Origin of the sequence: Pedobacter sp. (genome assembly GCF_040513095.1) — a bacterium.
Taxonomy (GTDB): Bacteria; Bacteroidota; Bacteroidia; order Sphingobacteriales; family Sphingobacteriaceae; genus Pedobacter.
The window spans coordinates 1-42432 of the sequence record NZ_JBEVDX010000185.1 but is presented as its reverse complement, the minus strand read 5'-3'; the positions used below and the strand labels follow the sequence as shown (position 1 = coordinate 42432).

At 42.2% G+C, this 42432-nt stretch carries 43 protein-coding genes, 2 tRNA genes and 1 other RNA gene; 24 read left to right on the top strand and 22 right to left on the bottom strand.

The window, feature by feature from the left end; translation table 11 throughout:
- On the bottom strand, positions 1–394 hold a 394-nt coding region (locus ABWY16_RS20745), incomplete at its 3' end, for a cupin domain-containing protein (RefSeq protein ID WP_353906578.1).
- A 121-nt stretch (positions 395–515) separates the two neighbouring features.
- Between ABWY16_RS20745 and ABWY16_RS20740 the strand changes: the two genes are divergently transcribed.
- Positions 516–1526 carry a phosphotransferase enzyme family protein gene (locus ABWY16_RS20740; RefSeq protein WP_353906577.1) on the top strand — a complete coding sequence of 337 codons (1011 nt, stop codon included), beginning with the start codon at positions 516–518 and terminating at the stop codon, positions 1524–1526.
- Here the strand turns inward: ABWY16_RS20740 and ABWY16_RS20735 are convergent.
- Together ABWY16_RS20735 and ABWY16_RS20730 are read right to left on the bottom strand one after the other, a co-directional pair.
- Positions 1518–1889: a VOC family protein gene (locus tag ABWY16_RS20735; RefSeq protein WP_353906576.1), complete on the bottom strand. Its 372-nt coding sequence runs from the start codon at positions 1887–1889 to the stop codon at positions 1518–1520. The genes ABWY16_RS20740 and ABWY16_RS20735 overlap by 9 nt on opposite strands.
- Complete coding sequence (locus ABWY16_RS20730; protein WP_353906575.1) at positions 1890–2156, bottom strand: hypothetical protein; 267 nt, start codon at positions 2154–2156, stop codon at positions 1890–1892.
- A gap of 354 nt (positions 2157–2510) precedes the next feature.
- Between ABWY16_RS20730 and ABWY16_RS20725 the strand changes: the two genes are divergently transcribed.
- From ABWY16_RS20725 to ABWY16_RS20715, 3 genes are read left to right on the top strand one after another with little or no spacing between them, the layout of a single operon-like run.
- Positions 2511–3080 (top strand): RNA polymerase sigma factor, encoded by a 570-nt coding sequence (locus ABWY16_RS20725; RefSeq protein ID WP_353906574.1) that lies wholly within the window; start codon positions 2511–2513, stop codon positions 3078–3080.
- A gap of 12 nt (positions 3081–3092) precedes the next feature.
- The gene (locus tag ABWY16_RS20720; RefSeq protein ID WP_353906573.1) at positions 3093–3434 is read left to right on the top strand and encodes a hypothetical protein; all 342 of its coding nucleotides are present in this window, start codon (positions 3093–3095) and stop codon (positions 3432–3434) included.
- A 9-nt stretch (positions 3435–3443) separates the two neighbouring features.
- A complete protein-coding gene (locus ABWY16_RS20715) occupies positions 3444–3674 on the top strand; it encodes a hypothetical protein (RefSeq protein ID WP_353906572.1) in 231 nt (76 codons plus the stop codon).
- Here ABWY16_RS20715 and ABWY16_RS20710 read toward each other — a convergent pair.
- Positions 3658–4278: a gluconate 2-dehydrogenase subunit 3 family protein gene (locus ABWY16_RS20710; RefSeq protein ID WP_353906571.1), complete on the bottom strand. Its 621-nt coding sequence runs from the start codon at positions 4276–4278 to the stop codon at positions 3658–3660. The two genes, ABWY16_RS20715 and ABWY16_RS20710, sit on opposite strands and share 17 nt — an antisense overlap.
- A 2-nt stretch (positions 4279–4280) precedes the next feature.
- Positions 4281–5960, bottom strand: a complete 1680-nt coding sequence (locus ABWY16_RS20705) for a GMC oxidoreductase (protein WP_353906570.1) — start codon at positions 5958–5960, stop codon at positions 4281–4283.
- A gap of 133 nt (positions 5961–6093) precedes the next feature.
- Here ABWY16_RS20705 and ABWY16_RS20700 point away from each other — a divergent pair, with 133 nt between their 5' ends.
- Together ABWY16_RS20700 and ABWY16_RS20695 are read left to right on the top strand one after the other, a co-directional pair.
- A complete protein-coding gene (locus tag ABWY16_RS20700) occupies positions 6094–6825 on the top strand; it encodes a DNA-formamidopyrimidine glycosylase family protein (RefSeq protein WP_353906569.1) in 732 nt (243 codons plus the stop codon).
- Positions 6826–6911: 86 nt separating this feature from the next.
- On the top strand, positions 6912–7505 hold the full coding sequence (locus ABWY16_RS20695) for a competence protein CoiA family protein (RefSeq protein ID WP_353906568.1): 594 nt from the start codon (positions 6912–6914) through the stop codon (positions 7503–7505).
- Between the two features lie 109 nt (positions 7506–7614).
- Here ABWY16_RS20695 and ABWY16_RS20690 read toward each other — a convergent pair.
- The 3 genes from ABWY16_RS20690 to ABWY16_RS20680 all read right to left on the bottom strand — a co-directional run bounded on the left by ABWY16_RS20690 (position 7615) and on the right by ABWY16_RS20680 (position 9169).
- Positions 7615–7687 (bottom strand) — tRNA-Lys (locus ABWY16_RS20690).
- Positions 7688–7730: 43 nt separating this feature from the next.
- Positions 7731–8267, bottom strand: a complete 537-nt coding sequence (locus ABWY16_RS20685) for a pyridoxamine 5'-phosphate oxidase family protein (protein ID WP_353906567.1) — start codon at positions 8265–8267, stop codon at positions 7731–7733.
- Positions 8268–8386: 119 nt separating this feature from the next.
- Entirely contained in the window at positions 8387–9169 is a 783-nt protein-coding gene (locus ABWY16_RS20680; RefSeq protein ID WP_353906566.1) for a hypothetical protein, read from the bottom strand.
- A 203-nt stretch (positions 9170–9372) separates the two neighbouring features.
- Here ABWY16_RS20680 and ABWY16_RS20675 point away from each other — a divergent pair, with 203 nt between their 5' ends.
- Positions 9373–11391 (top strand): M13 family metallopeptidase, encoded by a 2019-nt coding sequence (locus ABWY16_RS20675; protein ID WP_353906565.1) that lies wholly within the window; start codon positions 9373–9375, stop codon positions 11389–11391.
- Positions 11392–11454: 63 nt separating this feature from the next.
- On the opposite strand, the gene ABWY16_RS20670 is transcribed toward ABWY16_RS20675, so the two are convergent.
- Positions 11455–11530: transfer RNA gene (locus ABWY16_RS20670), tRNA-Lys, on the bottom strand.
- Positions 11531–11840: 310 nt separating this feature from the next.
- Here ABWY16_RS20670 and ABWY16_RS20665 point away from each other — a divergent pair.
- On the top strand, positions 11841–12335 hold the full coding sequence (locus ABWY16_RS20665; RefSeq protein ID WP_353906564.1) for a D-glycero-alpha-D-manno-heptose-1,7-bisphosphate 7-phosphatase: 495 nt from the start codon (positions 11841–11843) through the stop codon (positions 12333–12335).
- A 75-nt stretch (positions 12336–12410) separates the two neighbouring features.
- Here the strand turns inward: ABWY16_RS20665 and fsa are convergent, their stop codons facing one another.
- Both fsa and ffs read right to left on the bottom strand, forming a co-directional pair.
- The gene (gene fsa, locus ABWY16_RS20660) at positions 12411–13082 is read right to left on the bottom strand and encodes a fructose-6-phosphate aldolase (RefSeq protein ID WP_090559844.1); all 672 of its coding nucleotides are present in this window, start codon (positions 13080–13082) and stop codon (positions 12411–12413) included.
- 100 nt (positions 13083–13182) lie between these two features.
- Positions 13183–13282: signal recognition particle sRNA small type (ffs, locus tag ABWY16_RS20655), an RNA gene on the bottom strand.
- Between the two features lie 443 nt (positions 13283–13725).
- Between ffs and gltB the strand changes: the two genes are divergently transcribed.
- A complete protein-coding gene (gene gltB / locus ABWY16_RS20650; protein ID WP_353906563.1) occupies positions 13726–18237 on the top strand; it encodes a glutamate synthase large subunit in 4512 nt (1503 codons plus the stop codon).
- Between the two features lie 2 nt (positions 18238–18239).
- The gene (locus ABWY16_RS20645; RefSeq protein WP_353906562.1) at positions 18240–19706 is read left to right on the top strand and encodes a glutamate synthase subunit beta; all 1467 of its coding nucleotides are present in this window, start codon (positions 18240–18242) and stop codon (positions 19704–19706) included.
- Between the two features lie 109 nt (positions 19707–19815).
- Here ABWY16_RS20645 and ABWY16_RS20640 read toward each other — a convergent pair whose 3' ends face one another.
- Together ABWY16_RS20640 and ABWY16_RS20635 are read right to left on the bottom strand one after the other, a co-directional pair.
- On the bottom strand, positions 19816–20346 hold the full coding sequence (locus ABWY16_RS20640) for an RNA methyltransferase (protein WP_353906561.1): 531 nt from the start codon (positions 20344–20346) through the stop codon (positions 19816–19818).
- Positions 20347–20361: 15 nt separating this feature from the next.
- Positions 20362–21513 carry a galactokinase gene (locus tag ABWY16_RS20635; protein ID WP_353906560.1) on the bottom strand — a complete coding sequence of 384 codons (1152 nt, stop codon included), beginning with the start codon at positions 21511–21513 and terminating at the stop codon, positions 20362–20364.
- Positions 21514–21648: 135 nt separating this feature from the next.
- Between ABWY16_RS20635 and ABWY16_RS20630 the strand changes: the two genes are divergently transcribed.
- From ABWY16_RS20630 to ABWY16_RS20605, 6 genes are all read left to right on the top strand, one after another.
- On the top strand, positions 21649–22668 hold the full coding sequence (locus ABWY16_RS20630) for an aldose epimerase family protein (protein WP_353906559.1): 1020 nt from the start codon (positions 21649–21651) through the stop codon (positions 22666–22668).
- A 165-nt stretch (positions 22669–22833) separates the two neighbouring features.
- Complete coding sequence (locus ABWY16_RS20625) at positions 22834–23481, top strand: DsbA family oxidoreductase (RefSeq protein WP_353906558.1); 648 nt, start codon at positions 22834–22836, stop codon at positions 23479–23481.
- A gap of 68 nt (positions 23482–23549) precedes the next feature.
- Entirely contained in the window at positions 23550–24143 is a 594-nt protein-coding gene (locus ABWY16_RS20620) for a phosphatase PAP2 family protein (RefSeq protein ID WP_353906557.1), read from the top strand.
- A gap of 65 nt (positions 24144–24208) precedes the next feature.
- Complete coding sequence (locus tag ABWY16_RS20615; protein WP_353906556.1) at positions 24209–26077, top strand: TonB-dependent receptor plug domain-containing protein; 1869 nt, start codon at positions 24209–24211, stop codon at positions 26075–26077.
- 80 nt (positions 26078–26157) lie between these two features.
- Positions 26158–26874, top strand: coding sequence for a pirin family protein (locus ABWY16_RS20610; protein ID WP_353906555.1), 717 nt, complete (start codon positions 26158–26160; stop codon positions 26872–26874).
- A gap of 2 nt (positions 26875–26876) precedes the next feature.
- The gene (locus ABWY16_RS20605) at positions 26877–27197 is read left to right on the top strand and encodes a hypothetical protein (RefSeq protein WP_353906554.1); all 321 of its coding nucleotides are present in this window, start codon (positions 26877–26879) and stop codon (positions 27195–27197) included.
- Here ABWY16_RS20605 and ABWY16_RS20600 read toward each other — a convergent pair.
- The 3 genes from ABWY16_RS20600 to ABWY16_RS20590 form a co-directional block, all read right to left on the bottom strand.
- Entirely contained in the window at positions 27161–27526 is a 366-nt protein-coding gene (locus ABWY16_RS20600) for a DoxX family protein (protein ID WP_353906553.1), read from the bottom strand. The genes ABWY16_RS20605 and ABWY16_RS20600 overlap by 37 nt on opposite strands.
- Positions 27527–27615: 89 nt before the next feature.
- A complete protein-coding gene (locus ABWY16_RS20595; RefSeq protein ID WP_353906552.1) occupies positions 27616–28017 on the bottom strand; it encodes a YtxH domain-containing protein in 402 nt (133 codons plus the stop codon).
- 98 nt (positions 28018–28115) lie between these two features.
- Entirely contained in the window at positions 28116–28556 is a 441-nt protein-coding gene (locus tag ABWY16_RS20590) for a DoxX family protein (protein ID WP_353906551.1), read from the bottom strand.
- 124 nt (positions 28557–28680) lie between these two features.
- Here ABWY16_RS20590 and ABWY16_RS20585 point away from each other — a divergent pair, with 124 nt between their 5' ends.
- From ABWY16_RS20585 to ABWY16_RS20565, 5 genes are all read left to right on the top strand, one after another.
- Positions 28681–29475, top strand: a complete 795-nt coding sequence (locus ABWY16_RS20585; protein WP_353906550.1) for a phosphatase PAP2 family protein — start codon at positions 28681–28683, stop codon at positions 29473–29475.
- Between the two features lie 44 nt (positions 29476–29519).
- Entirely contained in the window at positions 29520–32138 is a 2619-nt protein-coding gene (locus tag ABWY16_RS20580) for an MGH1-like glycoside hydrolase domain-containing protein (RefSeq protein ID WP_353906549.1), read from the top strand.
- Between the two features lie 37 nt (positions 32139–32175).
- Positions 32176–33258 carry a glutamate 5-kinase gene (gene proB / locus ABWY16_RS20575; protein ID WP_353906548.1) on the top strand — a complete coding sequence of 361 codons (1083 nt, stop codon included), beginning with the start codon at positions 32176–32178 and terminating at the stop codon, positions 33256–33258.
- Between the two features lie 5 nt (positions 33259–33263).
- Positions 33264–34514, top strand: coding sequence for a glutamate-5-semialdehyde dehydrogenase (locus ABWY16_RS20570; RefSeq protein WP_353906547.1), 1251 nt, complete (start codon positions 33264–33266; stop codon positions 34512–34514).
- Positions 34515–34635: 121 nt separating this feature from the next.
- Positions 34636–36141 (top strand): malate:quinone oxidoreductase, encoded by a 1506-nt coding sequence (locus ABWY16_RS20565; RefSeq protein ID WP_353906546.1) that lies wholly within the window; start codon positions 34636–34638, stop codon positions 36139–36141.
- Here the strand turns inward: ABWY16_RS20565 and ABWY16_RS20560 are convergent.
- The 3 genes from ABWY16_RS20560 to ABWY16_RS20550 all read right to left on the bottom strand — a co-directional run bounded on the left by ABWY16_RS20560 (position 36131) and on the right by ABWY16_RS20550 (position 37855).
- On the bottom strand, positions 36131–37006 hold the full coding sequence (locus ABWY16_RS20560; protein WP_353906545.1) for a lysophospholipid acyltransferase family protein: 876 nt from the start codon (positions 37004–37006) through the stop codon (positions 36131–36133). The genes ABWY16_RS20565 and ABWY16_RS20560 overlap by 11 nt on opposite strands.
- Before the next feature lie 83 nt (positions 37007–37089).
- Positions 37090–37284, bottom strand: coding sequence for a KTSC domain-containing protein (locus ABWY16_RS20555; protein WP_353906544.1), 195 nt, complete (start codon positions 37282–37284; stop codon positions 37090–37092).
- Positions 37285–37393: 109 nt separating this feature from the next.
- Positions 37394–37855 (bottom strand): Lrp/AsnC family transcriptional regulator, encoded by a 462-nt coding sequence (locus ABWY16_RS20550; RefSeq protein ID WP_353906543.1) that lies wholly within the window; start codon positions 37853–37855, stop codon positions 37394–37396.
- A gap of 208 nt (positions 37856–38063) precedes the next feature.
- Here ABWY16_RS20550 and ABWY16_RS20545 point away from each other — a divergent pair, with 208 nt between their 5' ends.
- Positions 38064–38909: a sigma-70 family RNA polymerase sigma factor gene (locus tag ABWY16_RS20545; RefSeq protein ID WP_353906542.1), complete on the top strand. Its 846-nt coding sequence runs from the start codon at positions 38064–38066 to the stop codon at positions 38907–38909.
- Between the two features lie 39 nt (positions 38910–38948).
- Positions 38949–39371: a hypothetical protein gene (locus tag ABWY16_RS20540; RefSeq protein ID WP_353906541.1), complete on the top strand. Its 423-nt coding sequence runs from the start codon at positions 38949–38951 to the stop codon at positions 39369–39371.
- A gap of 92 nt (positions 39372–39463) precedes the next feature.
- On the opposite strand, the gene ABWY16_RS20535 is transcribed toward ABWY16_RS20540, so the two are convergent.
- Positions 39464–39784 (bottom strand): hypothetical protein, encoded by a 321-nt coding sequence (locus tag ABWY16_RS20535; RefSeq protein ID WP_353906540.1) that lies wholly within the window; start codon positions 39782–39784, stop codon positions 39464–39466.
- A gap of 217 nt (positions 39785–40001) precedes the next feature.
- Here ABWY16_RS20535 and ABWY16_RS20530 point away from each other — a divergent pair, with 217 nt between their 5' ends.
- Positions 40002–40817, top strand: a complete 816-nt coding sequence (locus ABWY16_RS20530; protein ID WP_353906539.1) for a mechanosensitive ion channel family protein — start codon at positions 40002–40004, stop codon at positions 40815–40817.
- A gap of 8 nt (positions 40818–40825) precedes the next feature.
- On the opposite strand, the gene ABWY16_RS20525 is transcribed toward ABWY16_RS20530, so the two are convergent.
- Positions 40826–42052, bottom strand: coding sequence for a multidrug effflux MFS transporter (locus tag ABWY16_RS20525; protein ID WP_353906538.1), 1227 nt, complete (start codon positions 42050–42052; stop codon positions 40826–40828).
- Positions 42053–42093: 41 nt separating this feature from the next.
- On the bottom strand, positions 42094–42432 hold a 339-nt coding region (locus tag ABWY16_RS20520; protein WP_353906537.1), incomplete at its 5' end, for a YigZ family protein.

The window sequence follows — 42432 nt, the reverse complement described above, 5'->3', positions numbered from 1 at the left end:
AACTCACCAGTGAGAAATCACATTCTGAAGGAATCTCCGCAGCAAACCATATTCCTGCTGGGACCAAGAATGAAAGCGTTCCATCTGGCCCGTCAGATAATTCCTGTTTACTATAATTTCCGTAATTGTCAATCATGTGTATAAGCAGTGGAACACCCTTGTGAAAGTACCAGACTTCATCTGAAGCCAGACGGTGAAAACCTGAATAGTCGTGGCCTTCCAGTAAATAATAGATTGAAGTAAAAGCATTGTAAATGTTAACCAGTGTAGACGATACTCTGGCAACTTCAAGTTTGGAACGGTATAGTTCATTATAGTAACCACCTTCTGGATGAGGCTGCAAATTCAACTTATTGATCCATTGAGCAGCGGTTTGCGAGTTTTCTACAGACATATTAAAATGTTAACGTTTTTATAAATTAAAGATATATTTATGCTAATTCAAACGTAATTCCGGTAATGATCGTATTTACAATCCAGTATTGTCATATTTGCTGTCAGGATAACTAAATTCAATGAATATTTTCCCTACACAATATTCCCTTCTTTCTGCTGCGGCGCTCCAGGATGTTCTGCAGGAACTTTATGGTTTCGAAGAGATGACATGCCGCTTATTGATCCATAATGTAAGCGATACCTATGTTCTGGAAAATGAAACAGAGCATTATATCTTTAAAATTTACAGAGAAGCACACCGCAGCCTTGAAGAGATCAGGGCTGAAGCAGAACTGCTGATTATACTTCGGGACCAGGGCGCCAGCGTTTCCAGTCCAGTGGAAGATCTAAAAGGAAATGTGATCCAGTCTTTTAATGCTGCTGAAGGAATACGCTATGGAATCTTGTTTACATATGCTAAAGGTAAAGTCTGTCAGTTGATGAATGACCAGCAGCTGGAAACTCTTGGGCTTGAGATGGCGAAACTTCATCAAATCACTTCAACACTCGAGCTGAATCATCAACGAAAGGAGTATAATGTGAATTCGTTGCTGATTGCTCCGCTGGAGAAGGTAAGCCCGGCTTTTGCAGATCTGCCCGAAGAATATGCCTATCTTCAGCAAACCAATCAGAAAGTACTTAGCCGGCTTTCAGAGCTGGATACCACAGGCTTTGGTTACGGTTACTGCCATTATGATTTTTTACCAAAGAACTTTCATTTTGAAGATGACCTCAAACTTACCTTTTTCGATTTTGACTTCGCCGGAAAGGGCTTCCTGGTTAATGATCTGGCATCGTTCTATGCGCATTTCTTTTTACAGGTTTTGTCCAATGTGCTATCGCAGCAAGAGGCAGACCGCCAATTCAAAGTGTTTTTAGAGAGTTATCAAAAAATAAAACACATCAAACAGGAAGAAATAGATTCAATCCCATATTTCGGTTATGCCTGGTGGATCTTTTACATGGGTTTTCATTATGAAAACTTTGAAGACTGGTCTAACTTTTTCTTTGGTCCCAGGTTTTTGAAAGAGCGTGTTGGCTGGATAAAGAAATGGGTTCAGTGGTATATTGAAGAAGAAGAACTATACTGAAAGATGTTCAAGCAATTCAAAGCGGTTGCCAAAAGGATCACGAAAAAAACAGCGCTGCCGGCCGTCAATCTCTGAAGAATAAGTAATCGCAACATTTTTACCTTGCAAAAATGCCTTCGCTGCATCAAGACTCTCCACCTCAAAGGCAGAATGTCTGTCTGAGGGCAGACTTGCAGGTTCCTGTCTCACATGCAATTCAATATCGCCAATTGAAAACCACATAGCCCCACGGGGATGTTCACCAGGGATTTCTTCTAACTCAAGAATGTCTTTATAAAATGTTCGTGCCTGGGGCTGCATTCCTTCCGGAACAGTAATCATGACATGATCAATTCTCTTAATGGTAAGCGCTCCTGTATCCATCTAGAATTCCTCCTCAAGATAAATGTCATGTACCAGGAACTTCACTGTAGGCAGTAATTCCAAAAGCTCTGTGATATCCTCAGACTCGATAGGGTAGATCGTTTCTTCAGAATCAGGAATTTCAGAATCCGGGATAAGTTCAAAAAACTTGATCTTCAGATCGGTATCCAGTTCCACAAGTTTAATATATTTTACACCGTTGGCCTTCCAGTTTTCAAGGATCTCTGCATTAAACTGAGTATACGGGTTCTTGCTTTCGTTTTCCATGTGGTAAATCTAGTGATTTATATTAGAAGGTCTTCTATTAGGGTTAAGCCTGGTTTTCCTTTGCCATGTTGAATCCAAAGTGCGACAAGAGGCTGAGCTGAGTGTGAGATTGAGATGCAAAACTCGCACTCAGCTCACAGTCTTTACATTTTTGTAATTCATCCATCCAAAGTAAACTTTAGTGAAGACCCAAGCAGCCGCGGTTTAGTCCCTTACTATTGCTAAATTTACCTGGAGAACAATGCGCAACGACAGACTGCCATTAAAGATGCAGATCAAAATATTTAAAAAAATTGAAATAGATTAAAATGTTTCTGTCTCACAGTCGTCTTCCTATTATAAACAGCGCATATTTTGAAAGCCGCATACATGCCCAAAGACCAGAACAGTTACATTATAGAAACCATTAAAGCATATGGCAAAAGCTTGATGGGTTTTATACGTAAACAGGTAAAAACTGATGCGGACGCTGAAGATATATTGCAGGATGTCTGGTACCAGTTCAGTAATGTTATCAATGCTCAGCCGATTGAACAAACCAGCGCATGGTTGTACCGCGTAGCAAAAAACAGGATACTGGACAAACACAAGAAACATGGTGAAAGCCTGCTTGAAGATCTGTATAAAGTAGAACATGACGATGATACTACCGAGCTCATCAGTATGCTGATGATCGAAGTTGGGACACCTGAAACGGAATATTTGCGTAGTCTTTTTTGGGAGCAGCTTGCGGTAGCTTTGGATGAATTACCGGATGAACAGAAGCAGGTCTTCATCTGGCAGGAACTCGAGGATCTGTCATTCGAGGAAATCTCCGAAAGGACAGGCGTTAAATTTAATACCCTGGTTTCACGCAAGCGCTATGCTGTACTCCACCTTCGCAAGCGCTTGAAGCAACTTTATCAGGAGATTACTGAATATTAATCACACACAAAAATGAAAACTACATTCAATAGAAACAGAAAAAAGTTTTTTCTAATTCCTTTTGGTATTGCCGCGCTGCTTGCTATTATCAGCTCTGTAGTAATGCTTTTATGGAACAATCTGCTACCTGAAATCCTTCATGTCAGTACAATTACGTTCTGGCAGGCTATGGGCATCTTTATCTTAAGCAAGATTCTTTTCGGATTTGGCAAAGGCGGCGGGGGCGGACCATGGGGACGCCATAAGGTGGTAGAGCGTTTCAAAAGCATGAGCCCGGAAGAGAGACGGGAATTTAAGGAACAAATGAAGGAAAAGATGTGCGGATGGAAAAAACCGAATTCAGAGAATAGTTAAAAAAGAAAGATGCATCTGATTATTTTTAAAACCAGTGTAAGCACACAAAAGCAGGCACTGAAATTACAACCATTACTAAATGAACTTCCGCTGGTCCTGGAGCATAATTTCGATCTGGAAGACTATGACCATATTCTGAGGATTGTAAGCACAGACTTACAGCCTCAGGTTATTTGTGAATTGTTACACACTGCAGGTTTTAATTGCGAGACAATGGAATCTTTTATATATGCCGTATGACATTTCCATCATAACGCCCGGGTACGGAAACATAACCCATACTTTTATATCCGATCTCTGATGTAAAATACCCCAGTAATGTAAGTTGTTTGATCATGGCAAACCAGGAGGGGACAGGTGGAGTTTTTTTAAGATAGTTTGGCTTGCCACCGGCCTGAGCAGATTTTTGACGTTCTGCTTCTTTCTGCTGTAGTAAATCATTCTTTTTCTTGTCCTCCTTCAGTTTTGCATCCAGGCTGATCAATAGTTTAGTTCTTTCTTCAGCACTGCATTTTAAAAATCCTTTGCCGAACATATCTTTAGCAGCTACCTCCAGTTTACCGAGGCCACTAACAAATATTTGCTGTTCTTCGGGAGAATAACAGTCGCGCAGCATAGTTTTCATAAACGAACCTGCATTTGCTGCTTTTGCGCCGGCTGAGGCGGCAGTCTGTGGCAGGATTGTTTCTGCTACTTCGTTTAAATAACTGATTTGAGATTCGTTAAGTACCGTTTGAACTGTTGCACTGTGTTCGCTCTTACAACCGCTTATAAATAAATCGCCGCCAATGATGGTGCCGCCCAACAGGAGGGCTACCCTGGAGATTGCTGTTCTTCTGTCCATAATTAAAGATTTCCTTTTTTGAGTTCGTTGAAAGCAAAGTCACATGCCCTTGCAGTTAGTGCCATGTAAGTAAGTGAAGGATTCACACAGGCGGAAGATGTCATACATGCACCATCGGTTACAAATACATTTAAGGCATCCCATACCTGGTTATGCTTGTTGAGCACAGAAGTTTTTGGATCAAGCCCCATCCGTGCTGTACCCATCTCATGGATGCCATGACCCATAGCGTGACCGCTGTCCCAGGTGCGTATGTTTTTTACACCAGCAACATCCAGCATATTCGCCGCTTCCATCGTAATAGCAGTACGCATTTTCTTTTCGTTATCTTTTAGTTCTGCATCCATAGCCAATACCGGCAATCCCCATTTATCTTTTCTTTTGGCATCCAGCGTAATTTTATTTTCATGATAGGGCAGGATCTCTCCGAAACCTGTCATGCCAATATTCCAGCTGCCAGGCTGGCTCAGTGCGTCTTTAAATTCTCCTCCAATATTCAGCTCTGCGATTTCCCTGCTCCAGGAATCGCGGCTGGCACCGCCCTGGTATCCAAAACCACGGGTAAAATTTCGTTTATCACCATATAGATTAGTGAATCTTGGTATATAGAAGCCTGTAGGTCTCCGTCCATAAATGAAATGCTCATCATACCCTTCAACACTGCCAGAAGCACCCAGGTTATAATGATGGTCCATAATGTTATGTCCCAGCTCGCCACTGCTGCTACCTAAACCCCCTTGCCATATATCTGTTGCAGAGTTCATCAATACCCATGCAGAATTTAATGAAGAGGCATTGAGAAAGATAATTTTTGCATGATACTCATAAGTCTGGTTGGTTTGCGCATCCAGAATTTCAACCCCTGTGGCTTTCTTTGTATCTTTATTATATATGATACGTGTGACGATGCTCCATGGCCTGACAGTCAGGTTACCCGTATCCATCGCCGCCGGCAGGGTGGAAGACTGCGTACTGAAGTATCCCCCAAAAGGACAACCTTCCCAGCACCTGTCCCTGAACTGGCATCTGGTTCGGCCGGGAATGGCCTCTGTTAAATTGGCTACACGTCCATTGATGAGGTGCCGTTGGTCTTTATAGTATTTTTTCAATCGGACAGCCATATCCTTCTCGACAATATTGAGGTTTACTGGTGGCAGGAAATGACCGTCCGGCAGATGAGCAAGCCCATCCCTGGCTCCGCTGATACCCGCAAATTTCTCTACATAATCATACCATGATGAAATATCATTGTACCGGATGGGCCAGTCGACCGCCCAGCCTTCTTTTGCATTGGCCTCAAAGTCAAAATCACTCCAGCGGTAACTTTGCCTGCCCCATAGGGTTGAGCGTCCACCCAACTGATAGCTTCTCCACCAGGTGAAAGGTTTTACTTCTGTATAAGGACTATCCTGTTCGTTGGTCCAGCAGTCCATCACAGCTTCATTTGCAGCCCAGCCGCGGTGGATCACAGGATAATTTTTCTGCTGTTCTTTGGTAGTACTGCCCCGGTGCTCAAATTCCCAGGGCTGGCGGATACCGTATTTATAGTCCTTGATGTGTTCGTAGTTTCTGCCCCTTTCGAGCATGAGTGTTTTTAAACCTTTGCCGGTTAGTTCCTTCGCTGCCCAGCCTCCGCTGATACCTGATCCTATAACAATTGCGTCATACGTGTTTTCTGCCATGGACTATATTTGGTTGATAATGAATTACTATACTGAATAGCTAATATATCGTTTTAGGTTTAAAAAGGCAATAGCTTTCGAAAGCCAGTTAAAAACATTGTCGGCGTTTTAGTGTTCTCCAATAAACCGAAATATGCCCGAAGGACCTTCCATTGTCATCTTAAAGGAGAAAATTTCCTATCTTAAAAACAAGATTATTTCTGAAGCTTCTGGTTATGCAGAAATTGATATGGAAGCTTTATCCCACAAAAAGATTCTGGATTTCAAATCCTGGGGCAAACACTTTTTTATATGTTTTAACGACTTCAGCATAAGAATCCATTTTGGGTTATTTGGCAGTTATCAGTTCCATGAGCCCAAAAAGGTTAACCCCAAATTAGCCCTGCATTTTAATAACGATGACGTATACTTTTATGTTTGTAAGATCGAGCGGCTCGATGGTCCGCTGGAGGAAAAGTATGATTTTACTGCCGATGTAATGAGTGAAGATTGGGATGCTGCAAAAGCACTTAAAAAGCTTAAACACTTTCCTGATAGCCAGATTGCTGATGTATTACTCGATCAGCAGATATTTAGTGGCGTGGGAAATATTATCAAGAACGAAGTCTTGTACCGTGCTGAAGTACATCCTGAAAGTCTTGTAGGAAAAATTCCATCAGCGCGGCTCAAAACCATTGTTGAAGAAGCCAGGGAGTATAGCTTTGATTTTTTGAAATGGAAGAAGGCAGATCAGCTGAAGAAAAACTTTGAGATCTACACCAGAAAGGCGACACGTTCTACAGGCAAGCCGGTAATCAAAAAAGATACAGGAAAAAGTAAGCGCAGCAGCTACTTTAGCGTCGCTGAACAAAAATTGTATAAATAACCAGTTTTTTTAGCAAGGTCTTGATTCACTAAAGATATTAGCATATTTTTGTTTGCCGTTAACTACTGCGGCTTAATTCTATGGTTTTGAGAAATTATTTCGGGGAAACGGAGTGGCATCGTGACTGGAAAGCTGCATTTCCGCCGGCATTCAGGGAAGTGAGTTTTTCTGACCTTGCACTTGGAGAGCTTCACCGTGCAGATGTACATACCCCATGCGGTACAACGCTTGAATTTCAGAATTCACCCATCTGCCTGGAAGAACTGAGAAGCAGGGAAAATTTTTATCCGAAACTGATCTGGATCCTGAACGGGAAAAAGTTCAAAGGGTTCCGCGTTCTCAAAAATCTTCCTGATGTGGATGATCCCAGGATTGTTAATTATGATTTCTGCCATACTGACCACCTTTCGATGATCAGAAAATCTGATTTTCTGCAGGGGAGTCCGAAAGTATTGAATTTTCATCATCCGGAGCTCAGGAAACTACCTATGACTTCCTACTATTATTCGTTCTGCTGGAAACATCCGCACAGGGTTTGGTATCAGGCCAAACATCCAATTATTGTTGATCTGGGCGGACATTTTATTTATCAGCTTAAGCAGCGCAGACAGTTATCAGGTGATTATCCTTATCTGCATATCATGACGAGGAAATCTTTTATTGATCAGTACACAGGTTAATTTATCACCAGTGCCGCCGCTTTCTGCACAAGTATTTTGAATTTAATAAAAAAAATAAAGCCTGTTTATGTTCTATAAACAGGCTTATCAATTTAGGGCTTGTATTGCGTGACCCCGCTGAGGTTCGAACTCAGGACCCATACATTAAGAGTGTATTGCTCTACCAGCTGAGCTACAGAGTCATCAATCGATTAACAATACTAATATACGATAAAATTATATTTCTCAAATAGTAATATCACCTTCAATTGAATCATCAAGCGTTTTGCCTACTGCTGCACCAATTAAGGTTTTAATCCCGGCAATTACATTACCATGTTTGTTGTCCCAGTAATACCCGGTTTCAGGTGATACTTTAATAAGTGCAATGCGCGGATCATCTTCGCCTTCGGTAAACCAGGTTTTCATGATCGGATTCCACAATTCCTTAATCCTCACTTTATCTGCTGAAAGCACTGCTGTTCCTTCCAGAAATAGGAAATCGGAGTGGGGAGAACCCTGGAAATATAATTTCACATGTGAATCAGCACTGATATCCTGATAGGTATGACTGTCATTTGCTACCATAAACCATAAGGTACCTTGTTGGTCTACTTCCTGCACATTCATTGGCCGGGTGCCGTTTGATTCACCTGCTGACGGTTGTGTGGAAAGAAAACAGGTCTTGGCGATATCAACCAAATCCTTGATTTTGCCAATGGCATCTGCGCTGTTCAGGTTTTCGTGATTTTTTTCTTCTTGGTTTTGATTAATGCTGTCCATAGGTATATTTGTTATAAAAGCATTACAACCAAGTTGAAATATTTGTTTTGATCTTGTGTTTTTATTTGATAAATGCAGTGCGCTATAAGTTTGCACTGCATCTAGTATTGAGGGTACTATTATTTCAACGCTACCGGCTCGCTGTAAATAAAATCGTCCATAACAACGATATCTTTACTGCCTCCATCAACAGCTCCGGCTGCAATAGCAGTATTTCCAGAGATCACTTTCACCCTGGTGATTCTGCGTTTTGTTGTGGTCAACCCAACAAAAGAGAATTTTTTATCTGAAGCTGTAGCTTTCACTTCAGCAAACAGATCATCTCCTTCATAGATTTTCACTACTGTGGCATTTGCATCATCCACATCCGAAAAGATAATTCCGAATGAAGTTACATAAGCATCCTGATTTGTTCCGGGAACCTGGAATTTAAAGTCAGTTACATTCGTTCCGGCAGAACTAAACAATTTGGCCTTGCTGAAAGGTTTGAATTCATTGGCATAGGAAACATCAACGTCAGCAAAGTTATTATCACTTACTCTTAAAGCGGCAGTTCCAGGTATATACAGAAGACCTCTTTTTCTTCCTTCAGCTATCGCCGGATCGGTAGGATTGAAAAAGTCAACCGGAAAGGTATTTACATTTGTTAAGCTGGCAGGTACGCCGTCCCAGTTGATTTTTCTGCGACCGCCTTTTGCATTTAAAGTGGTATTCAGTTGTGCACCCGCGGTTTGGCGGAAGGTACCTATCTTTGCACCAATTGCGGTGCTGTCACCTTCTGCACGGGTCACTTCAACCTGATCCGGATTTTCTGGACTATAGTCCTTGTCATCATCACTGCAGCTGCTGAATCCTAACGCTATCGATGCTATCACTGCTGTCTGTAGAAATAATTTTTTCATGTATCTAATTTTTATGTTTCTACAAACATCAAGTTAATCCGGCCGGGCTACAATAACCGATACCGGGTAATGTTATCACCAGTTTTCCGAATTGAACAGAAGACCTGAATAAAACGTCTGAACAATCCGTTAATGGTATAAATGTGTCTTTTTGAATCGCCAATACTTAGTTGAAAATATTATATTTAAGCAAATTATAGCATATGAATAAATCAGTTTACCTGTGGTTCACTTTAATAATATTAAGTGCATGGAATCCTTTGAACGCCCAACAACGGACTTACGTTGATGTGGCTGGAATAGACCAGTCAATAAAACCTGGTGATAATTTTTTTAGATACGTTAACGGACGCTGGTCTGATACAGTAAAGATCGCAAACGACCAGTCAGGTGTGGGATCTTATAGTTTCATGAATATTCCGCAAAAACAACTGCTTCAAAATATTCTTGACAGTGTTTCCAGAACCAAAAATAAATCAGGAAGCATAGAGCAGAAAGTAGGGGATTTCTACGCTTCCGGCATGGATATGTCAACAATTAATAAACGTGGATATCAGCCTGTTAAACCTATACTAGCTCGTATTGACGCCATTAACGACATACCATCACTGCTTAAATTCGTTGAGTCAGAGGTTAAATCAGGCAATATTTCACTGATACGCCTTGGGATCTCACCCGACAAAAAGAACAGTATAGTTAATATCGCTCATCTATACCAGGCAGGAACTAATTTACCTGAAAGAGATTATTATTTTAAAACCGACTCCGCTACAATACAAATTCAACAAGCATATAAAGCATTCATATCTACTTTATTTCAGTTAACAGGGAGCAATCCTGCAACGGGAATTAAGAATGCCAATATTGCATATAATATTGAAAAGCAACTTGCAGAATCACATAAAACAAATATTCAGCTCAGAGATGTCAAAGCTAATTACAACAAGCTGGCGGTAAGCACGCTAAATCAATCGCAAGCTAAGATAGGCTGGGCTACTTTACTTGTAAATCTGGGCGCAAAAACCGATTCTGTGGATATTGCTCAACCTGCCTATTATGAAAAATTGAACATAATGTTGAAAGCTGTTCCTCTCAGCGAATGGAAAATATACTTAAAGGCCGCCACATTGGGTAATTATGCCGAAACGTTGAGCAAACCATTTGTAGATGCTGCTTTCGGATTTGCTAAAGTGCTTTCCGGACAAGCTCAGCAGAAATCGCGGAGACAGGTGATGACTGAGAACGTAGACAACTATTTGGGGCAGGCTTTGGGGCAGCTCTATGTTAAGAGATATTTCAATGAGGACTCGAAAAAACGGGTGCTGATACTCGTAAACAATCTGCAAAAGTCGTTTGAAAACAGGATAAATCATCTGGAATGGATGAGTGACAGTACCAAACTAAAGGCAAAGGACAAATTATATGCAATTACAAAAAAGATTGGGTATCCGGATAAGTGGAAAAATTATGATAATGTGCAGATTAGCAGCAGTCAATACTTCGAAAATATACTTTCTGTAAACCAAAATGATTACCTCGTTGAGCTTGCAAAGTTAAACAACCCGGTTGACAGAACAGAATGGCATACGACCCCGGCAACAGTTACTGCTTATTATAATCCACCGCTGAATGAGATCGTTTTTCCGGCGGGGATCCTGCAATATCCCTACTTTGATTTCGCTGCGGATGATGCGATTAACTATGGAGGTATAGGCATGGTGATAGGTCATGAAATGACGCATGCATTTGATGACCAGGGCGCGCAGTATGATAAAGATGGCAACGTAAAAAACTGGTGGACCAAAGAAGATTATCAGAAATTCAGAGAAAAAACGCAACAATTGTCCAGCCTGTACAGCACATTCACAGTCCTGGACACGGTTCATATAAAAGGAGCACTGGCATTGGGCGAAAATACTGCCGATAACGGTGGTGTAGCGATAGCGTATGACGCATTCAAAATGACGCAGCAGGGCAAAGATTCAGTAAAAATTGATGGATTTACACCAGATCAACGCTTCTTTTTATCAATTGCCAGAATATGGAGGGTAAAAACGAGAGATGCATTCCTGAGAACTTATGTGAATACCAATCCGCATTCTCCTGCAATGTGGAGAGTGAATGGCCCTCTGATGAATTTTGAACCCTTTTATAAAGCTTTCAACATCCAGCCAGGTGAAAAAAATTATAAGTCCGAAGATCAGCGGGTGAGAATATGGTAAGCTAAATGCAAAAAACCCCTGCAAATAATATTTGCAGGGGTTTTAACGTTTTGATGATGTATCTGGTGATCCCGCTGGGATTCGAACCCAGGACCACTACATTAAAAGTGTAATGCTCTACCAGCTGAGCTACGGAATCATCATTCTTTTCAGAACTACTCTAAGCGTTTCCTTTTAAAGTGATGCAAATATAGGCGTACAATCTATATACTGCAAATAAAAATGCGGCGTAACTTATAGTACCCTGATCCTAAGCCAGATTAATTACTTTCTGGGTTAAATAACCGTTAATTTGAGGCAAAAAAGGGCATTTTTGAGGGTTAAAGATTCATTGTCAATATCGGGTTTTATCAATAAAATGATATTGAGCGGGATATTTTTTTGAATTATTCACTCCAGACTTACGCTGCATTAAATTATATTTTGATATTTGAAGCAAATACGAAATAATGAACAAAGCCATATTTTTAGACCGTGATGGGGTGCTGAACCACGAGATTTACGATTATATCACTAAACTGGAAGATTTTGAAGTACTGGAATACCAGATTCCTCCTTTGAAAAAATTCTTTGATGAAGGTTACCTGCTGGTAGTAATTACAAACCAGGGAGGGATCGCATTAAAACGCTATACAGAAGAAACACTTGCAGAAATGCACGAAGTACTGTTTAACAAATTTGAAGAGCAGGGAGCTGAGATTATACACGCTTATTATTGCCCGCACCATCCTACAGTCTCGGGAGAGTGCGCATGCAGAAAACCCAAATCCGGAATGTTACTGGAAGCTATAGCTGAATATGATATTGACCCTGCCTTGTCAGTAATGATTGGTGACAAACCCAGAGACGTAGAAGCTGCAAAGGGGGCAGGAGTGAAGGGTATCCTGATCGAACCTGACGAGCAGATAGATTATGAGAAAGTAAAAGCCGTACTGGCGGGATAATGTGTACAAAAAAAAACGGCCCTGAATATTCAGGGCCGTTTCTGTAAAGTCAATCCTTGAAGAGGATCGAATATATTAAGCTTTAACTGCTGCTTCTGCTGCTTTTTTATGGTCAGCAAGGAATGTAGCAAGACCGCTGTCAGTTAAAGGGTGTTTTAACAAACCTAAAATTGCTGTTAAAGGGCCAGTCATAACATCTGCACCTAATTTAGCGCAGCTAATGATATGCAATGGTCCCCGGATTGATGCAGCAAGAATTTCAGTAGGGTAGCCGTAGTTATCAAAGATCAAACGGATATCTTCGATCAAAGTTAAACCTTCAGAACCTATATCATCTAAACGACCAAGGAAAGGTGATACGTAAGTTGCACCTGCTTTAGCAGCCAATAATGCCTGACCTGCTGAAAAAATCAGTGTACAGTTTGTTCTGATACCTTTAGAAGTGAAATATTTGATCGCTTTAACACCGTCTTTAATCATTGGAACTTTCACAACAATCTTAGCATCAAGTGCAGCTAAAGCTTCACCTTCTTTAATAATTTCTTCGTAAGTAGTAGAGATCACTTCAGCACTTACTTTATCATCAACGATTGCACAAATTGCTTTGTAATGGTTGATTACATTTTGTTCGCCGGTGATACCTTCTTTAGCCATAAGGCTGGGATTAGTAGTTACACCATCTAAAATACCAAGATCCTGCGCCTCTTTGATTTGATCAAGGTTAGCCGTGTCAATGAAAAATTTCATGATTATATAATTTAAGGAAAAATAAACTGCGGAATAAATCGGCGTATACTTTGAACGGAAGATTGTGCAATGAAAGCATAGTCAATCTGAAAAAATAAAAAATGGGCAAGCAACCTTTATCGCACCGCTACAACCTTCTACCCTTGCTTCGTTCCCGCCCTGGGGGAGTTCAAAGGGAGCTGATCGTAAAGGACTTGCCCACTGCAAATGTAGCAAAAGAGTTCGGTCTGCAAAACTCTAAACAACAATTTTTAGCTATTTTTTGTACTTTTTGTGATAATGGATTGAGATTTAGCGGATTGTATTTTAATAAAAATTAATAATTGGGTGTTTCACCATGTTTCTACCATAAATTAGCTTTTCAGCCTCCTAAGGCAGTTTTCCAATAAAATTCAGTAGCTTTATTTTATATATACTACTGCAGAGTACAACTACCTTCACAAATCGGGGGGGTACATGTCACTAATTAAAAATCAATCTAAATAACGGCCTTATGTAATTGATAATTTTGGTAGTCATATATTATCAATTTGTTAAAGCTAACACCTGTTCTTTACATAATTCTTTATTTTTCATAAAAAAATTGTGAATTTAACAATTTCAATACATTTTGATTATCTTAGTGTTTCGAATACATTAAGATATGGAACAAATAGAAGAGAATCAAGGCTTATACAATTCGAGCTTTGAACACGATGCCTGCGGTATTGGTTTTGTTGCTCACGTGAAAGGAAGAAAATCCCAGCAAATTATTTCTGATGCCATTACTATTTTAGAGAAACTTGACCACCGGGGTGCTGTTGGTGCTGAGATTAATACAGGCGATGGTGCAGGTATTATGATCCAGGTTCCACACGAATTTTTATATGATGAGTGCCTTAAAATAGGTTTTAGCCTAAATCAGTCGGGTGACTATGGAGTAGGAATGCTGTTCCTTCCAAAGGACGTCAGAGCAAGAGAGGAGTGCAGAGAGATTGTTTACCGCGTGGCTGAAAAGCTGAGCCTGGAAGTACTAGGTTTTAGAAAGGTAAACACCAACCCGACAGACATTGGTAATATGGCGCTCTCAGTAGAGCCCGAAATGGAACAGGTATTTATTGGCCGTCCGGACAATATTGCTGCAGGTGCTGATTTTGAACGGAAGTTATACGTTCTTAAAAATTATCTTACTAAAACGATTCTTAACACCGTAAAGGGCATAAAGGGTGATTTTTACATCGCATCTTTCTCTTCACGTACTATAGTATATAAAGGTCAGCTGACCTCAATGCAGGTTCGTACCTACTTTACTGAACTCAGTGATAAAAGGGTAGTATCAGCTTTTGGTCTTGTTCACTCAAGGTTTGCAACCAACACTTTCCCTTCATGGAGACTGGCGCAACCGTTCCGCTATATCGCACACAACGGTGAGATCAACACACTTCAGGGTAACCTGAACTGGTTCCGTGCAAGTGTAAGATCTTTTGCTTCGAGTTATTTTACTACCGAAGAATTAAATATGCTGTTACCGTTTATCGATGAAACCCAGTCGGATTCCGGCTGTCTCGATAACGTAGTAGAATTACTGATGCACTCCGGCCGTTCATTGCCACATGTAATGATGATGCTGATCCCTGAAGCATGGGACGGTAACGACGACATGGATGAACTGAAATCTGCATTCTATAAATACCATGCTACTTTAATGGAGCCATGGGATGGACCGGCGGCAATCGCATTTACTGATGGGAATATCATCGGCGGTACACTCGACAGAAACGGATTACGTCCTGCCCGTTATGCTATCACCAAAGATGACCGTGTTATTATGGCTTCGGAATCTGGTGTATTGGCGCTGGATCAAAGCCAGATCATTGAGAAAGGAAGATTAACACCTGGAAAAATGTTCGTGGTGGATATGGAAGAAGGCCGTATCATCAGTGATGTAGAAATCAAAAACAGGGTTTGCAGCAGTCGTCCTTATGGCGACTGGATCAACCAGTACCAGATCCGTCTGGAAGAACTGTCAGATCCAAGAGTTGTGTTTACAGGCTTATCTCAGGAATCAATCTTCAAGTACCACCAGGTATTTGGTTACACCAGAGAAGATATTGACCTGGTATTAAAACCAATGGCGCTGGAAGCGAAGGAAGCAATCGGCTCAATGGGTACAGATATTCCTCTTGCTATCTTATCACAGAAACCTCAGCACTTGTCTTCATACTTCAAGCAGCTTTTTGCACAGGTAACCAACCCGCCGATTGACCCGATCAGGGAAAAAGTGGTGATGAGCCTTGCAGGCTTTATGGGTAACAACGGAAACCTGCTCGAAGAAAATGCAATGCACTGCCATTGTGTGGGCATCAAACATCCTATATTAACTAACCTCGAACTTGAAAAAGTACGCAGTATCGATACTGGTGTATTCCAGTCGAAAACGCTGCAGACTTATTTCCGTGCAGATGGTAAACCAGGATCACTGGCTAAAGGCCTGGATCGTTTATGCCGTTACGCAGTAGATGCTGTAGAAGATGGTTTCCAGGTTATAGTCCTGTCAGACCGGGCACTGGATTCTGAACATGCTGCTATACCGTCATTACTCGCAGTATCTGCGGTACACCACCATTTGATCCGTAAGGGATACCGTGGTGCGGTAGGACTGGTAGTAGAGGCAGGTGACGTTTGGGAAGTACACCACTTCGCAACGCTGATCGGTTTCGGTGCTACAGCAGTTAACCCGTACCTGGCCCTTGAAACAATCATGGGAATGGATAAGGAATCGGGTGTTTCAGCAGATAAATTAATTCAGAACTATATCTATGCAATCAACAGTGGTTTGCTGAAGATCTTCTCTAAAATGGGAATTTCTACGCTGCAGTCTTACCATGGTGCACAGATCTTTGAAATATTGGGTATCCACAAAAATGTGGTAGACAATTACTTTACAGGTGCAGTTTCACGTATTGGTGGTTTAGGCCTCGATGAGATCGCCCGTGAAACCCTGATCAAGCACAACCGTGTATTTGGTGCGCATACGCGTCCGGACGCAATCCTGCCGACAGGTGGTAATTATAAATGGAGAAGAAAAGGGGAGCAGCATTTGTTCAACCCGCAAACTATCCACTTATTACAGAATGCAACACGCAAAAACGACTACAATATCTTTAAACAATACAGTAAACTGGTAAATGAGCAGGGTAAACAAGCCTTCACCATCCGGGGTTTATTTGAGTTCAGCTATAACCGTCCTTCTGTTCCTTTACAGGAAGTGGAATCATCTGAAGCTATTTTAAAACGTTTTGCTACAGGAGCGATGTCCTTCGGATCAATCTCTCATGAAGCTCACTCTACACTGGCAATCGCAATGAACCGCATCGGCGGAAAAAGCAATACAGGTGAAGGTGGTGAAGACGAGCTGAGGTTCGAGACAATGGAAAACGGTGATTCAATGCGTTCAGCGATCAAGCAGATTGCTTCGGCACGTTTCGGCGTAACGAGCAACTACCTGACCAACGCTGATGAGCTGCAGATCAAAATGGCACAGGGTGCAAAACCAGGTGAAGGCGGACAGCTACCAGGACATAAAGTTGACGACTGGATCGCTAAAACGCGTCACGCAACTCCGGGAGTAGGTTTGATTTCTCCACCACCACACCATGATATTTACTCTATCGAGGATCTGGCACAGCTGATTTTCGACCTGAAAAATGCAAACCGCGCAGCCCGTATCAACGTGAAGCTGGTTTCTAAAGCAGGAGTTGGAACGATCGCAGCAGGTGTGGCGAAAGCACATGCTGATGTGATCCTGATTTCCGGCTTTGACGGAGGTACGGGAGCTTCTCCTTTAACCTCAGTACAACACGCCGGACTACCATGGGAGCTTGGATTGGCAGAAGCACACCAGACCCTGGTAAAAAACCGTCTGCGCAGCAGGGTTGTATTGCAGGGTGACGGACAGCTTAAAACTGGCAGGGATATCGCTATCGCGGCTTTGTTAGGTGCTGAAGAATGGGGTGTGGCAACAGCAGCATTGGTAACAGCAGGTTGTATTATGATGCGCAAATGCCATCTGAACACTTGTCCGGTTGGTGTAGCAACTCAGGATCCTGAATTGAGAAAACTATTTACAGGTGATCCTGACCATGTAGTGAACCTGTTCCGTTTCCTGGCGGAAGAGTTACGTGAGATCATGGCTGAGTTAGGTTTCAGAACTATTGAAGAGATGGTTGGCCAGTCGGATGCGCTGCAAATGCGCTCAATTGCTGAAGAGCACTGGAAGCTGAAAAACATCGATCTTTCTGCAATCCTGTATAAAGCACCTGATACCGGCGTAAGCTTGTACAATACAGAATCACAGGACCACGGTATAGACAACGTACTGGATCATCAGCTTATCGCTGCTGCACAACCAGCATTATTGAATAAAGAACCTGTATTCCAGACATTTGAAGTGAAAAACACAGACCGTGCAATCGGTACCATGTTATCAAACGAAGTGTCTAAAATTTACAAAGGTGTAGGTTTGCCGGCTGACACCATCAACTTTAAATTCCATGGTTCTGCGGGACAAAGCTTCGGTGGTTTTGCCGCCAGAGGAATCTCCCTGGAACTGGAAGGTGAAGGAAACGATTATGTTGGTAAAGGTTTATCAGGAGCAAGAATCTCAATCTATCCTTTCAGAGAGGTGAGCTATGTACCTGAGCAAAACATTATCCTTGGTAATGTTGCCCTATACGGAGCTACTTCGGGCGAACTTTTTGCCAGAGGCCTGGCAGGGGAACGTTTCGCAGTAAGGAACTCTGGTGCAACAGCAGTAATTGAAGGATTGGGTGATCACGGTTGTGAGTACATGACTGGCGGTGAAGTACTGGTACTGGGAAATACAGGTAGCAACTTTGCTGCAGGTATGAGTGGTGGTATTGCCTGGATCTACGATGTGAATGGCGACTTCCCTAACAAGTGCAACAAGGAGATGGTAGACCTGGATCCTTTAAATGAAGAAGATGAATTACGTATCAACAGCTTATTAAGAAAACATATTCAGTTAACGAAAAGCAAGTTAGCTGAGTTTATCTTAAGCGACTGGGCAACTCAGTCAGCACATTTCATCAAAGTATTCCCTAAAGAATACAAAGCAGTTTTATTAAAAAGAAGCAATAAAGTTAAAACATCATAATAATGGGAAAAGTAACCGGATTTTTAGAATATGAGAGAACTTCTCCTGCAAAACAAGATCCTGCAGCCCGTTTAAAACACTACAATGAATTCGTAGTTGCTTTTGAGCAGGAGCAGATCAAACAGGAAGGTGCACGTTGTATGGATTGTGGTGTTCCATTTTGCCAGTCGGGCTGCCCGCTGGGAAATGTTATACCAGAATTTAACGAAGCCGTATATAAAGGAGAATGGGAGCTGGCCTCAAGTTTATTACTGAGCACCAACAACTTCCCTGAATTTACAGGCAGGATTTGTCCGGCACCATGTGAGTCGGCCTGCGTACTGGGTATCAATAAATCACCAGTTTCAATTGAGGAAATTGAAAAACATATCATAGAAATTGCTTTTGCAAAAGGATTTATCAAAGCAGAACCACCATTGATCCGTACTGGTAAAAAGGTAGCTGTAATTGGTTCCGGACCTGCAGGACTGGCAGCAGCAGCACAGCTGAACAAAGCTGGTCATGAAGTAACCGTTTATGAGCGCGATGACAGACCAGGTGGTCTGCTAAATTATGGTATTCCTGATTTCAAACTACAGAAAGATGTGGTAAGCAGAAGGATTGCCCTGATGGAAAAAGAAGGTATTGAGTTCAAATGTAACTCCAACGTTGGAGTAAATGTAGAATTGAATACTTTGCTGAGAGACTTTCAGTCGATCGTGCTGGCTGGTGGTTCAACCATTCCACGTGATCTTCCTGCCAAAGGACGTGAAGCTAAAGGTGTCCACTTTGCAATGGATTTCCTGAAACAACAAAATAAACGTGTAGCTAACATTAGCTTTGATCACGAAGCGATCCTGGCAACAGGAAAGGACGTCATCGTAATCGGCGGTGGTGATACAGGATCAGATTGTGTGGGTACATCCAACCGTCAGGGTGCACGCTCTGTGATGCAGTTTGAGATCATGCCTAAACCAGGTACAGCACGTACACCTAACATGCCATGGCCATCTTTCCCAACTTTGCTTAAAGTAACAACTTCTCACGAAGAAGGATGTGAAAGAGCATGGGGCGTAAACACCAAAGAGTTTATTAAAGATGCAGAAGGAAACCTGAAAGGTATATTGGTTGTAGACGTAGAATGGGAAATTGATCCTTCAGGCAGACCATTAAACTTTAAAGAAGTTGCAGGAACTGAGCGTGAATTGCCTTGTCAACTGATATTACTGGCGATGGGCTTTTTACATCCGCAGAAAGAAGGACTGATCGAGAAATTAGGTGTGGAACTGGATGCCCGCGGAAACGTGAAGGCAGAAGAAGGAAAATACCAGACAAATATCGCTAAGATCTTTGCAGCCGGTGATATGAGAAGAGGCCAGTCCCTTGTGGTTTGGGCAATCTCTGAAGGACGTGAAACAGCCAGAAAAGTTGATGAATACCTGATGGGTTCAAGCAGGCTGGCAACTAAAGATGGCATTCCTTATGCATAATATATAGTATTACCTTTTACAATGAGTACTAATCAAAAAAGCACCGGGATAATCCTGGTGCTTTTTTTTAAATCATTAAAAATAAGTGTTCTATATAAAGATGTCTTTATTATAATCTTAGTTTTGCATAAAAATCCCAGAGCACAATGCCTGCCGAGATGACGATATTGAAAGAGTGTTTAGTGCCAAACTGGGGGATCTCAATACACTTATCGATTTCAGCCATCACTTCATCACTTACACCATTTACTTCATTCCCAAAGATCAATGCATACTTTTTATCCGTATCTGGTTTAAAAGTATTCAGCATAATACTATCTACAGCTTGCTCAATGGCGATGATCTCATAACCGTCATTTCTAAGCTGCCTGATGGCTTCCAGTGTTTCATCATAATGTTCCCAGGCTACAGACTGTGTAGCTCCGATCGCTGTTTTTTCAATTTCACGGTGCGGAGGCAGTGCTGTAATTCCGCAAAGGATGATTTTTTCAATTGCAAAACCATCTGCAGTCCTGAAAGCCGATCCTACATTGTTCATACTCCTGACATTGTCCAGGATCACAACTACCGGTAGTTTATCCTGCTCCCTGAATTCTTCTATACCTACGCGGTTTAAATCAGTTGTCTTTAATTTTTGCATAGCGCAAAAATAGAATTAAATTGTGGTTGCTCCGTTACCAATTTTACTTACATATACTTCACAGGCATAACCAATGCGTTCCTGATAGTATTTAGTGAGCTTGTCTGTGAAATCTTCCACAGCGTCTTTCTTCAGAATCGCGATAGCACATCCTCCAAATCCGGCACCCGTCATACGTGCTCCGGTAACGTCAGGATATCCAGTACAGAAATCAACTACAGTATCAAGTTCCTGGCCACTCACCTCGTATAAGTCTTTCAATGACTGATGGGAAGCATACATTAACCCGCCGAATTCTTCAAGTTTTCCTTCGCTCAATGCCTTCGCAGCGAGGCTTACCCGTTCATTTTCATGAATTACGTGGGTAGCACGTTTTAGGATTGTATCGTCTGTAATCAAGTGACTGTGGAGCGCAAATTTCGCTGGCGTCAGCTCACAAAGATTATTGAGTTCCAGCTCAGTGTTCAGTGCTGCGAGTGCGGCCTGGCATTCGGAGACTCTTTCGTTATATTTTGATTCTGCCAGACCTCTTGGTTTTTTGGTATTGATAATGGTCAGGACATGATCTCCAAGCTCACAGTCTACGATCTGATAATCAAGTGTATCACAATTCAGCACTATGGCTTTATCTTTTTCGCCAAAAGCTACAGCAAACTGATCCATAATCCCGCTGTTGAGACCTATAAATTCATTTTCAACCTTTTTTGAAAGTTTAACCAGCGCCAGACGGTCCAGATCAAGTTCAAGGTAGGAAGTCAGGGCATAAGCAGTAACCACTTCGATAGAGGCTGAAGAGGAGAGACCTGACCCGATAGGTATATTACCGGAATATAACAGATCAAATCCTACAGGAATCTGAAAGTTTTTGAGGATCTCATTGAACACCCCAAGAGGATAGTTATACCAGCCGCTGCCATCTTTCTTAAAGCTTGGTAGTAAGGCAATTTCCGCCTCTTCGGCAAAGTTCAGGCTCTTGAAACGGATAATGCGGTCGTTATTGGGCGCAAGGCAAAGCCATGTACCAAGGGTGATTGCGCATGGAAATACCAATCCTCCGTTATAGTCAATATGTTCCCCAATCAGGTTTACGCGGCCCGGGGTAAAATAAGTTTCTGCAGGTTCGTGGCCGTAAGTCTCAAAGAATTTCTTGGATAATTCGTCTTTCATAAATGATTGTGCTGGATAATAATATTTAAGAATGTTTCTGCAGGTTAAAGCCCGATTAAATTTTTACGGTAGCTAACATATTGCCTGTATTATTTGTAGTATTGTTCAGTATTAAAGTGGACCAATATACGTTTTATGAGAGAAAATCAAATTAGTACAGGAAAATTTATTGATGGAAAAGAAGTTTTCGCTGTAGAGCTGACCAACAGCCGCGGCAGCAAAGTGAAAATATATAACTATGGTGCTATCCTAAGCAGTTTTATAGTGAAGAATGCACAGGGTGAAAGTCAGGATATTGTCCTTGGATTTGACGATATTGAGGGCTATCTCAATGAAGATTACCTGTCAAATTACCCGTACATGGGCGCAGTGATCGGGAGATATGCAAATCGTATAAAGAATGGCAATTTTAGCATTGAAGGACAGGAATATCAGCTATCTGCCAGTCTGCATGGTGGCGAAAATGGATTTGATAAAAAGGTATGGGATATCCTGCCAACCATTGATCCGAGTTTAACTTTACAATACATCAGTCCCGCGGGTGAAGAGAATTTCCCGGGTAACTTAACAGTACAACTTACTTTTAAGCTGTCAGATGAAGATGAGCTTATCCTGGATTATCACGCAGTAAGTGATGCGGCCACGGCTGTCAATCTAACCCATCACGCTTACTTCAATCTTTCAAAAGATGGTAGTAATGTAGGCAATCATCACCACAGGATTCCTGCAAGCCATTATCTGGAACAGGATGAAGAATATATAGTGACAGGGAATGTTTTGCCGGTTGAAGATACGATCCATGATTTCCTTGCTGGTAAACCGATAGGGCAGGACTGGGATCCCGAAGAAGGATACGATCAAACATATCTGCTTGATAAAGCATACGGACAGATGGGACTGGCTTCAGAAACGACCGAATCCAGTTCAGGCCTGAAACTGGAAGTATACACTACTGAACCCGTTGCACATTTCTATACTGCTAAATATCTGGATGTAGCCAATGCAAAAGGCGGAAGGGATTATCACAAGTTTGAGGCATTTTGCATAGAAACACAGCATGCACCAAACAGCATCAATGTTCCTGCATTCCCAAAAACAATTTTTGGACCTGGTGAAACTTATCTGCAAACTACTATCTTTAAAGTGACAAGTTAAGTGCTGATCCCATTGAGTATTTAAACATTTAACCGATCTGCTTGTTTAAACTTATAATTAGCTGCCGATCTCAGTTTGTCACCTGCGGTAAAAAATCATACTGACTGACAAGTTGGTAAACTGATAAAATCGATTAAGCAAGAAGCAAATCAAAATTTAAATCACATGAAAGTAGATATTTGGTCAGATATAAGGTGCCCCTTTTGTTATATCGGAAAGAGAAAGTTTGAACTGGCGCTGGAGAAGTTCCCTCACAAAGACAGGATTGTTATAGAATGGCATAGCTTTGAGCTGGATCCTGATGCAGAAACACTACCGGACATGGATCCTGCGGAATACCTTGCACAGAAAAAAGGACAAACAAGAGACTGGGCTGTTCAAATGAATGCGCATGTAAGCAAGGTAGCTGCTGAAGTTGGACTTCAGTTCAATATAGCAAATACTGTTGTAGCAAACTCATTTAACGCACACCGGCTCATACAGCTGGCTAAATCAATGGGCCTGGATAATGAAATGGAAGAACTATTATTTACTGCCTACTTTATCGACGGCAAAAATATAGATGATTCGCAGGTGCTCACAGCGCTTGGCCTTGCTGCCGGTTTGGAAAGGCTGGCAATAGAAAGTATGCTGAATGGTTTCGATTTCAGCAATGAAGTGCGCGCAGATGAGCATATTGCACAGCAAATAGGGATTAGCGGTGTGCCATTTTTTGTATTTGATCAAAAACTGGCAGTTTCCGGAGCACAATCCCCGGAAACCTTCCTGGGAGCAATGGAAGAAGCGTGGTCAAAAGCCGGTATAGTTCTGTAATCATGGGTTCTGCTACAAAAGTCATTTTAAAATATCGTCTCGCATTGCAGATAGGCTTAATATCTGCAATGCCTTTTTACTCACGGGCACAGGATAGTACCAGTTTAAAAAAGGGCGTTGAATTCAGGGAAAGCAAGGGATTACAACGGCTGGATGACCGCATTATGATTGATCTTTCTGAACACCGTAGCCCTGAAAAAACAAATTTCTTTATGTTTCTCTCCAGGTACAATAATCTGGTGAACGTAGCAGTACCGGCAGGTGTGTTTGCAGATGGCGTCATATCAAATGATAAAGGAACCCGTCAGAATGCTTTATATATTGCCAGCAGTTCGGCCGTAAACTTACTGGTCACTACCCTGATTAAAAGAATTGTTCGACGCCCGAGACCGTTTAACGGGCGTGTGAAAATTAATGCCGTTTATCATCCTGGCAGCACATCCTTCCCCTCAGGGCATTCCTCATCATCATTTACGACGGCAACCGCTTTATCACAAGTCTATCGCAAATGGTACGTGGTTGCGCCGGCTTATTTGTGGGCAGGCTCAGTGAGTTATTCAAGAATGTACCTGGGTGTTCATTACCCTACTGACGTCGCTACAGGGGCTATTTTGGGAACTTCTACAGCACTTTCTATGAAGTTCATACAGCCCGGACATTAGGCACAGTAAATTTTGCTGTGATGATCTGGCTTAGGAATTCCTATCTTCGCAGCAATTTATCTAATATGAAGAAAGTTTTACCTGTCATGGTAGCATTCATGTTGTCTGCCGGATATGCAGCTGCACAAAGTGATACCACAAATAATTTAAATGAAGTGCTTGTGCGCGAAAACCGCCTGAAGCTTCCATTTTCCAAACAAAACCGCAATATCTGGATCATAGATAACCAGCAGATTAAAAATCTGCCTTCAAGATCAATCAGTGAATTACTGAGTTACGCAACAGGAGTAGATGTCCGCCAACGCGGTCCGGGTGGCGTACAGGCAGATATCAGCATAGATGGTGGTACTTTTGATCAGACGCTGGTATTGCTCAATGGGGTGAAAGTTACTGACCCGCAAACAGGGCATAATATGATGAACCTGCCGATATCTGTAGATGATATTGATCATATCGAGGTACTTAGAGGTTCGGCTTCACGAATATATGGTATCAATGCACTGAACGGAGCAATCAATATAGTTACCAAATCTGTAATATCTACCGGAATTTCTGCGAACGTTTTTACCGGCAGTAGTTTCAAGAAAAATGAGAGTGGCGACCTTTATGGTAATTATGGTGTACGCGCGACCGGAACACTGGCAATGAAAGAATCCAGCCATATGTTTTCTGTGGGGCAGGAAGCCGGCAATGGCTATCGTCATAATACTGCATTTGATAATCAAAAAGTATATTACCAGGGAAAGGTTAACGTCGGTGAATCTGATCAGCTTGATATCAGTGGTGGTTACATTCATAATAATTATGGCGCTAACGGTTACTATTCAGCTCCTGGCGATATTGAATCCGAAGAGACCGTTAAGACTGCATTGGCTGCTGTTGCTTACAAGACAAAACTGACTTCCTTTTGGACTTTACTACCAAGACTGAGCTACAGAAATAATGTGGATGACTATCTATACATCAAGCAAACGCCGGATAAATTTCATAATCACCATGTTACACAAGTGCTTAGTGCAGAACTTAACAATGTTTTTGACACGTCTTTGGGTGAGTTCGGACTTGGAATAGAAGGCCGGAAAGAAAAGATCAACAGTACCAACCTGGGTAAAAGAAACAGGGATAACCTGGGAATATACGGAGAGTACAAGTTCGACAAAGTTGAAAATCTGATTGTCAACCTGGGTACTTATGTGAACTACAATTCTGATTTCGACTGGCAGGTAATGCCGGGTCTTGATGCTGGTTATACCTTTCTGGGCAATTGGAAAATATTTGTAAATGTGGGTACCGGAGAGCGTCTGCCAACCTTCACCGATCTTTACTATAAAGGGCCAACCAATATAGGGAATGACCAGCTGCGTCCGGAGAAATCGAGATATGCCGAAGGAGGATTGAAATATAACTCTAGTCACTTTGTACTTAATGCCAGTGTTTTTAAACGCAGAATAAATGATTTTATCGACTGGGTAAAGGCTGTTCAGACCGATCCATGGCAACCAAAGAATTTTGCACAGTTAAACAGTACAGGTTATACGCTGAGTGCTGATTACAATACCGGAGCATTAAACAACTCGCAGCTATTCAATAGCATGAGATTCGGACTTGCATATACGCATCTGGATCCAAAAGTTAAAACGATCATTCCTATGGCCAATTTCTCAAGATATGCGATAGAAACTCTTAAAAATCAAGTTACGGCGACTGCCAATGCCGATTTCGTAAAAGTTCTCTCGCTGACATTGACGGCGAGGTATTGCGAAAGGATATCCTATAAAGACTACACAATTATGGATGCAAGGTTGTCATACAAGCTAAAGAAAAGCAGTATTTATGCGGATGCATCGAATATATTTGATGTGAAATATATACAGGCAGGTGCGGTTCCAATGCCGGGAGTATGGGCTACCCTGGGATATAAATTCGCATTATAAACATAGATTTCTTATTCTATGATAAGACGCCTGAGGAAACGATACTGTAAATTTGCTTTAGAACATAAACACTAATACAAATGGCACAAACAGTATTACATACGGCAGCATCACGCGGGCTCGCAGATCACGGTTGGTTAAAAAGTCACCATACATTTAGCTTTTCAGGTTATTTTAATCCTGAACGTGTGCAGTTTGGTGCGCTGAGGGTATTGAACGATGATGAAGTAGAAGGTGGCAGAGGCTTTGGTGAGCATCCGCACGATAATATGGAGATCATCTCCATAGCATTGGAAGGAGCCTTGCAGCACAAAGATAGCATGGGCAACGTGGCCACCATCAATACCGGAGAAATACAGGTGATGAGCGCCGGAACAGGCATGTACCACACAGAATATAATAAAAATGCAGGCGAGGCGGTTAAATTTCTTCAGATCTGGGTTTTCCCAAACAAGAGAAATGTTGAGCCCAGGTATGACCAGGTTAAAATAGAAAGTCCTGCCCAACCTAACCAGCTGGTACAGATTCTGTCACCAAATAAAGACGATGCAGGTGTATGGATCTACCAGGATGCCTGGTTCAATCTTGGAAAACTTGAAAAAGGCAGTAAGGTTGACTATACAATTCACAAAAAGAATAACGGGGCCTATATCTTTGTCCTTAGGGGGAAACTGGAAGTAAATGGCGAGATACTGGATACGCGTGACGGATATGGCATCTGGGATACAGAAGGATTAACAATCAATGCGATCACGGATGCTGAAGTATTGATTATGGATGTACCAATGGAATTTTAATTATGGAATCAAAACTTGAAATCCTGGTTATTGGCACAAACGTGAAAATCCTGGAAACAGTGCTCAGATTATTGAACACGAAGGAGAACTGGATAGCAACCGGTGTGCTGAGTCCTGATGAAGCACTGAGAATGTGCAGGGAATCTAATTATCAGGTCTTCCTGATCGGTGCAGGATTAAGCGATGTTGAAGAGGCGGCATTGAGTGCACAGATCAAGGAGATTCAACCTGGTATTCATATCATACCGCATTACGGAGGAGGAAGCGGATTGCTTTTCGCAGAGATTTACCTGGCTTTGGGAACTACAAACCAAGCCCAGTAAATCAGCACAAATTGTAAAGGAAGCCTTATTAATGCAAGCAGGGTAGAACCCACTGCCGGATGTTCCCTGAATACGTCATATAAATGAAAGGGAAGAAAAAATATCATTAGCAGAATTGTCCCTATTGCAGCCCAAGGTCTCGTTCCAGTGAAAACTAACCCTCCACCTAACGTGATTTCTACCAATGCTGTAAAATAATTAGTAGCATTAAGCGGCAGCCATGCTGGTATAAGAGAGGCATACGCCGCAGGATTGATAACATGATTGATGCCTGCACCAATAAGTAAAATAGCAAAAAGGTAGGTAAATATTAACCTTAGTTTTTCCATTGATGATCTATGCTGGGGTTGCTAACAGGAGATAAAAAAAGCAGAATATAAATTCTGCTTTTTTTATTAAATGTATGTTAACTGATCAGTTATGCGTTTTCAACATCTGTTTTGATGTCATCCGCCAGATCTTCAGCACGGTTAAATTTAGATTTTACACTTTCTACAGCGATATCTTTCATGTCGGAAAGTTCATCTACGCCATCCTGTATTTTGCTGCTGTAAGTTTGATATTTATCTTTTGCCGTATCAGATAACTGATCTGCGCCTGTTTTAATCTTTTCTTTGTAGGTCTGCAGTTTATCTTTAGCGCTATCTGCAAGATCCTTGGATTTATCGGCGATCAAATCCCTTGTTTCCGTTCCGCTGGCTGGTGCAAATAACACCCCCAGGGCAGCACCAACTGCTAGTCCAGCCAGTAAAGCAACAACAACAGGAGTTTTATCTGTATGCCTATCCAGCTGATCATTCAATAATTTCTTGTAATTCATGGCAATTAGTTTTAAATAAATAATGTTTTGTCATTTTTAGTTCAAAAACCAGTCCATATTTGTTTGATTATCAAAAAATAATTGAAATAAAAGTATTTTTATTCTATTGATGTCTGCCGCTCATGTTCAATTGACAAAACACCATCGCCTTCCACCAAAAAGCAGATCAGCGCAAGCGCCACAATGCAGGAGAACCAGAATTCCGAATACGGTCTGAAAATCTGGCTGGGTAAGTTCACATAAAACACAGCAACCAGCAGAATCGGAAGGTTGAGCATACAAAACATCCGCGTATGCGTACCAAGGGCAATCATCAAACCACCAATTAAGTGCATCGCGATGATGAGATGAGCAATTAAACTGATGGATACAGCGAATCCTAATCCGGCACTTTCCATGAGCGTAGTGAAAGCATGTAAATTGAAAGCGAATTCAATTCCTTTCCACATAAGAGTTAAACCTAAGGCCATCCTAACATAGTCCAGCCATTTTGGATGATGGCAATCGCCCCATTCCTGAATTTTCGTTAATACTTTCATGATCTATACTTGGTTTTAATGTTACCTGAATTTACGAAATTATTATTTGATAATCCAAAAATTTTGATAATACTGCGTTGCAGCTGAGACATAATCATCTATTCCTTTTTAGCTGCAAATCGTTTTGGCACGCATTTTCGTAGATCAGATTATGCTCACTAAACTTTTCCTGCCGCTATTCTTTCTATACCTGTCTGCACAGTCTGTTCAAGCTCAGCACACAGATACAATCCACAAAAGTGATACAGTTAGATTACGGGATCAGGGAAAGCTTAAATTATATGCATTTATCCCTGCTACGGCGGCAGTGGCGTATGGTTTTGCGGCATTGAATGCTGATTTCCTGCGTGACGCAGATAACCGGATTTACAAATCAATCAAACATGATAACAGGAATTTTTATACCAGCGCAGATGACTACCTGCGTTATGTTCCTTCATTGGCAGTGTACGGACTGGATTTATTTGGTGTCAAGGGTAAAAACAACTTCCGGGATAAAACTTCCATCTTGTTTATATCCAGTGCCTTTACCGGCGTAACCGTTAAAGTACTCAAAATGAGCAGCAACAGAATGAGGCCTAACGGGCTCAACGACTATTCTTTTCCTTCAGGACATGCAGCCACAGCATTTGCCTCTGCAGAGTTTCTGCGTCAGGAATACGGCGAGATATCTCCATGGTATACTGCGGCAGGGTACAGTGTTGCCACATTGACATCAGTACTAAGGCTATACAAAAGTTATCACTGGTTCAGCGATGTGGTAGCGGGTGCCGGTATTGGTATATTGTCCACAAAATTTGCTTACCTGGTATATCCGTCAGTAAAACGTGTGGTGTGGGGAAAGAAAAAAACAAATACCGTCATGATGCCATCTTATCAGAATGGGGTACCAGGATTGTTGATTTCTGGCAAGTTTTAGCCCTAAACCAATAAAGTTCGCTCAACATTCCTTATTATTGGAGTATGAACTCCAGTAGTGAACTCAATCCGGAACAGCAGCGTATCCAAAGCAATTATGCAGGTAAAACCAATTGGCTGAAATGGGGACCTTATCTGACTGACCGTCAATGGGGAACAGTTAGAGAAGACTACAGCAGCAACGGAAATGTCTGGAACCATGTGACGCACGACATGGCCAGAAGTAAAACATACCGCTGGGGAGAAGAGGGGCTGGGGGGCTTCAGTGACGATAAACAGTTCCTATGTGTTGCCCTTGCCCTCTGGAACGGAAAAGATCCTATCCTTAAGGAAAGATTATTCGGACTGACCAATGAACAGGGCAATCATGGCGAAGATGTGAAGGAAATCTATTATCATTTAGATAGCAGCCCCACCCATAGCTACATGAAAATGCTGTACAAGTATCCTTTACAGGAATTCCCGTACCAGGAACTTGTCGAAGAAAATGCATTGCGGAATAAAAAACAGCCTGAATATGAGCTGATAGATACCGGCTTATTTGACCAGGATAACTATGCCGATGTTTTTATTGAATTTGCGAAAAATGACGAAGAAGATCTCCTGATCAGATATACTGTATGGAACAGGGGCGCTGAGGCAGCATCAATTGCCGTAATCCCGCAAATCTGGTTTAGAAATACCTGGTTCAACGGCTCCGCCAAGCCAGAAATACTGAATCATGGGCACAACACGCTTTTATTAAGGTCCGCTGATATTGGTGACTACCACTGTTGTGCAGATGGGAACCCAAAATTGCTGTTTACAGAAAACGAAAGCAATAACAAACGTTTATACAATTTCGCAAATGCTTCACCTTATGTGAAGGATGGCATTAATGACGCAATTGTAAACGGCCGTCACTCAGCCGTTAATCCGAATCAGAGTGGCACAAAAGCCGGTCTGTGGTACCAGCTCCAGATTCCTGCCGGCGAAAGCAGGGAAGTAAGGCTCAGGCTGTCCAAAAATAAACAGCTGGAGCCCTTCGAAGATTTCAACAGGATCTTTAAACAGCGTATCTCCGAGACGGATGAATTTTACAGCAGCAGCCAGATGCCTGCAGCAGATGCAGAAGAAAAAAGTATGCAGCGCCAGGCCTGGGCAGGCATGTTCTGGAATAAACAGTTTTATAGCTACGATATCAACCGCTGGCTGAAGGGTGATGCCGGACAGCCCCGGCCGGATGAACAAAGAAAGAAGGGACGGAACTCACACTGGAAACATTTTGTAGCCAATGATATCCTCTCGATGCCCGATAAATGGGAATACCCCTGGTTTGCGGCCTGGGACCTTGCCTTTCACTGCATCAGCTTCGCTGCAGTAGACCCTGATTTTGCGAAAGAGCAGTTACGCCTGATGGTGAGCGCAAACTATATGCATCCCAGCGGACAATTGCCTGCTTATGAGTGGGATTTTGGCGATGTAAACCCACCGGTACATGCTATGGCTACCTGGCATGTTTATCAGATTGATAAAAAAGCTAAAGGCAAAGGAGACGTCACTTTTCTGATCGACCTGTTCAATAAGCTGCTCCTCAATTTCACCTGGTGGGTAAACCAGAAAGACAGTGAAGGCAACAATATATTTGAAGGCGGTTTCCTTGGCCTGGATAACATCGGGGTCTTTAACCGCAGTCAGCCCGTGCCCGGGGGAGGTTTCCTGGAGCAGGCAGATGGCACCAGCTGGATGGCAATGTATGCTTTAAACATGCTGGAGATTAGTCTGGAACTGGCTTCACACCATCGTGTATTTGAAGCCATGGCCATCAAATTCTTTGAGCACTTTCTGTATATCGCCGGATCTATTTCTGCGATGGGCGAAGATTCTGCCGGACTTTGGGATGAACAGGACGGATTTTATTATGACATGCTGAGGAAGCCTGACGGAACATCCGATCGCCTGCGCCTGCGGAGCCTTGTGGGCTTAATCCCTATGTTTGCACAGGTGGTTTTCGAGGAAGCAAAATGGGATAAACTGCCCAAACTGAAGGAGCAGATGGGCTTGTTCATGGAAAAACGTCCTGATCTGGTAAGGCTTGTGAGCCACTGGACAGATACAAAGGGCAATAACCAGCATTTACTGTCTCTGTTACGCGGGCATAGAATGAAACTGCTCCTGAAAAGAATGCTGGATACCAACGAATTTCTGTCGGATCATGGCATACGATCTGTATCGAAAGCATACTGTGCAAACCCATTCAAATATCAGCTGGATGGTTCTGGTTATACCGTAACTTATCTCCCTGCAGAAAGCGATTCCAATATGTTTGGCGGCAACAGCAACTGGCGCGGACCAATCTGGATGCCGGTGAATTACCTGATCATTGAGTCGCTAAAGAACTTCCAGGATTATTATACCGATGATTTTAAAGTGGAATATCCTACCGGCTCGGGTGAATACTTCAGTCTTGCGGAGATCGCTGCCCTGTTAAGTAAACGGCTGAAAACACTGTTTCTCAAGGATGCGGCGGGCGAACGACCCGTTTCGGGTGGTCATCCCAAACTGAACCACGATCCGTATTTTAAAGACTACATACAGTTTTATGAATATTTTAACGGAGATAACGGTAAAGGACTGGGAGCAGGCCACCAGACGGGCTGGACAGGATTAATTGCCCTCCTGTAGCAATTGAAACACATTTTAATATTCTTACTTTTAGCATATGATGGCCGCTGCCTATAAAAGAATTGTCGTAAAGATAGGTTCTAACGTACTTACCCAATCAAATGGTTTCCCGGATCTGGCCAGGATCGAACACCTGGTGGACCAGATTGTAACACTTAAAAAACAGGGAAAAACTGTTGTGGTTATCTCTTCCGGTGCCGTAGCCTCGGGCAGGAGCATGATCAGTATTTCTGAAAAACATGATGCCGTTGCCGCGAGACAATTGCTTGCATCCATAGGTCAGATCAAACTGATCAATACTTACCTTTCACTGTTTGAAAAACAGCAGATGTTGTGTTCACAGGTACTGGTCACCAAAGAGGATTTCCGCGACAGGAAACATTATCTCAACATCAAAAGCTGTCTTTCCATCCTTTTAAAACACCAGGTAATTCCCATTGTCAACGAAAATGACGTGGTTTCTGTAACGGAACTGATGTTTACCGATAATGATGAGCTGGCCGGTTTGGTAGCCTCGATGCTGGACGCCGATGCGCTGATCATCCTTTCCAACGTTGACGGGATCTACAATGGAAACCCGAAATCTCCTGATGCTACAGTGATCAGGGAGATCAAGCGCGACAATGATACTGTAAGTTCCTATATCAGTACTGCCAAATCCGGATCAGGTCGCGGTGGGATGGTCACTAAACTTGGAATGGCACAGAAAGTAGCCCGACTGGGCATCCCTGTTCACATTGCGAACGGTACACGGAACAATGTGCTCACAGATCTGGTAGAAGGAAATGTTGTGAATACCTTTTTCGTTCCCGAAAAAAATACCTCCGGCAAGAAAAAGTGGATAGCGCATTCCGAAGATTCTGCAACTGGTGTGGTTAAACTAAATGAAGGAGCTGCCAGGGCACTGATTTCGGGGCAGGCGAGGAGCCTGTTGCCGGTGGGATTGCTCGAAATATCAGCTGATTTTAAAAAAGGTGATATTATTCGGCTGGTAGACGAGAATGAGGTGCTTATTGGCTTGGGAATTGCTGAATACGGATCAGATAAAGCCAGGGAAAGGGTAGGGCAAAAAGGAGAAAAACCTTTGGTCCATTACAATTATTTTTATGCGGTAGGCTAATAGAAATGGAAAAAGATTATAGTTTATATTTTAAGAATGCAGTAAAAGCAAGCCGTACCATACACCGTTTGGCCAAAGAAACAGTAAATACAGTTTTGCTTGAAGTAGCTGATGCAGTAGTAGCCGATTCAGCAGCTATACTGGAAGCCAATCAGAAGGACCTCATCAGGATGTCTGCCGATGATCCAAAATACGATCGCCTGCAGCTGAGTAACGAACGGCTGGCTGATATGGCTCAGGAAATGAGAAACGTAGCAGCACTGGAAAGTCCGCTTGGAGAACTGATTTCAGCGGACACTCTGCCAAATGGATTGCAATTAAGTAAAATCCGTGTTCCCCTGGGAGTGATAGGCGTTATTTACGAAGCCAGGCCAAATGTTACACTGGATGTATTTTCGCTCTGTTTTAAAACAGGCAATATCGCTGTGCTTAAAGGCGGCAGTGACGCAGAGTTTTCAAATATCGCTCTCGCCAGAGTAATTCACAGGATTTTAGAAGCGCATGATATAGATATAAATGTAGCTACCTTACTTCCGGCAGAACGTGAAGCAACAGCAGCTTTGCTCAATGCTGTAGGTTTTGTGGATGTGCTGATTCCGCGGGGAAGCCAGTCGCTGATAACCTATGTACGCAGGAATAGCAAAATCCCTGTGATCGAAACCGGTGCCGGTATTGTACATACTTATTTTGATCTCTCAGGAGATACCGTGAAAGGCACAGGGATCATCTTTAATTCAAAAACAAGGAGAGTAAGCGTATGTAATTCGCTCGATTGCCTCCTGATCCATAATGACCGGCTATCTGACCTTGCCGCACTTATCATGCCGCTGGCAGAAAAGTCAGTACAGATTTTTGCCGACGAGCTAGCCTATGCTGCAGTAGCAAATCTATATCCCGGGGAATTGTTACACCCTGCCAGTGCTGACGATTTTGGGACAGAGTTTCTGGATTATAAGATGGCTATTAAAACTGTCGGTGGATTGGATGCTGCATTGGCACATATCTCTGATCACAGTTCCCGTCACAGCGAAGCTATAATTGCAGAAGATGAGGAGATCATAAATATCTTTCTCAGTGCTGTAGATGCCGCCGCCGTTTATGCAAATGCCTCTACCGCATTTACAGATGGAGGACAGTTTGGCCTGGGTGCAGAAATAGGCATAAGCACGCAGAAACTGCATGCCAGGGGCCCAATGGGGCTGGTTGAACTGACCAGTTACAAATGGGTAGTAAGAGGAAATGGACAGATAAGATAAATTTTCGTCCTTTCAGCAAAAATCTTCAAAATATGACGCATAAAATAGAAATTAAAGGCCTAACTATGCGTCATTATATTAATTTTGTGGCCGATATACAAGAATAAACTATCTACCCTTCATGACCAGTAAAAATATTGATTCAAATAAAGTAGTTGATGTGGTGTTAATTGGCGCAGGCATTATGAGTGCGACCCTGGGCGTACTCTTAAAGGAGCTTGCACCGGAATTGAGCATAGAAATCTTTGAACGGCTGGATGTAGCCGCCGCAGAGAGCTCGGATGCATGGAATAACGCCGGCACAGGACACTCAGCTTTTTGTGAGTTAAATTATACGCCGCAGTTAGCAGACGGATCTGTGGAAACAGTAAAAGCTGTAGCCATCGCAGAATCATTTGAAATATCAAAGCAGTTCTGGTCGTTTCTGGTACAGAAGAAACTTGTGGATTCTCCGGAGACTTTCATCAAAAGTATACCTCATATGAGTTTTGTATGGGGAAAAGACAATGTAGACTTTCTGAAAAAACGTTACGCAAAATTACAGGAGTGTGAGCTCTTTAAGGGAATGACCTTTTCTGAGGATACCAAACAACTGGCTGAATGGATGCCGCTGGTTATGACAGGAAGAGATCCGAATGAAAAAGTAGCTGCAACAAGAATGTTGCTGGGTACTGATGTCAACTTTGGTGCATTAACGAGGATGATGCTGAATACTTTGATGACCAAACCTGATGTGGATATGGAATTCAACAAGGAGGTACGCAAGCTGAAGCAGAAAAATGGTATCTGGGAAGTAAAGATAAAGGATCAGGAAACTGGTGACACCAGAACGGTAAAGGCAAAGTTTGTATTTATTGGTGCGGGTGGTGGTTCTCTGCCCTTGCTTGAGAAATCAGATATTCCTGAAGGTAAAGGATTTGGCGGTTTCCCGGTAAGCGGTCAGTGGCTCAAATGTGTGAATCCTGAAGTAATCGAACGCCACAATGCAAAAGTATATGGTAAAGCATCTGTAGGTGCACCTCCAATGTCTGTTCCTCACCTGGATACCAGGATGATCGACGGAAAAAAAGCTTTGTTATTTGGTCCGTATGCTGGATTCTCTACGCGTTTCCTGAAAAACGGTTCACTGCTGGATCTTCCAATGTCTATAAAAGTTAATAATATCAGACCGATGATTGCTGCAGGTCTGGACAATATACCACTGACAAAATACCTGATCGACCAGGTAAGACAGTCGCCCGAAGACCGTTTGGATGCATTAAAAGAGTACCTTCCTGATGCAGTGATGGCAGACTGGGAACTGGAAACTGCTGGTCAGCGTGTTCAGGTAATTAAAAAAAGTGCTGAACACGGGGGTATACTGGAATTTGGTACTGAGGTCGTAACTGCTGCCGATGGCTCTATCGCTGCCTTATTGGGTGCTTCTCCTGGTGCGTCTACTGCAGTATCTATCATGGTAACCCTGATGGAACGCTGCTTTAAAGACAAAATGAAAACCCCGGAATGGGAGGCTAAACTGAAAGAAATGATCCCATCTTACGGAAAGACTTTAAGTGACGACGCAGCACTGGCATCAACGATAAGAAACCATACTACCAGTGTACTGAACCTTCAGGTTACTGAGTAGGCTGGTGTTTCCATCTTTTATGGCTCCACAACCAGTATTCCGGTTTTTCCCGAATGATATTTTCAAGCAGCCGGGTGTGGAGAGCTGTAATTTCCTGCTGCGTACTTGCAGCAGGATCCAGACAAAGCGGGATACATTCCACCTCGTAATATCCTTTTTTCAGCACGGATAATTTTAAATAAAATACCGGCCTGTTGGTTTTTATCGCAATCTTCTCCATTCCTTGTTGAAATGAAGTCTCCTGATTAAGAAAGGTCATCCACTGATGCGATTCTTCTTTGGGCGGCGCCTGATCATTGCCAAAAAGGAACATTGTAGGAGTATTCCTGCTTTCCGCTATCGCCCTGTAAGTTTGGCGCATCGCTATCAGCTTGTTGCCAAAACGGGTCCGGATATGATTAAACCACTGGTCAAATGCTTTATTGGACAGCGGCCTGTAAATAGGATAATTATCACCTTTATAGCTGATTCCAATAGCTAACGTTCCCCATTCCCAATTTCCATAATGTCCGGAACAGGCGAGTACGCTGATCCCATTTTCGGCGTATTGATTGAGCTGCTCTAAGTTTTTGAAGGTAAAACGACGCTGTAGTTCTGCCTTTGAAATGGTAGACATTTTGATAATCTCAAAGATCAGTGCTGCAAGAAATTTAAAATAACGTTTTTCAATCAGCTGTATTTCTGAGTTGCTTTTTTCAGGAAACGAATTTTTGAGATTTGCTGTAACAACAGCCCTGCGGTATCCAAAAACGTAATACAGCATCCAGTAAAGCACTGTAGCAAAAAGATAGAGTACCCGAAGTGGCAGGAGGGAAAGTGCATAGATAAAAAACAAGCCAGCGTAGGAGGGCACCCTTTTCAACATTTTTAAGAATTAAGATGCAAACTTAGTTGTTTTTAATGGTTATGAAGCGATCATCACTATGTTTATTAAAACTTTGGCCAGGCTTAATTGTGTTCAAATGCGAATTTATCTTTGATAAAGCGATTGAAATACCTGCCTTTGGAGCCTGCAATGTTTAAGGAACGGTAAATCTTTTGTGGCACATCTTTATAATGATAGACGTTTCCTGATACAAACGTAATTGTCAGGGTTGATGTAGCTGAATCGTAATAAAAATTCTGTATAACCGTAGATGGCATAATCATAAGTTTATCTGATTTAAACCTGGCGTGGAGAAAATTGTTTGGGCAATACTACCCCGAAAGCTGAGAGGCATGTCCTTCGGGGTTGTATCTTTAGTTTGCCGGATTAAAAATGATAGCCCTTATCGGGAATAATTTCTTCCAGTAACATTTTAGTTTTCACTACTGTCACATGAGGAATGCTCGCGATTCTGTCTTTGATACGGTTGAATGCTCTTGTATTTTCAGCAGCAATTTTTACCTCGAGACTAGTCGTTCCAGTGATACTGATACAGCTGCATATACCCTTTATCAGATCAAGTTGCGTCTTCAACTCTTGCATCGTAGTATCGGATTGCCGCTCAACACTCAGTTCAACAAAACCGATAGCGTCAATGTTCAGAAACGCAGGATTAAGCTGCGCTTTGATACTATCCAACGCCCCCATTTTTTCAAGTTTTTTTCGACGATTACAGACCGTTGCTTCTGATTTATTCACCTTCCTTGCCATCTGTCTGTTAGTTAAGGATGCATTGTCTTGATAATGGCGTAAAAGCTCCATGTCTAATCCATTCAATTCTTCTTTCATTTCTTTTATACTTAATATGTTAATTTTTGAAATACTAAATTACATTAATAATTAATTAAATGACGATAATTTACTATTTACACACACATATATTGTTTAATTAAAATAATATTAAGCAAATGCGGAATCTTTTAAATTTTCTTTCGAATTAAAGCTAGTGCTTTCAATATTAATTACTAAAGCAAATATTTGTGCAACTATTATTTAGATGAGAGAATTAAAACTACTTCCGTCCATCACCGAAAGGGATGCAGATTCAATTAGCCGATACCTCGCTGAGATAGCCAGAATCCCGTTGCTTAGTGTGGAGGAAGAGGTGGGGCTGGCAAAAAAAGTGAAGGAGGGGGATCAGGCAGCGCTCGAACGTTTAGTAAACGCAAATCTGAGATTTGTTGTGTCAGTCGCGAAGAATTACCAGCACAGAGGGCTGGGATTAGGTGACCTGATCAACGAAGGCAACCTGGGCCTGATCAAGGCAGCAACCAGGTTTGACCATACCAAAGGCTTTAAATTCATTTCCTTTGCAGTATGGTGGATCAGGCAAACTATCATACTGGCAATTGCTGATCAGACCCGGGTCATCCGTTTACCGCTCAATCTTGTCAATTCGATATCTGCCATCAACAAAACTTCCTCGATATTGGAACAGCAGCTGGAACGCCTCCCCACGCAGGAAGAAATTGCTGCAGAAATTAATCTTACAGATCTTAAAGTAAAAGATTACCTCCACCGAGCCGACAAACATATCTACCTGGAAACCACATTAAACAGCGATACTCAAACGACTGTTCTCCATACTATTGCTGACCATTATGCAAGCCCTGATCTGCAGTTCAATTACTCCGATAAAGTCTATGAAGTGCAGAGAATGCTAAGCATGTTATCCGCGAGGGAAGGGATGATTATCCGGCTGCACTATGGGTTATCAGGAATGACGCCAATGTCTCTGGACGATATAGCCAGTCAATTTAATCTCAGCAAGGAAAGGATCAGACAACTCAGGGACGGGGGCATAAAAAAGCTGAGATTGAAAATTAACAGAAGAACAGATTAATCATATGATATCAATTAAAAAAACCAACCATGCTTTATTATGATTAATGAAACAACCATGCTTTATAATGAATTGGCCAAAAGTTTAACTGAGCTGGACAAGCTCAGTCATATGATTAAGAAATTGGAAACGACGGGTGCTCCGGTTTGGGAACTACTGAATGGCACTTTTTTAAAAGATGAGATGTGCAGGATCAAAGCCCGCGCTACAGTAGACATTCTTATATTCGAAAGATATGCACACGTTTATTTCGACTATAACAATAGTGAAATTAGGCGGTTGATTATTAGAGTAAATCATTTGAGGATCTATCTACTAGGGTTGTGTTTTATGGAAGAAAAGGAAAAAGACCTGTATGAAATTTGTCTGTTCATGACAGAAGAATTGTCAGAACTGGCGGTTTTCTTTTATAACCTTCACAAGGACTACTCTGATCGCAACACTTACCCCGGAGAAGATTAGTGTAAAAAAAAGAGTAGTGCTTTTTACAGCTTCTAAAAGAAGTTTTGTACTGATGCACTACTCTTATATTAATTAATAAATCTGCAACAATTTTATACAAAGGCAGGTGTAGGACTTGTGGGATCATTGCCCTGGATCTGGTTTCTACGTATCTGGGAAACCTCAGTAGGTTGTTGCGGATATGTTTCTTTAATCCCGCTGACGGCATCATAAATCAAAAACACACCCAGTAAGGTCTCCTGTATACTCGTCACCGGATGTTTGGTTACACTCCTGATCCCTCTCTGGAATATGTAGGCACCAGCAACAATTGACAACAGTCGTTTTGCAGTGCTCAATGTCTCCTTTTTATTTGTATCCAGCAATTTCCTTGCTGCTGAAATAGTTAGATTGTGTGATAGTTTGCTGAACATATGTATAAAAGTTTGAACTTTAATTGTTATGAAACCTGCATAAGTTTTTAATTACTCTTTTTCAAATGTAATCTTATCCAGATTTCATTGCATCTTTAAATTGAACATCTGCCCGCTTTTTTTGTTTGGTGTTTTTTAGAAATGACTAAACTTTTTAATGGCCATTTCGTTATAAATGCTAAGCTACCTAATTTACGAAAGAACTAAAATTATTTGAATGACAGCAGCAGCTCCGGACCGTACCCTCCAATTTTACGATAAAGCTTTTAACTGGATTATTGACAAAGGTCCGAACATCATTATCGGTATAGCGATCCTCCTGATCGGACTCTGGCTGATCAAACTCTTCTCTGGATGGATGCAGAAGGGACTGCATAAAAAGAATGTAGACGCATCCATTAAGCCTTTCTTTATCAGTCTCTCTGTGGTAGTGCTGCGCATATTGCTTGTTTTTACCGTAATGCAGTTTATTGGTATCCAGATGACCATTTTTGCCGCACTGATTGGGGCACTGGGTGTGGCAGCAGGTCTGGCGCTCTCAGGAACACTGCAGAATTTTGCCAGCGGGGTCCTGATCCTGATGCTTAAACCATTCAAAGTGGGCGACAACATAATCGCGCAAGGCCAGGAAGGGACGGTTACCAAGATCGAAATCTTCTATACCACAGTTACCACATTTGACAACAGGCTGGTAATCGTACCGAATGGAAAACTGTCAAATGAGGTCATTATTAATATCAGTACACAAGGAAGCCGCCGGCTCGACATTGAAATGAAGTTCAGCTTCGGTATACCCTACGAAGAGGTCCAAAAGCTCACAGAGGAAACCATAAGAGAGTCGCAGGATATCCTTAAAACTCCCGAGCACCGCATAGGTATTTCGGTACTGGAGGAAAGCGGATATAAGGTAATGACCAGCGTATGGCTAAATTCACACGGCTTTAATGATGCAAGGCTGCTCTTTCAGGAAAAGCTGATGAAGGCATTCAAAGATGGTGGTATTGCGCTGCCCGGGATGCCTGCAAAGCAATAACAGCCAAATTAATGAAAAGCGACAGCACCGTCTTTACCGGCTTCTACTTTAGTTTTAATTGTTTTCCTTCCAAAATACAGAATCGCTAAAGCCAGTAGTGATGTAGAAGCCATGATAGCAACAAGGGGAAGGGATGATCGTGTATCAAACATACTCACACCGATCGAAGCCAGCGTACCTAGCCCCATTTGTATAGCACCCATTAGCGCAGAAGCACTTCCTGCATTTTTCGTGAAAGGCGCCAGCGATAAAGCAGAGGTATTTGGACTCGCAATTCCCAGGCAGCTCAAAAAGACAAACAGCAAAAATATCGTTTCAGGCAGGCCCCACCATCCATTGAAACTTCCGGCAAGAAAAACTATTCCTGTGATGCCCTGGCAGATCAGCGCTGCAAAAATGAGCTGTTCACTGCTGTATTTCCTGAGCAAAATGGTGTTTACCTGACTGGAACCAATCAGTCCAATAGACAAAAACGCGAAGATCCACCCGTAAGTTTCTTCCTTCACAGCAAAAATATCCATGAACAGAAGTGGGGAGCCTGCCACATAAGCAAACAGACCAGAAAAGGCAACTGCCCCGGTTAAAGCGTAGGTATAAAATTGTGGCTCAGTGAGCACTTCCAAAAAGTTCTTAAGGATTGGCCTGGGTTTCAGGGAAATACTTTTGTCCGGCTGATAACTGTCCGGCAGACCAAAAATGCTGGCCAGCAGGTTAATTACGCCCAGCAGCATCAGTACAATAAATACAGAGTGCCATCCGAATGCAGTCGTCACATACCCGCCGACCGTAGGGGCAATCATTGGCGAAACGCCCACCACAAGCATCAATAAGGCAAAAACCTTGGCATTTTCTGAAACAGGGAACAAATCTCTCACCATTGCAATTGATGCTACCGCAGCTGCGCAACTGCCTATAGCCTGGATGCATCTGAGGATAATCAGCATATTGATCGTGGATGCATAAGCACAGCCTATAGAAGCAAGTATATAGACAGTCAGTCCGATATAGAGTGGTTTCTTCCTGCCAAAACGATCAAGTAACGGCCCATACAAAAGCTGCCCGGCCGAAATTCCAATAAAAAATCCGGAAAGGGAGAGCGAAACTTTGGCCACTGTGGTATGAAGGTCTGCCGCTATTGCAGGAAAACCAGGAAGATACATATCAATAGAAAATGGGCCTAAAGCCGTAAGTGAACCTAAAAGCAGAATCAGGAAAAAGTGTCTTTTCTTCGTCATTGAGGGAGATGTCATATTAAGCCTGCAAATGTAGGGCAATTTTAAGTGGTACCAAGATATTTTGATTCAATTCCGGCCTGCTTTTCAATTCGTTGCAATACTTTGTTCAATTGTGATTTCCTGACTTCAAAAACAATACTGCAGTCATTATCAAACTGCTGTTCCAGTACATTCAGCTGCTCTTCCTTAATCAGGCGCATCACGTCGTTCATAATGAGGTAATCAAACCTGATTGCATACCTCTCGTTTACGGTTTTTTCGATTATCTCTGCAAGGCCAAGCGCTTCGGCGGCGGCAGATTTATAGGCATTGATCAATCCGGGAACTCCAAGAAGGGTTCCGCCAAAATACCGTACCACAACAATAAGGATATTAGTTAC

Excerpts from the sequence above, each read along its gene's own strand:
- ABWY16_RS20740 (WP_353906577.1), top strand. The coding sequence starts at position 516 with ATGAATATTTTCCCTACACAATATTCCCTTCTTTCTGCTGCGGCGCTC.
- ABWY16_RS20735 (WP_353906576.1), bottom strand. The coding sequence starts at position 1,889 with ATGGATACAGGAGCGCTTACCATTAAGAGAATTGATCATGTCATGATT.
- ABWY16_RS20730 (WP_353906575.1), bottom strand. The coding sequence starts at position 2,156 with ATGGAAAACGAAAGCAAGAACCCGTATACTCAGTTTAATGCAGAGATC.
- ABWY16_RS20720 (WP_353906573.1), top strand. The coding sequence starts at position 3,093 with ATGAAAACTACATTCAATAGAAACAGAAAAAAGTTTTTTCTAATTCCT.
- ABWY16_RS20715 (WP_353906572.1), top strand. The coding sequence starts at position 3,444 with ATGCATCTGATTATTTTTAAAACCAGTGTAAGCACACAAAAGCAGGCA.
- ABWY16_RS20710 (WP_353906571.1), bottom strand. The coding sequence starts at position 4,278 with ATGGACAGAAGAACAGCAATCTCCAGGGTAGCCCTCCTGTTGGGCGGC.
- ABWY16_RS20705 (WP_353906570.1), bottom strand. The coding sequence starts at position 5,960 with ATGGCAGAAAACACGTATGACGCAATTGTTATAGGATCAGGTATCAGC.
- ABWY16_RS20700 (WP_353906569.1), top strand. The coding sequence starts at position 6,094 with ATGCCCGAAGGACCTTCCATTGTCATCTTAAAGGAGAAAATTTCCTAT.
- ABWY16_RS20685 (WP_353906567.1), bottom strand. The coding sequence starts at position 8,267 with ATGGACAGCATTAATCAAAACCAAGAAGAAAAAAATCACGAAAACCTG.
- ABWY16_RS20680 (WP_353906566.1), bottom strand. The coding sequence starts at position 9,169 with ATGAAAAAATTATTTCTACAGACAGCAGTGATAGCATCGATAGCGTTA.
- ABWY16_RS20675 (WP_353906565.1), top strand. The coding sequence starts at position 9,373 with ATGAATAAATCAGTTTACCTGTGGTTCACTTTAATAATATTAAGTGCA.
- ABWY16_RS20665 (WP_353906564.1), top strand. The coding sequence starts at position 11,841 with ATGAACAAAGCCATATTTTTAGACCGTGATGGGGTGCTGAACCACGAG.
- fsa (WP_090559844.1), bottom strand. The coding sequence starts at position 13,082 with ATGAAATTTTTCATTGACACGGCTAACCTTGATCAAATCAAAGAGGCG.
- gltB (WP_353906563.1), top strand. The coding sequence starts at position 13,726 with ATGGAACAAATAGAAGAGAATCAAGGCTTATACAATTCGAGCTTTGAA.
- ABWY16_RS20645 (WP_353906562.1), top strand. The coding sequence starts at position 18,240 with ATGGGAAAAGTAACCGGATTTTTAGAATATGAGAGAACTTCTCCTGCA.
- ABWY16_RS20640 (WP_353906561.1), bottom strand. The coding sequence starts at position 20,346 with ATGCAAAAATTAAAGACAACTGATTTAAACCGCGTAGGTATAGAAGAA.
- ABWY16_RS20635 (WP_353906560.1), bottom strand. The coding sequence starts at position 21,513 with ATGAAAGACGAATTATCCAAGAAATTCTTTGAGACTTACGGCCACGAA.
- ABWY16_RS20630 (WP_353906559.1), top strand. The coding sequence starts at position 21,649 with ATGAGAGAAAATCAAATTAGTACAGGAAAATTTATTGATGGAAAAGAA.
- ABWY16_RS20625 (WP_353906558.1), top strand. The coding sequence starts at position 22,834 with ATGAAAGTAGATATTTGGTCAGATATAAGGTGCCCCTTTTGTTATATC.
- ABWY16_RS20620 (WP_353906557.1), top strand. The coding sequence starts at position 23,550 with ATGCCTTTTTACTCACGGGCACAGGATAGTACCAGTTTAAAAAAGGGC.
- ABWY16_RS20615 (WP_353906556.1), top strand. The coding sequence starts at position 24,209 with ATGAAGAAAGTTTTACCTGTCATGGTAGCATTCATGTTGTCTGCCGGA.
- ABWY16_RS20610 (WP_353906555.1), top strand. The coding sequence starts at position 26,158 with ATGGCACAAACAGTATTACATACGGCAGCATCACGCGGGCTCGCAGAT.
- ABWY16_RS20605 (WP_353906554.1), top strand. The coding sequence starts at position 26,877 with ATGGAATCAAAACTTGAAATCCTGGTTATTGGCACAAACGTGAAAATC.
- ABWY16_RS20600 (WP_353906553.1), bottom strand. The coding sequence starts at position 27,526 with ATGGAAAAACTAAGGTTAATATTTACCTACCTTTTTGCTATTTTACTT.
- ABWY16_RS20595 (WP_353906552.1), bottom strand. The coding sequence starts at position 28,017 with ATGAATTACAAGAAATTATTGAATGATCAGCTGGATAGGCATACAGAT.
- ABWY16_RS20590 (WP_353906551.1), bottom strand. The coding sequence starts at position 28,556 with ATGAAAGTATTAACGAAAATTCAGGAATGGGGCGATTGCCATCATCCA.
- ABWY16_RS20580 (WP_353906549.1), top strand. The coding sequence starts at position 29,520 with ATGAACTCCAGTAGTGAACTCAATCCGGAACAGCAGCGTATCCAAAGC.
- proB (WP_353906548.1), top strand. The coding sequence starts at position 32,176 with ATGATGGCCGCTGCCTATAAAAGAATTGTCGTAAAGATAGGTTCTAAC.
- ABWY16_RS20570 (WP_353906547.1), top strand. The coding sequence starts at position 33,264 with ATGGAAAAAGATTATAGTTTATATTTTAAGAATGCAGTAAAAGCAAGC.
- ABWY16_RS20565 (WP_353906546.1), top strand. The coding sequence starts at position 34,636 with ATGACCAGTAAAAATATTGATTCAAATAAAGTAGTTGATGTGGTGTTA.
- ABWY16_RS20560 (WP_353906545.1), bottom strand. The coding sequence starts at position 37,006 with ATGTTGAAAAGGGTGCCCTCCTACGCTGGCTTGTTTTTTATCTATGCA.
- ABWY16_RS20555 (WP_353906544.1), bottom strand. The coding sequence starts at position 37,284 with ATGCCATCTACGGTTATACAGAATTTTTATTACGATTCAGCTACATCA.
- ABWY16_RS20550 (WP_353906543.1), bottom strand. The coding sequence starts at position 37,855 with ATGAAAGAAGAATTGAATGGATTAGACATGGAGCTTTTACGCCATTAT.
- ABWY16_RS20545 (WP_353906542.1), top strand. The coding sequence starts at position 38,064 with ATGAGAGAATTAAAACTACTTCCGTCCATCACCGAAAGGGATGCAGAT.
- ABWY16_RS20540 (WP_353906541.1), top strand. The coding sequence starts at position 38,949 with ATGATTAATGAAACAACCATGCTTTATAATGAATTGGCCAAAAGTTTA.
- ABWY16_RS20535 (WP_353906540.1), bottom strand. The coding sequence starts at position 39,784 with ATGTTCAGCAAACTATCACACAATCTAACTATTTCAGCAGCAAGGAAA.
- ABWY16_RS20530 (WP_353906539.1), top strand. The coding sequence starts at position 40,002 with ATGACAGCAGCAGCTCCGGACCGTACCCTCCAATTTTACGATAAAGCT.
- ABWY16_RS20525 (WP_353906538.1), bottom strand. The coding sequence starts at position 42,052 with ATGACGAAGAAAAGACACTTTTTCCTGATTCTGCTTTTAGGTTCACTT.